Genomic DNA, 57,671 nt, shown 5'->3' with positions numbered 1-57,671 from the left:
CGGTTCCTGCACGGCTGGCTGCGCACTCGGGAGGCCTTCGCATCGGCGCCACAGTATGATTATGCCGGCACCAAGACCCAGCTCGAGCGCCTCAATACCTCGGTCATGAACGCACATGTAGACAAGCGCCTACTGAGTTTCATGGAGAGTTGCCGCCAGACCGGCAACGAGAGACCAGCCTGTGCAATAGCACTTGGAGTTCATGTTTATGATTCCTGTGATCATCCACTGCACGCATCAAAAGACATGCGCGCAGCTAGTCCATTCCGCTAACGCGGAATGAGGCTCAATGTGGGACAGGAATCAGACGCGAGGCGGTCGCCATACCCCTGACGGGGTCTGTGCGGGTAGGGAGTCGCTGAAGAAAGAAAGCACTATGGGGCTGAATACGGTGACAGGAGGCTTGAAGATCGAAACTTGCAGCATGCCGCCCGACTTGCACTCCTGGCCCGGCTTGCAAGGTTTGCCGTGCTCGACAGGGCTTTTCATGTCGTTGCAGCAGTCCATGCCAATGTCGTCCATCATCGCCATGCCCATTGCCTTCATAGGGTAAGGTTCTGTCGGTGCCTGAACACCCGCCATTCCACTGAGGGGAAGCGTGAGGCTGATCAGAAAAATGAGGCAAAACCGGAGATAGCGTTTCATTGGCTGGAGTGTAGTCGCTGGAAATTGCTCTTACAATTAGACACATGGCATAAACGACCTGCCGAGAGGCCTTGCTCAGACGATAACACCGCACCTGAATTAAGTGAGCATTACAGGCATTCAATGTCGTTTACTCACCAGCTTGTTCAATTTCTTCCCGCCCCAGGCATCGATCAATCTAATTCATTTGGTGTATTGCCCTAGCGATCGCTCAAAGGTCTGCTAAAGCTATCTACAAGACAATAAGCTCCCCACGGTGTGAGGCCTGCGAATACAGATGCTCGTCAGCGGTCTCCCTCGGGCGATGGAGCCAGTGAAGGCCATACTGCCGAGGTAGCCACAACTGAGGTCGTGCTAATCATTTGAGCGAAATGCAGGAGGATACTGACATGTCGTTTCCGAGCTTCCTTGGCCCCCTGACGCCGCTATTTCAATTGATCTCCCCCGTGCCCCCTCTTGGAGAAAACTCCGTGGACGATGGCCCAATTGGGGGAGCAGGTGCTAATCAATTGGCCTTCTCCATGCAAGCGCAGCAAGAATCGAACTGGTGCTGGGCTGCAAACACTTCCAGCGTGTCGCTGTTCTTTGATTCATCCTCGCAGTGGACTCAATGCGCCGTTGCCTCCGCTTGCCTTGGGGAGAGTTGCTGTACCGCTCCAATGCCTTGTAATCAAGCATTCGTGCTTGATGTTCCGCTCAGCCAAACGAACAATTTGCAGGGCTCTGCAATCGCCGCGCCGGATTCGAGGACTGCCCTTCAAGAGCAAATCGACGGCGGCTCACCTGTGTGCTGCCATATCTCGTGGGCTGGTCAAGGAGGGCACTTCGTCACGGTGTCTGGATACGATTGGTCCACTGATGATGTCATCGTCGATGACCCGTTCTATGGGCCTGATCCTGCGCGGGTTCCGTACAACACATTCGTAAGCTCTTACCGGGGTGCTGGTTGCTGGGACTACTCTTATCACACCCACGCCTAAACCTTCTGGAGCACAGCCATGGCTATCAAGTCCCATCAAGGTCCGAGCAATGGTGCAATCGTCATGGCAGCTGCGCTAGCGGTGAGGATGCCATCGACGCCTGCCGCGCACTCACCGCTTGGAGACGCACCACACGTAGGCGGGCCTGTGCCCTTCTATCACCTCGCACTGGATCAATTGCCTTACGACAACGCGCTTGAAAACGCCACTAGAACTGGTTGGAGGTATCCAGTCATTGGCTCTATCAAGGCCGGGCTGGTTGATATTCGTGGGGACGAGGGAACGAACAGTGCATCGTTTGGTGGCCTGTCGTATGGGATCGTCGCAGAACGATTCATCCAAGCCTCTACTCTCGCCGAAGTGCAACTTGCCAACAGTACCGACGAATACGAACCACGCCTGCTTGACGTGCCCACGTTGAGCTTTCTTGCCTTGTGGCTCAGGTCTTCGGAAGGCGACTGGTTCATTCCTTTGCTCGATGGAGGGCCACCAAGCTCTGCTCCATTGAAAATGGTGCGCGAAGTTCTTCCTCAACTGAGAGCACGTGCAGCTAATCGCGCTATTGGGAGAAGCCCACCTCCGTCGAGTCCTACGAACTGAGTGAGATTGCCCAAATAAACATAGGAAGGAACCCATGAAAATTTTGCTCGCGAGCGTAAGTTCATTACTCCTTGCTGGGTGCGCGTCAACGCCCCCTCTCGTCTACAAGTACTACCCAGCTAAGGCCACTGCCCAGGTCACCGTCACGCAGACGATTGACTGTGATGCTGATAAGCACCTAGTCATCCAGAACACGCCCAGTATCTCGTCGACCTACACGAGTGATCGAGGTAGGCCATTCGAGTTCGACGCTTCCAAATTGGGAGGAGTGTTCACAGACAACGATTTGACCTTCGCTTGGTACGACGACGGAAGACTTAAATCTTTCAATTCTACGGTGACCGGCCAAGGCGAAGCGATAGTGAAGTCAGCGACGACACTTTTGCCGCTGATCATCGGCGGAGCGGCGGTTACAGACGACACTGTTGCGTGCAACGTCGTCGCATCGAGAGGAAGTGGCAAGCCCGTCACCATCGTCTACGAATGGGCGTTGGCTGACTTGACGAAGGCAGTGGCACCAACAGCTCCGACTGTCAGCGAGAACTACAAGGGCAGCCATGATGCACTGAAGAACGTTATTTCGTTTCCACTGCTCGAAGCAAGGGTTGATGTCGCGGCAACAGAGAGTCCGATTCTTGTGGAGCCGAGCGCCTCCACAGGCAATGCCGGCAACGAAGGGGTTCCGCTCACACTCGCCAGGACGACGGTGGCGACTATAAGCGTGACCAAGGGAAAGATCCCTATCGGCAAAAGCGCCGTTATCGTACCCACCTCACAAACCTACGCCCTGTACGCTCCTCACGGAGCACTCTTTGGCAAAGTGACGTTTTCCATACAACTTAACGAAGCCGGTGTGCCGACCCTTGTGTCTTACGGCAAAACGTCAAGCGCTGCTGCGGCCCTGAACTCCGCGAGCGCACTGGATTCAGCGCTATCGCCAAATGACGCAGCGCAGGCTAATGCACTCAAGGCGCAGGCAGATGTGATTGCGCAAACCACTCGGCTTGCCAACTGCCAGGCCAAGCCGTCGGAGTGCAAGTAGCGAGGTGAGCCACGTCCTTCGCCTCCTCCTTAAAATAAAATAAACAACAAAAGCAATCGGAATCTAATTATGCCTCAATTTGATGAGTTAACCCGAGATCTCATAAGTTTCGTAGGTGGAACGAAATTAGGGGGCATAAGGATATTTCATAATTTCCAGTGGGCTGAAAAATTTGAAAGAAGGACCTTTCGAAACGGTCTGAGGTTAGCTTCTTTAGTAAAGTCTGACTGTCCTGCTGGCTCAATCGCCTCGTTAATATTGTTATCGGGCCCCACGGTCAGCGAGGGAATAATTAGCGAGCCACCAAACTATGCTCTTGTTATTAATATAGATTCTTATATGGTAAGGGCGACGCCGGATGCGGCAGCTGCTTACTTCACTCTTCGTCGAAGTGCTGATACCCGCTTAGAAATTACCAATGTTCTAGCCAGGGATAGCGCGCTTAGAGATGAGGTGGTAATAAATAATCTGACGGCTTCTTATGTAATGCAATGGATGGGCGCTAACTCATCAAGAATAGAGCAGATCAGAACGCTCTTGAGTCAAGCTGAGGTTCAAACTCCTGCCGAAAACTCTGCTGTAGCCGATCCCTCAATGATAATTGAGCTGTTAAATCGTCTTGATTCTATTCCGGAAACTTTAATCTCAACTATGTTGGCAGTGCTAACGCGCTTAGCAGTCGCTTCTACTGAACATCAAAACACTCTTTTGCAGCTTATTCTTGGGACCACTGAAGGTCGCAATATTGCCGCTATCGAACTGGGTGGACGCATAGCTGAGCGAATACAAGATATTCGAGATGCTCTCAGAGTCTATGAGGCCTTGATAAATAATCCAACCACCACCGAGACAGATACGCATGAATTTATTATAGAAAACCCATGGCTGTTAGGTTCCGATTATATAGCGACACGTCACGAGCAACCGCTTTCTAGAGGACGTGTGGATTGCTTTCTCGAGAAGTTTGACGGCCACCATGATCTTATGGAGCTGAAGTCTCCCAATCATCATATCGTATTGTCAACCAGTGAGGGGACGACAGCATCCTCCCCCACGCAATTCAGGCTAAGTCCTGAATTGTCGAATGCCATTGCTCAAGTAAACAGGTATCTATTTATACTAGATAGAGATAACCAGTTTCTTGTCAATGAATACGGAATGCAAAATACCAAACACCCTAAAGCTTTTATATTAATAGGGAAAAGCTCAAGTTGCTCTCAATCAGAAATAGAAACGTTACAGCAGCTAAATAAAAGCCTTCATCGCATTGAGATTCTTCCGTTCGATACACTGATAGTAAAATGTGATGCGATGCTCGCATACCTTGAGCGTACGATAGGGGCAATGGAACTGCAATCCGCAGAGTCTAGCGTTTATGAGGAATGATGGATTTACAAATAGATGATGTAACCGATCACCCCTTCTCTATTTGTGGCCATCTGTTGCGGCAGTCGGACATCGTCGACGCGAACTAGTTTCCTGTATAAGCAGGCGCTGCTGGCGCATGGCCGGCTCGATCGGCGTCATGGTAAGGAATCGTTATGCTCCAGAGAATAATATTCGGCATAGTGTTGGCCGTGCTTTTAGCCGGCTGCCAGAACCAGCAATACAAGACGTTGTGCAGACCACAGTACAATCAAACCAGCTGTGATATGAACAATCTGGATACGATGAGTTGCTCGGCCGCTAAGGCGACTGTTAAGTCCTGCTCCTGGTTTGTAGGTAATGAGGTTCGTGGTCTGATGACCAAGAAGGGTCAGCAGTTGGGGACCACCCAAAACAACTATATTCGCCCGGGCGCGGAAATCCTGACGTTGGGGAGCTACGGAATCGGTGGGTCACAGAGTTTTGCCTATGTAAAAGCCGACACCCCTGGTGCCTATGTGCAGTCTGCGGATGGTGCCCAACGATTAATGACTGACAGAGTCTCGCACTACCAGATGGCTGCCGACCGCTATGTAGCGGATGTCGTTAGCGGCACCATCGTAGCCTCAGATCGTGAAGTCCTGAAGGCCATTGCCGCGATCGTAGCTATGCGCGTACCGTTGACCAAAGCAGTTGATATGGGTAAGCCCATATTAGACTTCTACGCCGCCCTGCCCGTCCAGGACTTCGCGGCCCTTGCGAACCAGGTTGTTCTCAATACGAATGCCAGGGACCCTTACCTCCGCGCCGGCGCTGATTTGGCCATCCGGGAGAACAAGCAATACGAATCCAATAGGCCGTTAATTAGAGTTCAGGACGCATTGGCTCAGTTTGAGGCTCTGCGCACAGTAGCGATGGTCCCTTATGCCGACCAATTCGAAGTAATCAAAAAGCAAGCGGTCATTCTTGCCGCCCATGCGGCGCAAGCTGCCAAGCAGGCAAGAGCCCAGGACCGGGCCTATGAGAAACAATCTGAGTCAAGCGGCGGCTATCACGGTAGCGGGGGATGTTCCTGTGCAGGTGGCAATGTCTGTTACTGGCCCAGGGGCGGACGCTATTGCATAACCTCAGGCGGGAACAAGCGCTACGGCATCTAACCAACTCCAAATATTTAGGTGTGAGCAACCGGCGTGATGAGCACACTTCGGGAGGTGTTTCTTAAAACGGGTACCCCGTTTCGTTAGACCACTACCCCCTATGTGTTGCTCTCAGCTGCAGCCTTTCCCTCCGCCGTTTTTTTCAATCCCCCGGCTGCTTCAAACACCATCAGAAACGCCTGGCAAATGCAGAGGGCCCCTTGTAAATAGCGTTATTCCGTCAACTACACTGATGCAACGCATGACTGCGCAGAGGCTTCGAGCATGGTTACCAAAACTGCAATCGTATTCGCCGGCGGTGGCAGCCTAGGCGCTGTTCAGGTGGGCATGCTGCGGGCCCTGGTGGAGGCCAATGTTCGATTCGATATGGTGATTGGTGCTTCGGTGGGGGCCATCAACGGTGCCTATTTTGCCGCAAGGCCCGACGCTGGGGGCGTCGAGGCGCTCGCCGGTTTCTGGCGCGGCCTGAGCAAAGCGGACATCTTTCCCCTCTCCTGGCTCGATACCTGTAGAGGACTGATCAAACGGCGTGGTTTTTTGCTGCAGCCGGCCGCCTTGCACCGATTGCTGGGCCATGCATTGCCTATTCATCGAATTGAGGAGGCGGTGCTGCCCTTGCACGTCGTCACCACCGACCTGCTCAGTGGTGTCGAAACCGTTCTGTCCACTGGCGAACTCGAGCAGGCGTTACTCGCCAGCGCCGCCATCCCGCTGGTGTTCCCCTGCGTAAAAATCGCCGATCAGTTCCTGGTTGACGGCGGCGTGTCAAGCAACACACCTATTTCGACTGCCGTAGCCCTGGGCGCCACCAACGTCGTGGTCATCCCCACCGGCGTGAGTTGCGCCCTCACGCAACCGCCTCGAGGCCTGGTGGCATTAGCCCTGCACACCGTCAATCTGATGAGCATGCGCCAACTGGTGAGCGACATCGAACACTTCCGCACACTCACCAGCCTGCACATCGTCCCGCCCTTGTGCCCCGTGGATGTCTCGGTGTTCAACTTTGATCAGACCGAGTCGTTGCTGCAGCGCGCCTATGAGCAGACCCTCCGGTGGCTGGAGCGTGGGGGGCTCGAACGCACCAAGGTACCGGGTGCCCTGACCCTCCATTCACATGCCCATGATCATGAGTGTCCGCTGAAATAAACGGCACACTTGGGACTCGAACTCCCTGTGCATTGGTACTTATCTGGTTCGTCGAATTAATGCCGCCCCAATCAGGTGGTTGTCCGATGTGAGCTTGGATCGTTGTTTGAAATCAAACCGTAAAGCAATGGCTGTCATCCGCAAAAAAAACAGTGATTTGCCTGTGCCCTAAAGGTCGCCTTACTCCAGCATTTCGGACCACAAATCGCAAAAAACCAAAGAGAAACCGACAAAACAAAAAGGGCCTGATAGGCCCTTTTCGAACTCAACCAAAAATCACTGGGTCAGCCAGCTCTCAACAGTGTCGGAGCCGTATTTAGCTTTCCATTCCTTGAGAGTCTTGTGGTTACCACCTTTCGTTTCCACGAACTCGCCGCTATGCGGATTCTTGTAGATTTTTACTTGGCGAGGTTTGCGGCTCCCGGCTTTTGCTTCGGTAGTCGGTGCGCGACGACTCGCGTGTGGATCAAGCAGATTGATTACGTTTTTTTGGCTGAAACCGTATTCAGCCAACAAAGCACGCAGTTTGCTCTCAAACTCCATTTCTTTTTTCAGCTCGGAGTCATCCTTCATGAATTCCAGCTCTGCGAGCTGCTCGGCCAGTTGCTGTTCGAGCTTACGAAATTCTGCCAGACGAGACATACGTGATTCCTTGAAATTTTGGGGTGGTTGGAAACATGATAAATCGATTTCTCGCGTTCCGCTTGCCCACCCCTTAAGGCGATGCAAAGAGGCAATTATTGGATTGCTCCATTTTGAGCGTGAAAATAGTATGCGAGTCCCACTTTGGAAATGGAATTGAAGCTTGATGTCGAAAAAACCTCCGATGCCGCATTCAACCGAAGCTGATTTGGAGGCGTCTGTGCGGGCCGCAATCGAAAAAGCGTTTCCTTACACCGGTATCGAGATCCAGCTTCAAGTTCAGTTCAAATTTCAAATTGGAGGAACAAAGGTTGAGATTGACGGAGGTCAATCTTGGGCTAAAGCGGGGCGTGCCGATATTGTTCTCTTTCATAAGGGACGCCCGTTGGCAGTCTTGGAGCTGAAACGCAAAGGCCTTAGGCTGCAGGATGAGGACCGATTGCAAGGTCTTTCCTATGCGAAAATGCTTGATCCGATGGCTCCGCTGGTAGTGGTCACCAATGGAGAAATCACCAAGAAATACCGGACCTACGATGGACAGGAGTGGGACGCGGATAACAAGACTGCAGCCCAGCTCAACCAGTTAATTGACAATGTGTGCCTTCTGGCAACAGATGATCTTCGTAAGGCAGTGCAGACATTGATGGGCACAAGCTGCGACGTCTGGTCGGCATTGGTGAAGGCAAGTACTGCCGAGGCAATAAAATCGCTGACCGGTGAATTGCACGATGTCCATCTGCCGTTTGCCCGGGAATTTCTAATTCCACGTCAGGTGACCAAAATCACTATGGAGGCGATCAACAGGTCTTGTTTCGTCATTCTTGAAGGTGAGCCGCTGACCGGCAAAAGCAATGTACTCCGTGAGGTAATCACCGCTACCTCGAATACGACCTCTTTTGCAGCTTTGTACGTTGAAGACGGAGGACGGGGCTATTTTCAATACCTGGCCGATGCTTTGAGCCAAACCTTGGGGTGGTCGTTGACCGCGGATGAGGCTCGCGGCTGGCTACAACGTTTGCCGCCGGACCAAAACATGAAGCTGGTGATACTGATCGATCAATATCGGAGCGACAGCGAAAGCAGTAAGAGAGAGCTGGAGGACCTCGTCGGAATTGCTCATCGTGGGGGTTTTTCCGTTGTTGTGGCCATGGATGACGCAGTGGTTGATCGCACCCTTCAGTCACCCAACGCCAGAATGCAGTCACTTTTAGGAAGGCTGGGTGAGAGGATCGTGGTCGGTCCGCTGCACGATGAAGAGTTTGAAAACGCCATCGTTGCTGCCCGGCAGTTGGGGGTGACAATGATGGAGGGAAGCTTTCGTTCTGATGATTATCGACGACCATGGATTCTTCGGTCGGTGATCTGCAATGCCTTGAAAAAGCGCAACGGGACTACGCCCTACGCAGTGGAAGCTCCGCCATTACTCGGGATAGATTTTATAAATTACGTTCGTGAAGCGCACGCTACTACAGACATGAGATTTCATTTCCATGAGCTGGCGCGTGCGACGCTTGAGGATTATTTGAAGGTCGGCCGTTCGGACGCATTAGAACTAGAAGCTGCGAGAGTGTTTCTATTACGTAGAGAGGTCTTGGAGGAGCTCTCAAGTGAGTCAAGACAGTACTTGTCTGCTGGTGGGGCGATTCGCCTAGCCTTCCATAATGATCAGCCTGTCATTCGAATCGGCTTCTATGAAATGCTGGTAAGCGAGCTGTCTTCCGTCATTGCCATTCGACTTGGACCACAGATTGAGTCGGATGTCGATAGCGCCATGGAGTGGTTAATGAACGTAGCGGAAGTGCTACCCATGGGTGAGGTTATTACCGCGCGCGCCATGATCATGCTAATTGAGTCGGGTGCTGATCCAATACCACTATGCAGAGAACTCCTAGCACAGACGCCGGTCGTAGGCACTCGTTCGCCTCGTACTCGTTTTGCTATCAAAACCATCGATCTTCCTTGGGAAGAAGATGCCCTCAAGGACGGGGCCGAACAAGCCTATTACAGCGACAATATCTTGCCCTGGATTATGCTTTCCCATGTGCTAACTGCACATCCTTTGAGCAAGAAGGAAATTGGATTTTTTCCCCAGTTATTTCTTTTGATAGAAATAGCCAAGGCGGTAGTGGTATTGCGACGGCCAGGCAGTAGCCCAGCTTCCTACGAGTTGTTCTCAAATGAAATGAATGATGGAACGTTCGTTGCCGCCTGGAGCGTCGGTATCATAGAACCCGTAACGTTTGCGATATTCAAAACGTTCCGTTGCTACCCCGGATTGGGGGACGCGTGGATGACAGTGCTCGAAAGTATGGACTCGGTACATCTGCTAGTGCGCACCTATACCGTTTTGATCGAGTTGATACGCCTTGGCGGCCCACAAGGCCTATGGGCTCGCGTGACTGCAGACGATATAGTCGTTCCGTTGCTGTTGAATCATCCAAACTTCCCTAGCGCAGACGTCTCCGTGGTGATGATCGACATTGCTGACTGAAGGAGCCATGGCTACTAAGGAAGCTGCGAATCATTTCGCGGAAATCCGTTTTGCAGTGGATGAGAGCATCACGGTCCTCCATAGGGTGTGGCTCAGGAACGTCAAAAACCTTAGGAGTAATTGCATTCGATCAAGGTGAGCAATTCTTCATAGTGCGCGGTGTGCTCGATTCTCGTCAGGTAAGACTCACATCGGATATGGTGGTGCATCCCCGCGTATTAGTAATCGGAAAGCTCGCCAGGCTCGGCAAATCTCAGGCGGCCTGTGCTGGACTGCTCGGGTTTTCCTAGAAAAATTGCGGTAATAGAATGCGCGCCATTGAAGTCTTGGATGGCAGAAAATTGTGACATATCGACGCCCTTCCCGGCCCTCAATCTCGTAGGAAATGAATAGCACGAAGGCCTCATCCGCGGGTAGCTAGCCTCGCCGCCAACTCAATTACTTCCTTTTGTTCACCTTTCTTCAGCGAGTGAAAACATTGCAGCAAATAGGCTGTGTCGTCGTCTGCACAATAAAAATAGGCTAACGGCAGATTCAGCACCGACGCAATCTGCTGCACGGTGCTTTCCCCTGGTTGGTGAACACCTTTTTCGTACTGATTCATTCGGGCAGACGCTGAAGCCGGCTCAATACCAGCGTCTATGCCCAAACGCTCCTGTGAAAAACCTCTCGCCTTGCGCGCCTCTTTCAGACGTTTACTAAACGTGGACATTTTCTCTTGGCCCAAAGACTAAGAGAGTCTTAGATTTTGTTTGACCACTTACTAAGAGTTACTTAGGATTCTGTCGGTGACGTCGTTTTGATATCACACCCAACGTTTCACAAGGGAGAGGATCTTCTCAATGCAGGAAATGAAAATCGTCGATGGCCGGCTGAACGAAAAATCGAGAGGGTTGGGTGGCGATATGGTCAGCTACCACTATTGGAAAATAGACGGTAAGAAGCTGGAGTCTCTCGAAATTCCCGATGTCCTGGATGCGCACATCGATGTGGGCAAACCAATTCGAGCGACTTACCAACCTGGCAAAGATAACGTCAACAGGATTTGGGCCATACAAATTGAAGGTGAACCGATTCGCTCGGTTATCACGACACCCTTCGTCATCGTGTCCATGGGGCGGCTCAGTATCCTTCCCTTGATGGTCGGCATTTTTACTATCTTCATCGCCTACGGCTTTTGGCAAAGCAGTGTGCACCACGGCGGTTTTCATGGCTCCCTGTACCAAATGCTCTGGCTCGCATTGAATCTGTTCGTCGCCTACCGATACATGATTAAACCGATATTGATTATCAAACGGGGCATCACGGCTTTCCGTGCATATTGCGCTAGCACGCCGGCGGCTGAATCAGGAACGCGATAAAGAGAGCGTGAGCGCGATCCTTGAGGGGCAGGTATGAATATTACTGAGCGGATTCAGCATCAAGCCGAGCAAGTTTTTGGCAACAAAACCAAGGCGCAGAATTGGCTGAATCAGCCGAAAACAGAATTCGGAGGATTCACTCCATTGGAGCACGTCCATAGCGAAGCGGGATACTTACAGGTCAGAGCCGCGCTAGAGCGAATCAGCCATGGATACTCCCTTTGACCATGGATATTCCTGCGCCTATGTCCGCCGATCAAGAATGCTCATCTGTTGCCTCAGTCGTAACGACGGCTAAACGAAGCTCGGGCTGCACGTCGGGAGAAAATCGCCTGGATATACCGCCTTTGCTTGCATTGACACTTATACCCGCAGGCACGCCGGAATCCTCTGTCACCGCCGTAACATCGACATCAAAGGGTCTGGCCAGCTGTCCGAGTGGAGCCTCGTTCTTTCTTGCCTCGGTGAGGCAGGCTGTTTCGGATAGTGGAAAGTCCGCATCTGAAAATTTTAGCAGCTTAGATTGCGTTGGACATCTATAGGTGCTAGTTTTGCTCCTACCACGAGAAATCGAGGCATCTCCTGACATCACGCGTTATTTGATTACCCTGTGGTCCGCCCTGCGTTTCACGCCATACTTTTAGCAGGGCGGCTTTTTTAAAGATTGATGTGACGCAGTCGGTCTCTCAAAGAGACATCACAGCTCCTCTACAGAGAGGAAGAATCAGTGATCACCTCCTTCAACCAATCCCCGACATCAAGCGAAGTCAGCTTCTGATCTAAGCCATCAGGACAATGGGTATCGCTGCGTCAATTTTAACTGTGCGCCGGCGGTAGGCATTGGAACTGTCGACTGAGCCGTGGAGGCTTTATGGACACTGTCGACGGATTCATCCTGACACGACACTGGTGCGATATGCCTTCCGGCATCGTCGTGGACTTTTGGCTCGCCACTGATCAAAGGCGCAAAGCTCATGCGTCGTTCTGACGTTGTGTCAGTAAGTTTTGCGCCAGCAAAATATCAGAGCGACGTGGAGGCGGTGACATCCACAATGCCGGACGTCAGTGTCAAACAGCTTAATCCGTTGGACTTTTCCGGACGACCGATTCTAGGCATCTATTCCAAGCATTTCCGTCAGCAAGCGATTATTGAGAAAGCACTCAAAGCTCGGGGAGTGCCGGTGTATGAAGCCCGTGAGTACGTAAAACTGACCAAGGATGGCAGTTTTGATCGTCGCCTCGTCTACAAAAAACGCATTCGACGCAAGCTTACCGACTACGTGAAAAATGTGCCGCCTCAAGTGCGTGCAGCAAAGCTAGCCGATGAGATCAATCAAAAAGGATGGTCGGCCTATGAGGTACCAAAATGGGGGGTGGATCAGCTACGTGATGACGATTAATGGCCCTCAACCTGTGGAGCACGTCCTATCGTCGGTGGACTACGAACATTACATAGGCCATCAGCTAGCACCCATTGCCGACTCGATACTCTTGCCATTCAACTCAAATTTTTCGGCCATTGTGAGTGATCAGCGAGCGCTTTTTTAGAGTAGCAATGCCCGGCTTGTTCACATCCGCCATTGAGACCTTCGAACCACGTTGTTCATAGGCTAAGTCGGGCGCATCACGAGAACAGGTACTGCAAGAGCTGCAGAATGATGGGTCGTTGAGGTGTCACACGGAGCTGTCATCGAATCGTGCACGAACCCAAGATTGCTTGTCGCATTAGCGCCCTCTCCTGCTCTACCTCTGTTGCCTCTGTGCAGGTCCACAGAGGCAGGACGGGCAACGAGGGCATCATTCAGGTCGTGAAATACCATGATGGCGCAATTTTCTATAGAGTGTATTTCGGCTGATCCCTAGGCGAGCGGCCACATGGGCGATATGCCAATGTTCCGCCTCGATCAACGTCAACAGCGTTTGCCGCTCGGATTCGCCCAACGGATTTTCGGTCAGCGCGGCCAGCGCTGGCGTTGCCGGCAGCAACTCTGCCAAGTCGTCCAGAGTGACGCGCCCTTCCAGCGCCAACGCTACCAGTGTGCGCAGACACGTACGCAACTGCCGAACATTGCCCGGCCAAGGCTGCGCCAGCAAGCGCTCTCTGACGCCCGCCTCCAGCCGAATTCTGGCCCCTGCTGTCTCTTCGCGCAGCAGAAGGTCGAGCAAACGACCCTTGTCTGAACGCTCACGCAGCGGTGGCAGCTGCACGGCGAACCCCGCAATGCGATAAAACAGGTCTTCGCGAAAGCGCCCATCGGCCACACAGGCGTGCAGATCCTGGTGACTGGCACTGATGAGACGAACGTCGAGCGGACGTGCCGTCGCACTGCCTAGCGGCACCACCTGACGCTCCTCCAATACGCGCAGCAGGCGAGTCTGCAAAGCCAGTGGCATATCGGCGATCTCATCAAGAAAGAGTATGCCGCCGTGGGCCTGTTCCAGCTTACCGATCATTCCGTCCTTGCGCGCACCAGTGAAGCTGCCGCCGCGATAGCCGAACAGCTCGCTCTCGATCAGCGTTTCTGGAATGGCCGCGCAATTGATCGCCACAAACGGCTTGCTGACTCTGGAGCTGGCGCGATGCAGTGCCGCAGCAAAGGCTTCTTTGCCGGTACCGGTTTCGCCCTGTAAAAACACCGGCACATCACGCTCCAACACACGCAATGCGCGAGCAAAGCCGCGTTGCAGGCGCGGGTCTTCCAGACACACGTGCACGTCGTTAATTTTGGGGATTGCAGGAGCGACTAAAGGCACCTGGCGTAGGGGGGCTCGCAACTGTCCGTAGAACTGGCGGCCGTCCACCAGCCGCATTGGCCAGCAGACACTCGGCTGTGAGCTGGCCTGACTCATCACCTGATCGAGAGGTGCTTCCAAAAGCATCGTCAGAGATTGCCCAATCACTTGGTCACGGCTGAGGCCCAACAGATCCAGGGCAGCATGATTGACTGAACAGATACAGGCGCTCTCGTCAAAACTGAGCAGACCCTCGCCCAGCAGCCCAACGAAGCCGGCCTCCGGGTGGAAGCGCAGCAAGTACCGCTGCGGATCATGCCCCAGGAAATAACAGCTCTCGATCAAATTGGCTGTCAGATTGGTCAACGCCATGGCTTTGAAGTGCTGCTGAAGACTTTGTTCCTCTCGCACAGAAGAGAGGTTAAGAACGGCCAGCAAATCTCCGCCCGCATCAAATATCGGGCTGGCCGAACAGGTTAAGCCGGCGTGTTTGCCACGGAAATGCTCACCACGACGGATGGTGATGTGCTGTCGCTCGACCAGGCAGGTGCCGACACCGTTGGTGCCCTCGCAGTCCTCACTCCAAACCGAGCCGAGCCACAGCCCGGAACGCTGAAATTCGGCTCGTTCAGACTCGTTAAACACACTGTCGACCGCCACACCGCGAGCATCGGTGAGTAGCACCACGTGGCCATCACATCCGAGTTGTTGGTGCAAGTTATTCATCTGCCAATGCGCCACAGCGATGATGTGTTCCAGTGGCGCGCGGTGATCCTGCAAACGTGGATGCTCAACCACGTTCGGTGCGCGGCGACTGGCAGGATCGAGCTGATACTGATCCAAGCACCGGCGCCAAGATCGTGTGATGGCCCGGTCAGCAATAGGACCGTGGTTGGCGAGAGTACCCTGCACGGCTTGAAGCACCTGTTGTGCATGGGCGTTGATCAAGGCCGGTTTCATTGTTCTTGTTCTCCGTTACGGTTAGGACACGGGTCTGTTCGCAGCTTATATGAAAAGATCGAAACGAGCGCTTTTTGCACCAAGTGACACTCTGTCATCCCCCATTTCCAAATTCGTGACAGAGATCCCAGTCCAGGCCTGAGCAATACTGCAACAGCCGCTCTGCAATAGGGCTTTCGCGAAGATGGCCCGGGCCTTGCTCTGGGGCAAGTTGTTACAAAAACAACAAGATCGGAGAAGCCCCATGAACATCGCTGTCGAAACACATCTGCACACGCCTACTGCTCAGCTCGCGGCTTGGGTCGAAAACCTCGGCGAGCGCCTCGCCCTATGTGATTTGGACGGCGCACTGGAACTGTTTGCCGAAGAGTGTCACTGGCGTGACCTGCTACTTTTCAGCTGGAACCTGGTGACCCTGGAAGGCAAGCCTGCCATCCGGGACATGCTCGAAACACGCCTCGACCAGACTCGTCCTGAGCGATGGATACTGGAAGGTGAGGCGACGCTCAATAACGGCGTGCTCGAAGGCTGGATCAGCCTTGAAACCGGTGCGGCGCGAGGTAAAGGCTACGTGCGTCTGAAGGAAGGCCTGTGCTGGACACTGCTGACGACCATGCGCGAGCTCAAGGGCTTCGAAGAACCCAGCGGTCGCCGTCGTCCGATGGGTGCTAGCCATGGTCACGCTCACGCCGACAAACGCAACTGGCTGGAACGCCGTCGCGATGAAGAAGCTTCGCTAGGCATCACCACTCAACCTTACTGCCTGATCGTGGGCGGCGGCCAGGGTGGGCTGGGGCTCGCGGCGCGGCTTAAGCGAATGGGGGTACCCACCCTGATCGTCGACAAGGCTGAACGTCCTGGCGATCAGTGGCGCGGTCGCTACAAATCGCTGTGCCTGCACGACCCGGTCTGGTACGACCATATGCCTTACCTGCCCTTCCCCGATCACTGGCCAGTCTTCACCCCCAAAGACCAGATCGGCGACTGGCTGGAAATGTACAGCAAAGTCATGGAGCTCAATTATTGGCCACGTACAGAATGCGTGAGCACCAGCTTTGACGAGCAAAGTGGCACTTGGGCGGTTAAAGTGCAGCGTGATGGCGAGCGTGTAACGTTACAGCCTACCCAGTTGATCCTCGCCACCGGCATGTCTGGAGTACCCAACGTTCCTCGTTATCCGGGTGCCGAGGTTTTCAATGGCCAGCAACATCATTCCAGCCGCCATCCCGGCGGAGATGCCTGGCGTGGCAAGCGCGCGGTGGTCATCGGTGCGAACAATTCGGCTCACGACATCTGTGCCGACCTTGTGGAGAACGGCGCGGAGGTGACCATGGTGCAACGCTCCAGCACCCACATCGTGCGTTCCGACAGTTTGATGGATCTCGTCTTCGGCGGGCTCTACTCAGAAGACGCCCTGGAGTCGGGGTTGACCACGGACAAGGCGGACATGCTGTTCGCCTCGATCCCCTACAAGGTGATGCCAAGCTTTCATCAACCCATCTTTGACGCGATCAAGGAGCGTGACAAGGACTTCTACGAGCGCCTGGCCAAGGCCGGCTTCATGCTCGATTTCGGTGACGACGAGTCAGGCCTCTTCATGAAGTATGTACGCCGTGGCTCTGGTTACTACATCGACGTCGGCGCCTCCGAACTGATCGCTAATGGCACGATCAAGCTCAAGAGTGCACCTGGCTTGGGTGTCGAACGCATCGAAGCCGATGCCGTCGTACTCAACGATGGCAGCCGACTACCGGCCGATCTGATCGTCTACGCCACGGGCTATGGCTCAATGAATGGCTGGGCGGCGAAGCTCATTTCCCAGGAAGTCGCTGACAAGGTCGGCCGCTGCTGGGGTATAGGTTCTGGAACCACGAATGATCCGGGCCCGTACGAGGGCGAGTTGCGGAACATGTGGAAGCCCACGCAGCAGGACAACCTCTGGTTCCACGGTGGCAACCTGCATCAGTCACGGCACTACTCGCTGTATCTGGCGTTGCAGTTAAAGGCGCGCTTTGAAGGTATCGACACATCCGTCTATGGCCTTGCCGCGAGCCACCACAAGGGCTGAATCAAAGGTCGCCCAGCCTTGGCTGGGCGACCCTCCTCGATGTCCCGAAAGCCGTCTATGGATAGACGATTCAAAGTGACAGGAGCTCATGATCTGCCTTTTCACAGACATGGAGCCACTCTCGGGCAAGCTCACGTTGATCGCGTGCAATCGGAGACTAGCGGCCGTCCTTTGAGAGAGTGATCGCCCTGATCGGGTAGAACCTGGAATATTGGAGCAAGCTCTCGATGACTCACTGCTGTGTGTAGTGGCGATGCAAGTAAATTAACGACAGGTACAAAGCCACGACAATACTTTTTGAAGCTTAAGGCTTTTCATGGATCTTGGCGTTGGATGAAGCTTTTGAAGCAGCAGCATTCGCGGGATTGTTTGCATTACTGCCAAACTCGGTGACGATATTTCTTAGCTCAAGCTCGGGCGTATGTCGGGCATCGATGTCAGGGGGGCTATAAGTGACCACAGAACAATAGACCTTCTGCATGCCTTGCCTAGCATCGGGTACAGCGACAACCAGTACCATCAACGCGATGATCAGCGCTGCGGCGGCTCGGATGAATATCGGGACGCTTCTTAAGAGATGGAGACTGTTATTCTCTTCTCCATCACCAGCGCGTTCGTTGTCGATCATTGCGCCCTCCAACAGCATCAATCATGACCACTGGACAGCACGCGTACGAGATAATTTGTGTTCGGCACGCTTTTTACTTTGGGTGCACATTGCGTACTGAATTGTTGAGATACACTCTCTCCCGCGTCTAACAACTAGCTTAAACGCACGTCAGTGGCACAGCCCCGAATCGCATTCAGGGCTGTAAGCCAAACAGCATCACAGGTTCGCGTCGATAAAGGCAGCCAGTTGCGATTTTGAGATCGTTCCGACCTTCGTCGCTGCCACTTCACCGTTCTTGAACAGCATCAAGGTCGGAATGCCCCGTACCCCGTGTTTCTCTGCAACTTCTCTATTCGCGTCTACGTCAATCTTCGTCACCAGTACTTTACCGTCGTAACTGTCGGCAATTTCATCAAGCACGGGTGCTATCATTTTGCACGGCCCGCACCAATCTGCGTTGTAATCGACTAATACCAGCCCACTTGCCTTTAACACATCAGCTTCAAAGCTTGCGGTCGTGACATGTTTGATCTTTTCATTGCTCATTTCAGAACTCCTCGACTTTTCATTAATTTGCTGTCTGCTCAAAGTCCAACGCTGCGCTGCTGATCGCCTCGATCACCTTCTTGGTTAATCAGAATTTCTGCTAAACCGCACTTGTTCAAACCTGTTACCCAGTCATGGCGCTTACCGTTGCATCGTTTGTCACCGCCATAAACGCGCGGCGATGAATCGAACACGCGAGAGATGTCCTCATCGAGGTGACCGTACACCTCCGGCACACCGCAACTGCAGCATGCCATAGGATCTACGAATCATCTCCTGCTCCAGGCGCCAGACCTTTGATACGCGTGTGACAGTATTTAATTTCAATCTACTCTCGTATAGATGACGCAATCAATCTAAATGTCAAAATTTTCTCGGAGCGTCGACGTATGGTGGCCGTGGGAGCTACCTCTTCACTCGACCATGCGAAATCAGTGCAGCTGGCCATCGAATGCCTCTATCGCGGCGGTCTCCACCGTTTTGCCGTTGATCACTCACCGCCGCAAGCCTTCCGATTTGGTGGAGGCTCATCTACGCGCAAGGACATGTCCTGGTGGCTTGTTCGCAACGATGGGGAGTGAAGAGTGCAATGGCTGTCGACGTTTACGAGAGTGTAATCAGGTAGAAAAATCCTCGGCCTGGTACGCCCCACCCAACGGAATGCTCTGTTCAAATACACCCATTGTCAGTGCTAGATCAGGCGTTTTTTGGCGCTACGCTGAAATCTTGATCACGGCGGTGAGCGCTAAATAGCCGGACTAAGAGGCGGACTTTTTTGGAGTCAAAGTATCACTCAAAGTGATTAGTTCTTTTGGGTATAAGCGTAGCTGAACATGTTCTTACTAGGAATTAGTGGGCATGCTAATTTGCCCCACGTTGCGTTGCGGATTAGCTGGTATATCTGTGCCGCAGTGTTCTAAAAATTGATCTTCAGTTGCTTCTCCATCCGAGCGAGAGACTACTCCGCCAACAGAATTCTAACTAAAGCCTTTTGGCTGGCATGCTAAATGGGCAATGCTTCAAGCCTTGAACTGCCTCTCGACCAGTATGGTATTTGAACAATGGTACGATTTGAGAACGTGACTAAACATCACGCAGGCAAAAGCGCGCCTGCTGTCAGCAGTTTGAATCTTCTGGTCCAGGAAGGTGAATTGTGCGTGTTCGTAGGCCCAAGTGGCTGTGGAAAATCCACCATTCTTCGAATGATCAACCGATTGGACACGCAGGACAACGGTCGGATCAGCATCAACGGTGTGGATACGCAAGAGACCGATGTCGTAACCCTTCGCCGTCATGTTGGTTTCATGATGCAAAAAGCGGCGCTTTTTCCGCATAAAACCGTAGAGCAAAATATCAGTGCTGTCCCTCGGTTGCTCAAGTGGGACAGCCGCCGAATACAGGCGCGAGTCGCTGAGCTGATGTCCCTTGTTGACCTACCAGCAGAGTTATTGACTCGTTATCCGAATCAGCTTTCGGGTGGGCAACAAAGCCGAGTTGCTCTAGCCAGGGCGCTGGCGTCCGACCCTCCGATCATCCTGATGGATGAACCCTTTGGAGCGCTCGATCCGCTGACCCGAGTACATCTGCAAGATGAGCTCATCTCACTCCAGAAGCGACTGCGAAAAACCATCATTCTGGTGACTCATGATATGGAAGAAGCAATCAAGCTGGGTGACAGAATTGCCGTGTTTGAAGATCAAGGAAAGCTAGTCCAGTTCGATTCGCCCGAAAACATCCTGGCCCGTCCAGAGAATGATTTCGTACGACAGTTTGTCGGCAACGATCCGTCGCTCAAACGGTTGGCGCTGATGAAAGTCTCAGAGCTCAACATGCTTGAGGACAATCAGGCGATGGAAATCACGCCGGGTGGCGCCACCCTCTATGGCCACGGTGAGACGGCATTCAAACTGGTGATCAACCACAATTGCGAGCCCGTTCGTTGGATCAGCGAAACCGAAGTGCCCCCTCCTAAGCTGACCGTGGTTAGTGGAACGCATTCGCTGCAGACCGCCCTCCTTGAAATCCTGAATTCGCCTTCTGGTGTCGCTGTCCAGGTCGATGACCACGGCAGGTTCAAACGCTGCATCTCCACGGCCCAACTGCACGCGGCACTGCAGCAAAATCACAAGGACTGCACTCAATGATTGATGGAGCATGGGTGTACGAAAATGGATGGCAGATTTTTATGCTGCTTATTGACCATCTCCAGCTCGTGGGGCTTTCTCTTTTAATTGGAGCCCTGGCTGCTGCCCTGATGGTCTTGCTGGTTTTGTGCCAGCCCACCCTCTCCCGCCCGTTGACCTATCTGGGCGGTGTGCTGTTCACCGTGCCGTCGCTGGCCTTGTTCATTCTGCTGATGCCATTGACCGGGCTTTCTAAAACAACCTCGGTCATCGGGTTAAGCGCTTATTCGCTGCTCATCATTTTGCAGAACACGCTGGCCGGATTCGACAACGCCCCGGCTGAGATTTTGGAAGAGGCGCGGGCGCTGGGTTATACGCGCTTTCAACGATTTGTTTCGGTTGAGCTGCCGTTGGCCATGCCAACCATTGTCGCGGGTCTGAGAACGACCGCGGTCACGTTGATCGGCTTGGTCACGGTCACCGCGGTCATCGGTCAAGGCGGTCTTGGACAGTTGTTTGTCACGGGCCTGACGCTGGATTTCTCCACACCCGTCATCGTCAGTTTGGTGCTGACCGTTGCGCTTGCGCTGTTTTTCGATTTCGCGTTCTACATCGCAGAAAAACTTCTTTTCCCGTGGGAGCGATAATGGACGCCATTGATGAGGTGTTGGTGTGGTTTGGCAATCCCGTCAATTGGCTGGGCACTGACGGGATATTCATCCGCCTGACCGAACACTTTTACTTTGTGGGACTGAGTTTTGCGCTCGCCGTAGCTGTGGCGTTTCCTCTCGGCGTGCTGATTGCCAAGCAAAAATCGGCGGCACAAATCGCGATGGCAGTGTTTAACGTGGGACGTGCGTTGCCCGCACTGGGCGTGATCATTCTGGCGATCATGGTCATCGGTTATGACTCCAGCACGGTCATCCTGGCACTCACGCTAACCAGCATCCCCCCTATCTTGACGAACACGATCGTCGGTATCGCTCAGGTTGACTCCGCGTTAACAAGCGCTGCCGCAGCCATGGGTATGCAGCGATGGCAAACAATCTGGCAGCTTGAGCTGCCGATGGCGTTCCCCACGATATTTGCAGGCCTTCGTACTGCCTTGGTTCAGTTGGTCGCTACAGCAACCATCGCCGCCTATGCAGGGTTTGGAGGACTGGGCCGCTTTTTGATTGACGGCCTCGGTCGTAACGACACGACGCAAATTATTGCAGGCGCACTGGTGGTTTCGACCGTTGCAATCACCTGCGAATGGTTAGGTTCCCATGTCGAGCAAGTCGTCAGGAGACGGCTAAGACCCGGGGAAAACCTAAAACAACTGGCCTGATCGCCGCCCTTGAATCAGCGTAATCCATTCATCACCACGGAGTAGGAAATGGTCACTCATACCAGTGTGTATCGTAAACGTTGGGCGCGGACTGCCCTCCCCCTCATGCTGAGTCTCGGCACGCTCTTCGTGGGCGCGGCGGCCAATGCCGCCTCCATCACTGTTGGCGGTGCAAACTTTTCCGAACAGTCTGTCCTTGCGAACATCTATGCCTCGGCGCTTCGTAAAGAAGGCATCGAGGCAAGCACTCGCCTGAATCTGGGTAATCGACAGATCATTTCCAAAGCCCTGGAAAACGGTGACGTGGATGTGGTGCCTGAATACATCGGTGCGCTTCTGAGCTTCTACGACAGTAAGAGTGCATTTACGGACCAGAAAGTCATCCTCGATGCGTTAAGCACAACGCTGCCGAAGGATCTTGAGCTGCTTGAGTCTTCGTCTGCCGGTTCGATAACCGCGTGGGCCGTCACGAAAAAGACCGCAGAAAAATACAGCCTGTCGACCTTGTCTGACCTCGCCAAAGTGTCCGATCAATTCGTGTTGGGCGGCCCGCCTGAAGTCGCCACCTCCGCCTTGGGTGCGCCAGGGTTGAAGGCGGTTTACGGAATCAACTTCAAATCGATCAAATCCCTTGATGTGGGTGGGCCACTCTCTCGGCTTGCCTTGAACTCCGGCACCGTTGACGTAACCACGGTTGTGTCCACGCAAGGCGTATTGGCGAAAGAAGGATGGGTCGTACTCAAGGACGACAAGCACCAGCAGCCACTGCAAAACATCACGCCGCTGATTCGAAAAGCGGTGGTCACTCCGGATATCACCCGGGTGCTCAACAAAGTATCCGCTGCGCTGAATGACGATGAGTTGAAGGAGTTGAATCGTCTGGTCGAAATTGATCACAAGGACCCAGCGAAAGTGGCCGATCAGTGGGTGACAGAGCATGTGCCTGCCTCTGCAGGCTAAGCCTGTCAGCTCCCCGAATCGCATAACAACTCAGCCAGCAGGAGACCGCGATGTCGCGAAACAACATGTCACTCAGCCTTTTTTTCTTTAACCCGCAAGGGGACTACCGCTTCTCGTGGCGCCACCCCGAGGCGCCTACGCGGGAAATATTCGGGCTGCCTTTTTACGTCAAGCTTGTCCAACAGGCGGAAGCGGCGAAATTCGATGCTGTGTTTATTGCCGATCATGTGGCGGTCTGGGATTCGGCTGCCAGCGGTTTGAAGCACTACGCTAACGCACGCCTGGAGCCAATAACCCTCATCTCGGCATTGGCTGCCGTCACCCAGTCCATTGGGCTGATGGCCACTGCATCCACGTCCTACAATGAACCCTTCAACTTGGCCCGTTATTTCGCATCCCTGGACCACCTCAGCAACGGGCGCGTCGCTTGGAATATCGTTACGTCCTGGCTGGAAGAAGAAGCAGCAAACTACGGCGCAACGGGCGTGGCGAAGCACAGTGACCGTTATGCCCGAGCCACGGAGTTCATCACGGTGGTCAAGCGTCTCTGGGACTCGTGGGAAGATGATGCTTTGCTTTTTGACAAGGCCACGGGCGCTTTCGCAGACCCTGCAAAAATACACACGTTGAACCACGTCGGAGAGGACTTTAACGTTCGCGGGCCGTTAAACGTTCCCCGCTCTCCTCAAGGCTATCCCGTGCTTGCCCAAGCAGGGTCCTCTGAGTCCGGAAAAAATCTCGCCGCTGCACACGCCGATTTTCATTTCTGCTTGCTCAAAACCGTGGAAGAAGGACTTGCCTACCGAGCTGACTTCAACCGGCGACTAGCCTCCAATGGCCGTCTTCCTTCCGACTTTAAAATCATCGCCGGGGTGCTACCGGTCGTGCTCGTTGATGAAACCGAAGCCGAACGTCGCCAGGCATTGGTCGACAGCCTGATCATTGATGAATTGGCGATTGATCTTGTGTCGAGTTACACCCGAATTGATCTGAGCGGGCTGTCGCCGGATGAACCATTGCCGCCGTTGCCTGATAGCGCCGACTTCGATGGCATTCGAACTGAGCTGGAACTGATTAAGCAATACGACTCGACGCTGACCATACGAGAACTCGGACGCCGCCTGGTCAACAGTTCGAACACCTGGCTGGTGATTGGGTCTGCCGAGCACGTCGCCGAGCGGCTATCGGAGCTCTACGAGGCCGGAGCGGTCGACGGCTACAACCTGATGTTCCCACTGTTGCCAAACGACTTCGACCGATTCACAGAGAGCGTTGTGCCTTTGTTGCAAGCTCGAGGCGTGTTTCGTACAGAGTATGAGCCAGGGACGCTCAGGGATCGATTGGGGTTGAAAAGGCCACCGAACAGCTTTTTGACACAGACTCTTAGTTAGAAGAGCTTTAGTTGCAGTTCGACCTCTGTAATAGGTGTAGCCAACCGGAAAATTTGCGTCTTCTCATGGACGTAAGGCGCCCTCTTCCCATTCAATGACGCCGATTGGACGGGGGCTCACGGGAAAGAGGTCGCTTATGGACAACCGGTGCGGTAATCGGCGAATTGAAGGGGCTCCCTTGCTCCCGCACTGCCATCGAACGCAAACAGCTCAAACCACTGAAAGGCTCCCAATATGAACAACGCGAACACCGGCTTACCCGATCTGTTAGTACCAGGACTGGCCGTTGTTTTCTGCGGGTTGAATCCAGGATTGGAGTCGGCGCTTGAGCAGAAGCCATTCTTCAATCGTAGCAATCGATTCTGGCGAACATTGTTTCTATCAGGATTCACTGCAGAGGAGATCGATCCCGCTGACTACGTTCGTATTCTGCAGTTCGGTTGCGGCATGACGACGGCAGTGCAAAGAGCGACGCCATCGGCTCAAGACGTGAGCGCTGATGAATACCGCCGAGCAGCACAGACTCTGGAAGCTAAGATTGTGCAATGCAGCCCCAAATACATCGCGTTCCTGGGTAAATCGGCTTACGCGGCCATCACGGAGCAGCGCAATATCGCGTGGGGTCTACAGCCTGACTTTTTTGGTGGTGCTCGGGTCTGGGTGCTGCCCAACCCGAGCGGCCGAAACCGTTCTTTTACATTGGATCATCTAGTAGAGGCCTATCAGTTACTTCGCGTTGCTGCTCTGGAAAACTAGCGCCCATCGCTGAGCACCTAGGCAGCCGAAAACCTGCCTAGGCATTTCGAACATCCGAAGTGGCCACGACCTGGTTGATGCCATATCCCGTCCGGCCATCAGATGCGTCGATTAAATTTTCAACGGCCAACGCGAGATCTGCATGTAGCGCTTGCGGGCCGTCTCTGAAATAGCGCATCACTGCTCCTGCAACGACATCCGCTACCTGCAAGCCTATGCCTTCATGCGATTGAGCAAAGGCGAATGTCGCCTTCTCTTTGAACGCGAAATTGGAGCGTGGTGTGTAAGGCCGCTCGCCATGGTGATCGATTTGTTCTGCAGCCAACTTGCTCGATTGCAGGATCTCGTCGATCTCCAGTTGCTGATCATGGACGATGTGGATCCCTTGGAGTTTTTGTCCGAAATACAGGTTCAGCCGCGCGTAAATGTTGGTGAACGACGTCAAATTGGGAAGCATCCAAACACGCTTGCTTCGTTTGTTGAGGTCTGGTGACGGTAAAAACCGAAGGTAGGCATTCGAATCTGTTGTCTTCAGCGCCAATAGCTCTGAGCGGGCTTCCGTTACCGTCATGCACAACCCTTGGGCCATGTCTCGACTGCTCGAATTGTTACGGAGACTTCTACCCAGTTCCTCGAGCTGGTCGAAGGATCGCATGACTAGCGCTTCTGAAGGGTTAAGACATGCCTCTACAAATGTATCGAGGATTTCATTAGTGACCACAGCGTTCAAAAAATCCGCCAGGGCGTTTCTGAGGAAAGCCAACGGTGGGCCCTCCGCGAATCCCATGCACGGCGCAAGCAGATGAAAGCCTGTGATATGCACACAAATAAAATATCGCTTGTCCACGACCTCCACGAAGATCGGGGCCGCAATGGACTGAAGGTAATCGATCACCTGAGCGACAAAAATGGGCTTGCTGTTGAGCGATTTTGACTTCAATTCGCCGGCTGGGATTCTGTGCTGCTTACGCAATTCGCAGATACGTGTTGCCACAGTCTCTTCATCACACAACCCTACTGCCGCCAACGAGAAAAAAGGCTGGCCTTTGAAATCAAACCCTTCGCCGCTGTTGACCGCATCTCCACTGTGGCCACTTTCATCCAAGTAGAACGTCATGGACATGAGCATCCCTCCTCATATTGGCAAACCGACAGCTTAGGACAAGGCGACGTCCCTTACGCAATCCGAAAAACATTGCACAAGGGAACGCAGGTATTTTCAATCATCAATACTGATGTAATTGACATGGCACACGTTGGCTCGACGCCAAATCCAGGATCAGTCTGTCGATGCCTTTTCAGCCTAGAAGAACAAGGGCCTCCATTCTCCAGCTGCTACTCAACCATTTCCTCTGTGTTTCTTGCCGGAAACTTTGCCTGTACCTCGCTAGAAAGCGTCGCCAGGTGTTTTTTGGCCACGTCCAAAACCTGAAGCGAAAATCCTGGTTCGTCGATGATTCGTGACATGGTGACAGCTCCGATCATCGACGACAGGGTGAAGGTTGCATTGTCTCTTGCCGTGACCCCGCCTTCTGGGTGAATTCGTGTAGCAATTACGTCGATTAGCTCCTGAAACCCCTGTGAGACTGCCCGGCGTGTGTCCATATCTGCACGTGCTAACTCGCTGCCGATCGCCACCAGCGGACATCCTCCAGGACAGTCCTCGTGGTATTCATCTAGCAAGAAATTTTCCAGGTGCTCTAAAAAAGCCTCGTTTCCTCCCTCGATCGCAGCCTCAGCAGAATCAACAATCGCGTTCATGCTCGCTGTACATGCTTCAGTGACCAGCTCCTCTTTGGAGGAGAAATGCCTGTAAAACCCACCGTGTGTTAGCCCCACCCTCGCCATGATCTCTGAAACCCTTGTCGCGTGAATCCCATTGCATTTGAAGGCTTCCGCTGCGACTTCGATGATCCGTCTGCGCGTTTTGGCCGTCTCTGATTTTGACTTCTTCATTCACTTCATCCTCCTGGCCTCGGGTCGCGGCTAATCGCTTCGGCGTAATCCGCGTAGGAGGTCTGTATCAATGTATTAGATGATGACTATTTCCTAAATTAACTATAGTGTCAATCAATCATCTATATCATGCCCCCCGTGCTCCGACCAAAGGAGCATCACACGAAAAAAAAGAAAATCTGGGAAGAGGCTGCTTGACAGTTTAGATGATCAGACTTAACTTAAAACTAGTTAGTATCAATGAATCATCTAAACCGGATTGGCGGTATCCGAGCCGGGAAAACCAAGAGACCGTGTCGACGCATAGGGCAGAACGATTCCGATGTCCAGCGGGGCCGACACCTCCATGAAGCGTAAGAGAGGCACACCATGAAAACTGATATCTCCCGGCCCGACAACAGCGTGACAGGCGGCCGTGCACACAAATTCAACGGAAAAATCTGGGGTATCTCCGCTGCGGCAGCGGTCGTTTTGAGCGCTGCGGGCGCAGTGGTTTTCAGTAGCCAGGCCCCAACTGCAGCGGTCGCGCCGATCATTCCGTCAGTGGGTGTCGCGACTCCCCTGCAACAGAACATCGCCCCGCGACTGGGTTTCTTGGGCCAATTCTCGGCTGTAAACAAAGTGGAATTGCGCGCACAGGTGGGCGGCACCCTCACTGAAATTCATTTCAAAGACGGTGACATTGTTCGCAAAGGTGATCTGCTCTTTGTAATCGATCCAATTCCGTACGAAATCAAATTTGCTCAAGCCACTGCTCAGTTGGCGAGCGCGAACGCTCGATTCGACTTGGCGACCCGTGAGCTTGATCGTGCTGAAACGCTAAGACGTAACGATGCTGGTAGCGTACAGAACGTAGACCAGCGCGGTGCAGAGAAGCGTGCCGCCCAGGCAGCGGTGGACGAAGCCAAAGCTTTGGTTCGCGATGCGAAATTTGACTTGGATCATTGCCGAATTACCGCACCTTTCACTGGGCGAATCGGTACTCACCAAGTATCGGTTGGCAACTTGGTAGGAGGCAGCCGCGCAGCGACCAGTCCTACCACCCTGCTGACGACTTTGGTCTCCATGGATCCGATGTATCTGGACTTTGACATGAGTGAGTCCGATTACATGGCGTTCATGCGCGGACGCGCTGATCAAAAGAGCCCTGTCGGTGGAAAAATCGACATCTCCTTAGCGGACGAGAAAGCCTATAAGCGCCAAGGCACGCTCGACTTTGTCGACAACGCACTCGACCGATCCAGCGGCACCATCCATGCACGGGCTACCGTGGATAACCCTGACATGTTTCTAACACCAGGCGGATTCGCACGTGTGCGCATGGACTATTCCACCGCGACCCCAGCACTGCTCGTGCCGGATGCTTCCGTATTACCTGACCAATCAGCCCACATCGTTCTGACGGTTGGACCGGACAACAAAGTGACACCGAAGATTGTGGAAGTGGGTGATGTACGTGGGGGACTGCGAGTTATTCGCTCGGGCCTCGCCCCGACGGATCGCGTCATCATCGATAGCATCCCGATTGCCGCTCCCGGTTCTACCGTTGATCCACAGATCAAAACCCTCAAGTTTGTTTCCGACCAAGGCTAAGCCGGATAAGGATAACTGATCATGAAACTTGCCCACTTTTTCATTGATCATCCGCGCTTTGCGGCGGTGATCAACATATTCGTGATGCTATTTGGTCTGGCGGCAATGTCACAGTTGCCGGTTGCGCAGTATCCGGACATTGTTCCTCCAACAGTACAGATCACAACGGTTTATCCAGGTGCTTCCGCCGAAACGGTATCCAAAACCGTAGCAACGCCGCTTGAACAAGCAATCAACGGCGTGGAAAACATGGAGTACATCAGTAGCCAGTCCACCGGTAACGGTCAGCTGACGATCACGGTGATCTTCAAGATTGGTTCAGATCCAAACCTGGCATTGATGCTCACGAGAAACCGCGTACAAGATGCGCTCTCGCGTTTGCCTCAAGAAGTTCAGTTGCAAGGTGTGCAGGTCAAGAAAACCATTCAGGCTCTATTGCTCGGCGTCCATATGTATTCGCCGGATGGTTCTCGCAGTGCTGAGTATCTGTCCAACTACACCATTCGTATTCGAGATGAGATCGCACGACTCCCAGGCGTCGCTGACTTTTGGATACTCGGTGATCGTCAGTACGCGATGCGAATTTGGATCGATCCTGACAAGGCTGCGTCCTACAACATCAATGCAAGTGAAGTCCTGGCTGCTCTCCGCGCGCAGAATGCTCAAGTGTCGGCTGGCATGCTCAACCAACCGCCTGTTTCCACCGATGCCGCTTATCAAATCAACGTAGAAGCATTGGGGAGACTGACTACACCTGAACAATTCAACAACATTATTGTGAAGTCTGACAGTAATGGGCGTGTCACTCGAATCAGTGACATCGGTCGAGTTGAGCTGGGCTCGATGGACTACGGCTCTGTTGCGTACGCAGATCGTCATATCGCAGCTCCTTTTTGGGTCATCGCGACGCCGGGTGCGAACGTTGTAGAAGTGGAACACGCTGTCTGGAACAAAATGGAAGAGCTCAAAAAGAGCTTCCCGGTCGGTGTGGATTACATGAACATCTACGACCCGACTACTTTTGTGAGCCAGTCTGTCAACAAGGTAATCACCACCATTTTTGAGGCAATCGCACTGGTGGTTATTGTGGTCTTTCTCTTCCTGCAAAGCTGGAGGGCAACGATCATTCCCGTATTGGCCATTCCAATCTCGTTGATAGGTACTTTCACGATCCTGGCACTTTTCGGGGCGTCGATTAATAATCTGTCATTGTTTGGACTTGTGCTCGCGGTTGGTATTGTGGTCGATGATGCGATCGTTGTGATTGAAAACGTCGAGCGAAACATGGCCATGGGTATGTCTCCCCGTGAAGCTGCGCATCGCACCATGGACGAAGTTTCGGGCGCATTGATTGCCATTGCACTGACGCTGTGTGCTGTGTTTGTGCCAGCGGCCTTCATTTCCGGGATCATGGGGCTGTTCTTCAAACAATTTGCCATCACGATTGCCGCATCCACAGTGATTTCAGCATTCGTATCTCTGACCCTGAGCCCAGCCCTCTGCGCAGTATTCCTGAAGCCTCATACGCCGGGTGAAGAGCATGGGCCACGCGGTGTAAGTCGCGTCTTGAAGGCTGTCTTTGGTCGTTTTAATGCGGGCTTCGAATGGTTGTCCTCTCATTACGGGAAAATGACCAGTCGCATTATCAGAGGCGGTGCAATTGTTGCGATTGTGTATGTGGGGCTGATGGGGCTTACCGGGATTCAGATGTCGCGGATGAGCACTGCCTTTATCCCCGACCAGGACATCGGTTACCTGGCAATTATTGTGATGTTGCCGCCAGGCTCCAGTTTGGCTCGAACTGATGAGATGGTTCGTCAGGTCAACGACATTGCGTTGAATACACCCGGTGTGGACCACACATCCGCAACCAGTGGTTTTGACGTGGCAACCTCGACCATCGCACCGAACGTCGGGACAGTGTTCACAGCTTTACCCTCGCAGTACGGTAGAAGCTCACCCGGTTCTGATGCGCCAACCATGGTTAAAAAGTTGCGCGAACGCTTGGCAGGTATCAAAGACGCCTATGTAATGGTGATCCAACCTCCAGCGGTTCAAGGTTTGGGCGCAGCAGGTGGCTTCAAGTTAATGCTTAAGGACAATAATGGTCTCGGCGCTCAAGCGTTGGCGAAGGCAACAAACGATCTGGTCGCTGCAGCAAACAAGGATCCAGCCTTCGCAGGCAACTTCACCCTCTACAACGCAGGCTCACCTTCGGTTTACGCGGACATTGATCGCCTTAAGGCTGAAAAAGTGGGACTGACACCCACTGACGTTTTCTCGACACTCCAGCTGTACCTTGGATCGCAATATGTAAATGACTTCAACTACCTGGGGCGTACCTATCAGGTGGTTGTCCAAGGCGATGAAGATTATCGGAAAACCAAAGGTGATATCGCGCAGTTGAAAGTACGAAATGCTTCCGGAGACATGGTTCCGATCGGCACTGTTGCCTCCTTTGAAGACAGAACCGCGCCTTATCGTGTCCCTCGCTACAACCTGTTCCCAGCATCTGAAATCTTGGGTGCAGCAGCACCGGGTGTTGCCTCGGGTACTGCGATGAAACGCATGGAAGAATTGGCCGCGCAAGTATTGCCGACAGGTATCAGCCTGGAGTGGACAGATCTTGCATACCAGCAGAAGAAAGCCGGTACGCCGACCCTTCTGATCTTCGGTGCCTCTGCGTTGTTTGTGTTCCTTGTACTCGCCGCTCAATACGAAAGCTGGAGGCTGCCACTGGCCATCGTTCTGATCGTACCAATGTGCCTGCTTGCAGCCGCTCTCGGTCTCGATCTGCGCAATTTGCCAATCGACATCCTGGCTCAAATTGGCTTCGTAGTGTTGGTAGGGTTGGCGGCCAAAAACGCGATCTTGATTGTGGAGTTTGCCAAGCAGCGCCAGGACGACCATGGAGCAACGGCTGAAGAAGCGGCCGTGGCTGCGGCCCGCACTCGTCTTCGCCCGATCTTGATGACATCGATTGCATTCATCGCAGGTGTGGCACCGTTGGTGTTCTCGACCGGTGCTGGATCGGAAATGCGTCAATCGCTCGGAACAACCGTGTTCTTCGGGATGATAGGTGTGACCATTTTCGGTCTTCTATTCACCCCTGCCTTCTACACACTCATCCGCAAAATCAGCAGCAGGAGGTCAGCATGAAACAGGTTAATGCAAAGGTTCTCAAAACTGCTCTCAGCAGCCTGGCGATCAGCATCATGTTGGCCGGATGTGCCGTAGGCCCTGATTATGTGGCACCTAAGACAGAACTGGCGCCACTGCACAATGTGGCGAAGGCTGAAAGCGACAAAAAACGTCCAGTGCCTTCGATCGATCGTTGGTGGACAGGCTTCAGTGATCCAGTACTAGTCACCATCGTTCAGAGAGCGCTCGATCAGAACCTGGATCTGGCAGCCGCCATGGCTCGGGTTAGCCAGGCTCGGGCCGCAGCATCGGGTGCAGGGGCCGAGCTCTTGCCAACGGTTGACTTGGGCGCGTCCGCAACAGCGCAACGTCAGAGCCTGCGAGGTCCGATTGGCACTATCGCTGGGGATAGCCCAGGTTTCAAAAGAAACGTCCATGACACCACGATTGGACCAGCAGCAAGTTGGGAGATCGATCTCTTCGGAGGACTGCGCCGCGGTGCGGATGCTGCTGAAAATGAAGCGGAGGCCATCGAAGCAGAGCAAGTCGGCACTCGTGTGATTGTGGCAGCCGATGCCGCCGATGCGTACTTCCAGGTGCGCGGCTACCAGGCACGGCTCGCCATTGCGCAGCAGCAGATTGAAACCGACGAACACCTGCTGAAATTGGTGCAAAACCGCTATGAAGCAGGTGCTTCACAAGGTTTGGAGGTGGCACAGGCTGATGCGTTGTTGAAATCAGCGCGTGCAACAGTGCCCCCACTACGCATCGCCCTTGAACGTCAGTTGAATCGACTCGATGTGCTCATGGGCGCGCAACCTGGAACCTACGCCAAGAAATTGGAGCAGGTCTCCGAGATTCCGAATGTGCCAGCAGTTCCTGGCGATGTGCAACCGAGTGATGTGCTTCGCCGTCGTCCGGACATCATTGCGGCGGAGCGTCGATTGGCTGCGTCGAATGAACGTATAGGCGCTGCCATATCCGATTATTACCCCAAGGTTTCTCTATCGGGTGCGCTGGGATTCGACACCATGAGTGGCAGTCTTTTCAGCTCTAAGTCATTCACTTCTGCAGGTGGAGTCGGATTGCGCTGGAGGTTGTTTGATTTTGGCAAAGTCGACGCAGAGGTGGCCCAGGCGCGAGGTGCGAATGCCGAAGCATTGGCATTGTATCGCCAGTCCGTACTGCGAGCAGCTGAAGACGTCGAAAACTCCTTCATGCAACTCAGCCAAACAGTGATCCACGTTGTGCAGTTGCAGGAGCAGGTCGAGGCCCTTGAGAAATCTCGCAACTTGTCTGAACAGGCTTACCGCGCTGGCTCGATCACGCTCACCGATGTGTTGGACGCAGATCGGCAGTTGCTCACAGCGCGCGACGAACTCGATGCCAATCGTGCGGATGCCGCTCGATCAGCGGTGGGCGTGTTCCGCTCACTGGGTGGCGGCTGGGATACGAGGGCTCCCCTGACTGTGCAGAACAACCAGGCGGTTAATTCTCAACAGGACAAGCTGTAAAGCGACGTGTTCTTTTAACCAAACTATTGGGCGGTCTGCTTGCAGGCTGCCGGGAGACAAACATGAACAGCACCGTGGCAGAATTTCGCGAACTGCACACTCATAGCACCCCTCTTCTTCTGCCTAACGCGTGGGACGCAGGCAGTGCTCGGGTCTTCGAAAGTTTGGGCGCGCTCGCTATCGCCACTACCAGCGCCGGCGTGGCGTGGGCTCTCGGCTATCGCGACGGCCGATATCTGCCTTTCGAGGAGGTTGTCGGCGTCGCGTCACGTATGGCTCGAATCCTGACGGTTCCTCTTTCGTTCGACATCGAGCACGGTTATTCCGACGATCCAAAAACGGTGGCCGATAACGTGATGCGTCTTGTCGACTTGGGTGTTGAGGGTATCAACATCGAGGACGGGCCTGACGATGCCTTATTGCTGGCGGCCAAAATAGACGCGATCCGTACGGCTCTTTCTAAGGCCAATGCTGACCTGTTTGTGAATGTGCGTACTGACGTCATTCTCGCCGGCCTCGCCCAGCCCTCAAAGCAGATCGAAGAGTCGATTGTTCGCGGCAAGCTATATGCAAAAGCCGGCGCCGATGGCTTGTTCCTGCCAGGGATTCATAAACCTGATGAAATTCAGGCCGTCGTGAATGAAGTCGTCTTACCGCTCAACGTCATGGCGCTTCCAGGGCTCGGTAATGCCGATGAACTTGGAAAGCTTGGAGTTCGTCGGCTGAGCGCCGGATCAAGCATTTCCCAGGTGCTGTGGGGCACAGCGGAACGGGTTGCTCAATCCTTCTTGCAAAACGGTGATTCCGATTCGCTATACGAAGAATCGATGTCGTATTCACAGCTTCAGGGGCTCTTCTTCAGACGTTGAGCCAGAGAACAGAAATAGATCGGCTCAGGAGGCAATGCTTCCTGATCTGATCATTTTCGTCCCGGACGTTGTGGTGTGTAAGAAAAGCTTGGAGATAGGTGTATGTGTATTTTTGATATGACGATGTCGATGCCAACCAAACCGAATCCGGTTTTGTCGCCTGAAGAAATCGCATTTCTGCATCCACGTCTTTTTCATATCACCCGTCCACAGGCATTGCCCAGTATTTGTAAACATGGATTGCTTTCAACCCACCAATTGCTCGCATTATTTGATGTGCCCTCGGAGGATCGTCGCGCGCTGGAGACGATGCGTAGACCGACGAGCATAGAGATAGCACATCCTGAGCACGGAAAGGCAACACTAACGGACAACGCACCACTCAGCGAAACAGCACTAAGTCAGTGTCTGGATGATGGACTGCGCCCGAGCGATTGGATGCAGATGCTTAATCAGAGGGTGTTCTTTTGGGTTGATGAGAAAAACATGACAAACCATCTTCGCGCCAGCACACATCGCGGAGAAAAACGGATCGTGATGGTGTTTGACACGCTGAGCGTGGTCCAAGCGTATTACAAGCAAATCGAGCTTGCCCCCATCAATACCGGTTCGACCATACGTAAACCTGCTCGTCGTGGGTTGTCAACTTTCGCAGCTGCACACCAGCACAGTTACCGAGACTGGCAGAAGTTGCGCGGAGGCAGAGACCGGATAAAGGAACTGACAGTGGTCGGCGGGATTCAGGACATCGGCTCCCACCTGATCGCTTGTAGCTATCATCCCTTGAACATCGACCTTTAATTCATACTGTCAACAAGCTGAAGTTTTTAACTTAATTGAATATTTTAGCTTAACTTTGCACCGATATTTTCAGTTGTTTCTATTGTATTATTTGATGATAGGCATAAAAAATATGAGATTAGATGTAGCACCAAATAAATCTTTAATTTTGTGAGGCTTTGGGTTGTAAAGTATTTCGACGTAATTGACCACAATACTATTAGCATCCTGGCGCGTAGCGTAGAATTACGCCTGATCTTTTTTCGCTTTAGCATGGAAAAAGCTCTCTGCTACGGCGCTATCGTGGCAGTTACCTCGACGACTCATGCTGGCTACCAGGTTGTTAGCTTTCAAGAAGGTTCGCCAGTCTGAGCTGCTGTACTGACTGCCTTGATCCGAGTGGATCATCACCTCTTGCTTTGGCTTACGTCTCCGAACCGCCATCAGTAGTGCATCAATGGCTACGTCGCTGGTTATCTGCGACTTCATTGACCAGCTAATGATCTGGCGTGAAAACAGGTCGAGCACCGCGGCCAGATACAGCTAGCCTTCATATGTTCGAATGTAGGTAATGTCTGTGACCCAGACTTTGTTGGGTTCTCTGACTTCGAATTGGCGTTTCAGTAAGTTCGGTGAGGCAACGGCTGGTTTGTCGCCATATTTTCCCGACCTCCGTCGATACCCAGTCTGAGAACGTAACCTTCAAGGCGCATAAACCTAGCCACCCGGTGACGGCCACAGCTCTCTCCAACCTCTCGCAGGTCATCATTGATCTTGCGATAGCCAAAGACACCACCGCTTTCCAGCCAGGAGTGTTTGATCAATCCAAGCAGTCGCTGATCGTCCTTGGCCCGCGCAGATTTTGGCTCTGATAGCCACGCGTAGTAGCCGCTGGGATGAACATTGAGCGTCAGGCAAAGCCGTCGAATCGCGTAATGATCCGCTTGCTTAATAAAGGCGTACTTCAGCCGCACTCCTTGGCAAAAGTACGCTGCGGCCTTTTTTAAGATGTCTCGCTCCTCCGTCACCCGTTTCAGCTCGGCACGTAGACGACGAACTTCAGCGATCTGATCTTCTTCCTCAACGCACTGTTCCTGAAGCTTGGTGTAGCGTTTAATCTAGGCATAAAAGCTGTGAATGAATACGCTCAACCGCGCTTCAATCTCAGGTACGGGAAACTGCTTTCCGGTCATTTGGTTTCCCGCCTGGATTTCTAATTCTTCGGGACAACCCTATTTGCTCATGGCGCCTCCTAATTGGTTTCAGTTTAAGGCCTGGAGGTGTTTACGAAACTAAGGGCGATTCATAGAGCTCTGCTTTCGTGGCGATGAGCTCCCACTGAAAGGTATGCAGCGATAGCCAAAAGCTGCACTACAGCAGCCGAAAAAAATATTATCTGATCCGAAAACATCTCACGAAAAAGGCCAAATACAGCTGGGGCGGTGGCGTAAGTACCTTGTGATATTGCGACAATCAGAGCAACTGCACGGGACGCTTCAGCAGCTGAGAATTCAAGGTTGGCAATCACTGGCGGGACGGAAATGGCATTACCAACCCCCAAACCAAACAGCACCACGCCTAAAATCAAGAGTGTAGGATTATTGCCATGGGCCAGTATTAACACCCCGCATCCTAGGGCTTGAGCCACAAGGCTATAGCATGCGATGGCACGCCAATTTGAGGCACTGGTGGCTCGCGAGCCGACGACTAAACGTCCCACAATAGCAGCGACGCCCAACGCACCAGCAGCGAGGCCCGCGCCTTGTCTACCGAGCGCTGAAGCCAGCACCGAAACGAGATGAGCAACAAGCCCCGTTTGCGCGAACAACGCTAAAGTCATTCCGATACAGAGGCTCAAAAAAGCTCGGTCTTGGAACAGATCCAGCCGCTCAACCGATGTGACAGACTCTAAATGAAGAACAGTGTTCAGAGATGGGCTTTGGGACGAGGTACCGTCGAACGCCTGCTCGATGCTGTCGGGGTAGCGTCCAAGAACAAGTAAAGCCAGGATCCCAAGTGTAACGACCGTCACAGCCCCAACCACCATAGCGGCATAAGGAAAGCCTATCCAATCGATCAATATGATCCAACAAGGCGAAAAAATTACTCCGCCTACACTACCACCGTTGAATGCCACACTGAGTGCCAGAGGGCGCTTCGTAATGAACCATGGAGAAACGATCGCGTTGACGGCTACTGCCCCCAGTGCCGACCAACCCATACCGGAGAAAAGCGCCGCCAGATAGAGCTGCCATGGGTTGTTGGCAAATGCCCAACCGAGAATACCCAACGCCATTACGATTCCACCGACAAAGGTCACAATCGGCAGTCCGTAGCGAAGATAAAGAGGCGGCAGATTTGGAATTACAACAAGGCCTACCAGGAAGTGGAGTGTGACAGCCCCTGATATGAGTGCGATCGACCAATTATGCGATTGACGAATGACTTCCAAATAGACAGGCGGACCATAGAATCCAAGTCCCCAGCCGAATACGGCCACAATGAACGCCGCTACAACAACGCGCCAACCGTAAGAGCCTTCTCGATCGACGCTCTGCAGAGCCTGAAACGAAGTAGACGTCACGCTAACCGATTCAACTTTGCGTTCAGGCGCCGGATCCGTTATGAGGCTTTCGCGATTGATCACATTAGTATCTCCATCCAGTGTAGACCTATCGAGCGAAGGTCGTTGTAAACAACCCTCGCGCGGATGGTCAGTACATTGTGTTTTGATTTTTTGATGTATCAGGGATTGGTGCAATGACGTCCCAATGCTCAATAAGCTTGCCATCCTTTACTCGGAAGATATCGACACCAACATCGCCATTAGGACTAATCAAACCAGTCCAATGGGCATGGACGGCGACTATGTCATCTTCAGCAATTACGCGACGGATATCGCCCTTGGCATTGGGAAAGACCTTCAGAAAAACATTGATGTATTCACGTAGACCTTCGACGCCATCGGCAGCACCGGGCGTGTGCTGAACATACGTATTACCGACGTATCGAGCAATCGCCCCGTCGACATCGCCATCAAAGTGAGCTTCCTTATAGAAGGCTACGACGATCTCCTTGTTTTTTTCCTGAATGGTTTTGGTATTAGTCATGATTTGGTCCTTGATTTGAAATGAACGTAAGTAATGCCAATGAGATGTATGCCACCCAGCAAACATCCGAAAGCGATGTTTGTGGGTGACAATTGACGAAGCTAGACGAAAACGTTGTTCTAACCGTGACGAAGATGCAGCATTGTTTATGCTGAGTGTTCGAGCAGCTCGATAAACTTGCTGGCCAGCTCGTGATCCGACATAGGATTTTGTGCGGTTACCAGCTCGCGATCGACGATCACAAACGACGTAAAATCCTTATCGGTTGTGATGACGTCACCGCCGGCTGCTTGTAGAGCATCGGGCATGTTGAAGAGAAGCTTGGCGTGGAAAACGTTATCCTCGGCGTATTCCTCTTCGCTGCGCGAAAAGGCAGTCATGCGATAGCCGGCATACTGCCAATCCTGAGCTAATTCGCGGGCTTTAGCCCGATCTCCATTAATCAGAGCAGCACGGAACTCAGATGCATTGTCCAGCGCTGCAATGATCGCCATTGGCCCATGACAGATAGCGGCGGTAGGTTTGTTGTTAATATGGAAGTGGTGAAGTACCTCACGCACATCCGAATCTTGCATCAAGTCCACCACAGGCGCATGGCCACCCGGAAAGAAGACGCCAGCGAATCGATCGAGGCCATCATCAATTACTGTGCGCACCGTCTGAACTTCGTTCATTGCAGGGTCCTTGTTAAAGAAATCCCTTGCTCGAGTACGAGCTTTATCATCGTTGGCAAAATAGATCAGTGCATCAGAATCTTGGTCCATATGCGGCTTTTCGCCGGTCGGAGTAGCGAGAACGAAATCGTAACCCGCTTCGCCAAGTGCCAATAAAGGTATGGCCGTCTCGTTTAAGAACTGCCCAATTGTAATTGTGCCGCCGCCCTGTGCTTCCAGCTGAGTCGCGTTTGAACCGACGACTAGAATAGTGCCTTTGCTCATGACTATCTCCTACAGGTGTGAGAGGAAGCATTTCGCGCTTCCGTTCGTGATATTTCGAATTGATAAGCCAATGTTCAACGTAGTTGCATGTCGCATCATCATCCGACTTCGTCATTTACTGAAGTCGGATTTGGACAGGCCGAATATGTGTCAGGTCTTTGTAACTTCTGTCATGCGGCGAACAGTGTCTTCTGTGGTCCACACTGCGTTAGCCATGAATCGCCAGTTGATCATCGCGGCGTCGTAACCGGAACCCTCCTCGTTTGCCGCGGCAGCGACCGCGTCGCGCACCATCACAACCTCAAAACCGTTTTGGATGAGGTTGCGCATATGGTCTTCGAGGCAAAGATTTGCGACCGGCCCTGCCATGATGACTTTCTCAATCCCTCGGCGACGCAATAGCAGTACGAGATCGTTGGTCGGAGCATATGAGACATGGCGAGATGTAATGGTTGTATTGCTGTCTTCCATATACTTTTTGAAACGGTCAGGCACATCGGCTCCCGAGCCCTGCACTCCCTCGAAATTGAGCGCGCTCTGTCGTGCAACCACACCACCATTGAGGGCCAGGTCCTCCATCGGGCTGAGATGGGTATGGCCGTGATGACCATGGTGGTCATGCGGGAAGAAGTAGTGCGGCGACATGAAAACCGGAAAGCTATTGTCCTTGGCTGTTTGAAGAAGAGCTTCCAGATTGGCGTTCACATTGTTCCGCTTCAACAACTCCTCAATCATGACGAAGTATTTGCCGCCGTCAGTAAGAAAGTCGTTCTGAATGTCCACCAAGACCAAAGCGGTCCGTTCTTTATCAAGCTTCACTTCCTGAATCTGATGCGTAAAGGTAACCATTTGGTAAGTCCTATGAAGGATGAAGCGTCGGAGAGTTTCAGGTCGTTATCGCCTTCGATCGATTCCGGATCGCTGTTTTTTGGGCACAATCGAATGAGCCAACAGCACCGCCTCGATCGTTCTGACCTGCATCGGTGAAACCCGCAGTAACCCGGCACGTGACTACATCAGGTTGGTAGCTACTCGTCGTTTTAGCTGATGAGTTTTCACTAAAATTAAGTTAATGCTCATCATCCAAAGTGTCAAGCGGGTTTTTTTATTCTGTTGAAGGTCGTAAGTCGCGCGCCAACAAGGCGTCATTTCCGCGCTGCAGGAACCCTGACGCGACGCGCCAGGGTAGAAATGGTTTAAGCAATCCATGCCGGTTCGAAACGTCGCCTTGCATGTGGTTCCGCGACGAATAATGCGCTGTGGTTCCATCTGGGCTTTGCTAACTGGCGGGGAAGATTCGGCGGGTGCTTAGCGAGTCGCTAACTGTCGCCGATGCAAGTGACAGCGAAATACGACGGTTAGGAACAGGCGCTCAGCGCCATCACTCGCAAGTTCTTGATGGATTCGATCGCTCTTGGAGCCTCGCCAGTTAGCACATGGCTCAATCAAGTCTTGCAGGCGCCTGCAAAATTTTGGGCATTTTCATTGTGAATTGAAGCGACAAAATCATCAGTACTGACGGGTATTACGCCCAAAGACAAAGCAATCATTCACATGATGCAAAAGCGCGCCGAATGCGAATTGCTCTACGCCGTGGGCGACTACTTTCACTACGAGACGCCAGGCGCAGGACCGACAATGGAGGCGTACAGACTACCTCAATGGCAAGGACGTACCGAATGGGGGGGGCGTTGGAACGCAATAGCGCCGTCGACGAGATGCACTATTTTGATAGTGTGCTCTCAACGCCGTATGTGGCCGGTGAGCAATTTTCTATGGCCGAGATCACCTTGTGGGCTGGCTTGTACTTTGTCGCCTTCGCTGAAATCACGATTCCCGAAGAATGCACATCCCCCAAAACTTGGCACGCAAAGGTGTCTGAGCGTCCGTAGTAAAGCACCCCGTTTGAAGGTATCAAGGAGGAAAACCTAAAAATGGTTACCCAGGCACGATGCTGCGAATGCAATACGCTGCATCGCACATTGTACTGCTCGGGACGCTAGGCAGCGCTTAAACGGCTCGACATTTTTCTCTGCATCGAAAGATCTGACTTGACGGCGATCAGATCTGGAACTATTCCAATTGACCTGTCTATCTATCGATAGATTTTCTAGAGGAGAAAAAGATGATGCGTTTTCAGCGCAAAGTAGCAATCGTCACCGGTGGCAATTCGGGCATTGGAAAGGAGGTCGCTGCGCGCTTCATTGCCGAAGGTGGGTCAGTTGTAATCAATGGTCGCGATGCAGCTAAAGCCGAATTGGTCGCCAAGGATATTGATCCTAGCGGCGAGCGTGTGGCTGTGCATGTTGGAGACGTTACTTTGCCTGCGACGGGTGATGCGATGGTGAAAACAGCACTCGCACGATTTGGACGTCTCGATGTTCTATTCAACAACGCAGGCGTCTTTGGTCCCAAATCCTTCCTTGATATTACCGAAGCCGAATTTGACCGTTTTCTCGACATCAATCTCAAGGGAAAATTTTTTGTCGCACAGGCGGCTGCCAAAGCGATGAAAGCCCTCGGGCGAGGAGGCGTTATCGTGCAAACGGGCTCAATGTGGGCATCACAAGCAATCGGTGCAACGCCCTCCTCGGCTTACTCGGCAGCGAAAGCGGGTGTGCATGCCCTCGTTAAAAACCTGGCCATCGAATTAGCTCCCTTTAACATTCGCGTAAATGCGATTGCCCCCGCCGTCATTGAAACTCCAGTGTATGGAACGTTTCTGACACCTGAACAAGTGGAAGTCGTTCTGCCGACCTTCAACGCATTGCATCCACTCGGTCGCAATGGCCAACCTGCCGATGCAGCAGAGGCGCTCCTGTTCCTTGCATCGGATCAGGCCCAATGGATAACGGGAGTGATTTTACCCGTCGATGGTGGAGTGATGGCTGGCAGGCAGTGATGACCTCATTCAAAAAGCGATGAGGCCGATATCTCACGACAGCGGATAAACCTTGGCAGGATGCCCCTTTTGTCCAGGAGAGTTCAAATGCAAACACGTATTTCGAACGCGCTCTTTATGCCAATACAAATCGGAAAAATCACGCTCAAACATCGTATCGTAATGGCCCCCCTGACACGGCTGCGAGCGCATCGACCCAGCGGTGTTCCCAGCGATCTCATGTTGGAGTACTACAGCCAGCGAGGAACCGATGGTGGTCTCATCGTCAGTGAATCAACAGCCGTCTCGCCATCTGGACATGGGTATCACGGCGCCCCAGGTATCTACAGCAAAGAACAGGTCATGGGCTGGCAAAAGATTGTGAATGCCGTTCACAAAAAGGGCGGACGCATGATCATGCAACTCTGGCATGCAGGTCGCTGTTCACATACCTCTGTTACCCATTCAACGCCTATCTCTGCCTCTGTCGACCCTACGTATTGGGCAGACGAGATCAACATGGTATCGACGCCCGGTGGCTTTCAACTGCCTTCGCCGCACCGCGCATTGGAAACACACGAAATTCCCAGACTTGTTGAGCAATATCGCAACGCAGCCGCGAATGCCAGAGTAGCAGGGTTCGATGGGGTTGAATTAATGGCTGCGAACGGACACTTGATGGACCAGTTCCTCCAGGACAATAGCAACAGAAGAACCGATACCTATGGCGGTTCGATCAAGAACCGCGCACGACTTCTCACCGAGGTGGTGGAAGCCATGATTTCAATCTGGGGCGCCGGCCGAGTGGGAGTACGCATTGCGCCCAGCGGCGCATTCAACGGTATGGCTGATAGCGATCCCCGAGCGCCGTTCAGCTATATTGCAGCGCGCATGAATGATCTCGATATTGCTTACCTGCATGTCATAGAGCCGAGAATCAAAGGAGCAGAATTGATCGCTGACGGCCACGACCCAGTGGCGGCTCAAGAACTCGGGAACTACTTTCACGGGCCAATCATTGCCGCCGGCGGGTTTGAACCGAAAACAGCAGAAATAAGCGTTGAAAACGGAGATGCCAGCCTCGTTGCGTTCGGTCGACATTTCATTGCAAACCCGGATCTTCCCAGACGCATCGAACAGAATCTCCCTCTCAACCCTTATGATCGCAGTACCTTCTATGCGTTCGACGAACGTGGTTACACAGACTATCCGTTCTCTGATCAGGCCTAAGACTGTGCGGATACCTAACAAAATTAGGATGGCTTCGCCTACTCATTGGGCTTAGCCATTTGTTCGGTACAGAGTGAAACGTAATATCGGTGGGGGCTTTGTCGGAATCTCAGGCAGCTAGCCTGAGATCGTCTATTTATTGCCGAGCTCTAATCTGGCTGTAGCTCGATCGTAGACGTTGACGTCATCAAGCGCGTTTGAAAGCACCTGAGCTCCCATCAGCGTCGACAATAACTCGCTGGCGTCATCCGGCTGTACGCCGTGCAGGGCAAGCTTGTTCAAGCACATGTTGAAAAAGCCTTGAATCTCTGTCGCGACCTTCGGAGGGAGATCCCGAGCCATCGCGCCCAATACTGCACAAGGGCACATCCGCTCAGCGCAGTACAAGGTTTGGCGAAAAATGCGTGTCCAGACTTGTACGGTATTAGAGTCGGGCAAATATTCTGCATCAATTTCTTCGGCGGCCTGGTCGGTATAACGTCGAATGACCGCCGCAACAAGGTGTTCCTTGGTTGGAAAATGATAATGCACACTCGAGCTCTTTATACCGACATCCGCGGCGATCTCGCGAAAGCTAAATCCATTGAATCCGCCGAGGCGCATTCTTCGTTCTGCAGCGTCCATAATGGCTATCGCGTTGTCGCTCATAAATTGTTCCTTAGCTGATTTCTTACAAGCACGAACTGCTCCCATGTGTACGTGGGTGCCTGAGTGAAATTGGCATTGTTAGCTGATTGAGCGCGTCTTCATAAGCAGAAAACCCGCCCAAATAGCCACAATCGCCATTGAGCGGGTGTACCTGGGTGGGCGTAGCCCGGCCTTTGTTAAAGACCAGTCATGTAGCGGATCCAGAACAGGCTTGGGGGTTGTGAATTCGTTCTGTTGATGCGGGAAACTCTTGTAATTTGTCCATGGGCCTAATCGGGCGCATGACCAGCTGGCCTTCGCAATTAGGGCAGATCCCGCCAAGCTTGGTTTGTGCGCAATCCTGGCAATAGGTGCATTCAAAGCTGCAAATCATTGCCTCCGTTGATTGAGGCGGCAGATCCTTATTGCAGCATTCACAATTGGGTCGCAACGCGAGCATTCGGATTCTCCTTTTTATGTCTGACGTCATCGCTGATGACTAAGAATGGGCTGGATACGAATTGAGCAGGTATTCACCTGCGACTGGTTTCTTGCTGGCGGACGAGCATGTGCTGTTGTGCTTCAATCATTTCGCTTATCAGATTAGCTCTTCATAGGCACTCGCGCAGTAAATTTGATCTATCGGAAGATAGACTGCCATAGCTTTTTTGCGTTGAAAATGTCGTCGCAATTGGAGATTTTTTCAGCGGGACCAGTGTGCGCGTATACGCGGGCGGCAAGGTCGTTTCGGGCACTGTTTGACGAGAGCAGGCAACTCACAGCAACGGTAGGAAATGCGCTGCAAGGAACCCTGTCGCGCCCCCCACCTGATCTCGAACGACTCAAAGCTTGCGTGGCGAAAACGTTTAACGCGCGACAGGGTGGCGTGACGTTGAGAAGCGAAAGACCATCAGCGAATGCCGGAACGACGTCGAAAATTTCGAGCGATAAGTCCCAACCTTTCAGTTTTCCCTGTCGATGGGTTTGGTGGATTTTTCAGATAATGTCTATCTATCGATAGATTTATATTGTTTTGTCCCCTACTCTTTCATCCGATATTTCAGGTTGGAGATCGGTGGTTAGTCATGAAGAAATCGATTCGCCGCCATTTTTTTCGCATGGAATCGTGGAATTGACTGACCGCTCGACCGACTTCGTAGTCATTTCTCTCGTCTCTGCCGTGATGGCAGCTATCTTCATCACCGATGCTTTGACATCTCTGGATATTGCCGTCGCGGTTCTCTATGTCCTGGTCATCATGATCGCCATGAGAAGTTTTTCTGCTCAAGGCATCGGCCTTTTGACTCTTGCCTGCACCTGCCTCACCTTGGCTGCTTTTTTTAACTCGCATGACAACCTACTTTGCGCAGCGTTCGCACGTTGCCTGGTCAGCTTGGTGGCCATTGCCATTGCAGGATGGCTGGCTGTGACAACCAAACAATTCAGCGACAGATTGCAAGCACAACTGAAATTGCTCGCGCAGACACATGACGCAATCATCGTATGCACGATCGACGGCTCGATCAGTGGCTGGAATCTCGGTGCGCACACACTCTATGGCTGGAGCGAAGGCGAAGCTAAAAATCGCAAGTGTTGGGACTTACTCAACACCCGCTCATCTACTCCCTTGCCCGTTATAAAAGATGAACTACTAACCAACGGCTACTGGGAAGGCGAGCTGATGGAAACAACCCGTACGGGTAAGGAGGTCATCATTCTAAGCCGCTGGTCATTGTACAAAGACAGCAGCGGTCGTCCCCAGGCAATTCTAGCCAGTAACAACGACATAACTGACGAACGCCGCGCCGAAGAAGCGCTGCATCGCTCACAGACGGAATTAGCGCACGTGAGCCGTTTGACTATGCTCGGCGAATTGGGAACCTCGATTGCTCACGAGGTCAATCAGCCATTGGCTGCCATCACCACAAATGCAGAAGCTGCATTACGGTGGCTAAGACGAACCGAGCCAGATCTGAATGAAGCTCAAGCTGCGATGGAACGGGTGTCCAGTAACGCCAGAAGAGCCTGCGAAGTGATCCTTCGTATTCGGGCGTGGACACGTAAAAGCATACCTAAATACGAGCTATTGGATATCGAGGCCGTGCTGACTGACTCCCTGACGCTGCTTGACCGTGAGATCTATCATCATCGAGTCAATATCATCAGATATGCGGAGGGACGCTCTCTGCATGTTTCAGGCGATCCAGTCCAACTCCAGCAAGTCGTCATCAATTTGATCATGAATGGGATGCAAGCTATCGAGTTCGCTGATGGCCGGACACGAGATATCCATGTGCGTACTCGACATAGGGATCAAACAATAGTCGTGGAAATAGAAGACAGTGGATCGGGAATAGGCGAAGAAAATAAAGCCATCCTGTTCGATGCATTTTTCACCACAAAAGAGAACGGCATGGGTATTGGCTTGTGTATCTGTCGTTCGATAATTGAAGCGCATGGCGGGGCGATATGGGGTGAATGTAAGGAAAAACAGGGTGCGACGTTTTCTTTTACTTTGCCAGCACTGACGCAGATACCTGAGACATGAGTGATTCCTGCGTGTTTATTGTGGATGACGATCAAGCGCTCTGTGACGCTTTGAGCAGCCTTTTGCGCTCCGTCGATCTGCGAGTGAAAAGCTTTCCTTCGCCTCAGGAGTTCTTGCTGCATCCTCGTCCCGACGTTCCAAGCTGCTTGATTTTGGATGTGCGCCTGAAGGGTGTTAGTGGCCTTGATTTTCAGGCCCGCCTGAGCGAGCTAAAGGATTGCATCCCGGTGATCGTGGTAACGGCCCATGGTGACATTGCTATGAGTGTGAGAGCTATGCGAGCCGGTGCTATCAATTTTCTAACCAAGCCTTTCCGTGATCAGGACATATTGGATTCGGTGATGGAGGCACTCGAGCAAGATCGCCAGCGTCGGATGCGTGATCAGAACGTCATCAAGCTACATGCGCGGCACAGCGGTCTGACATCACGAGAGCAGCAGGTAATGGCTTTGGCGACCGCTGGCCTTATGAACAAGCACATTGCTGGAGAGCTCGCCCTTAGTGAATTCACGGTAAAAATTCATCGACGATCTGTCATGAAAAAAATGCAAGCGAAGTCCTTCGCTGAGCTGGTTCGAATGGCGCAATTATTGTCTATGCATCAGGGTGAATGAGGCCTATGCAGTTTTGACCAGAGAGCTTGCACCGCCTGGATCGCTGAGAGAAATCACCGTGAGTTGGGTCGTAACGACAGTGACTAATGACATTGCTCTACCCGCCTAAAGAGCCTTTAGATTTCGTGTTGTGACTATATTTTCATTGTGATAGTTTCGATCATCTAAATGGTAGGTTTGGTGAGCACGACGATCTGATGCTGCGATAAAGCAAGGAGTTATGCCTTTTGTCGATCGGTAAGATTCGATAATCGCCGTTTAGGTAATGAAGCCCCTCCCCTTGCCTTAAGAGGAAATTCCCATGTCTCGATTTAAACAAGATGTATTTCTCGTTGCAGGTTTGCGGACTCCATTTGGGCGAGGCGGCGGCGCTCTCGTTGGCTATGATGCGCTATCGCTGTCGGTACCCGTTGTAAATGCAATGGCGAAGCAGATTGAGAATGGCCGACCAGACCTCCTGATCTGGGGCACTGTGATCCCCAACCTCAGCTGGAGCAACTTAGCTCGGGAGATCTGGCTGGACGCAAAACTTGATCCTACGGTTCCTGCGTATTCAATCGTTCTTGCCTGCTCCACTAGCATGACTGCGGCGTTCGCCGCGGCTGGTATGATTGGCCCAGGCGTCGACGTCGCCCTGGTGGGAGGGGCTGAAACAATGAGTCGCGGACCTATAGGACTGACGCCGGCAGCTACTGATCATTTGCGTACTTTGCTCGCTAAAAATCCCGCAGAAGCGGCGGCGGCTTTAAGCAAATTAACGCCTCAGGATTTTGCTCTGCCTGTGAAAGGCTTTGCCAATCGGATAACCGGATTGACCATGGGCGAGCACATGGAGATAACTGCCAAGGAGTGGGGTATTTCTCGCCAAGCCCAAGATGAATGGGCGTACAACACGCATAAGCGTGCGGCGGCAGGTTGGGAAAATGGCTTTTTTTCTGACTTGGTCATTCCGTTGCCGGAGCTTGCGAAAGACGCAAATCCGCGCGCTGATACTTCGCTGGAAAAACTGGCGTCCTTGGAGCCTGTCTTCGATAAAAAAAGCGGCCAAGGCACGCTCACGGCGGGTAATTCAACTCCGATCACCGATGGTGCTGCGGGGCTCTGGGTCACTTCTGAACAAGGCTTGAAAAGACTGAATGCCGGTCCTGCGGTCAAGCTCATAGATTACGAGGTTGCAGCAGTTGATTGGAAGGTGGATGGCCTTCTTATGGCTCCCCCTTTCGCCATCACCCGTTTGCTCGCTCGACATGGCCTAACGTATGAAGACATTGCATTGTGGGAAATTCATGAGGCTTTTACAGCGCAAGTTCTGGCCAACATTGCCGCACTGGAAAAACCAAGCTGGATTGCTGAACGTACCGGTATCACCCAAGACTTTGGCAGATTTCCACGTGAACGAGTCAACCCAAATGGGGGATCCGTAGCTATCGGTCATCCCTTTGGCGCAACAGGCGCACGCGACTTGAGTCAAGCAGTGAAAGAGCTTGCCGGTATGCCTAAGGGCGCCCGAGCAATCGTGAGTGTTTGCGCTGACGGTGGCCATGGCACAGTGGCATTGCTCGAAAACGTCTGAGCCTAAGTAATGATCCCAAAAGGCGCGCCTGTATTTACATGCGCGCTTTTTTCGCTGTTTTACATACCTAACGAAAACGTATGTATGCGTTCGCTGAACTCCCCCCCCGAACTCCGGCATTAAGAGCCAAGGTAATTGAGACGGCAAAGGACTATGCTCGCTCAAGCAACCTGAGGTTCGTAATGCTGACAACAATTACGAAGGTGGCTTGGAACGTTCCTTTCTACTCACGAGTAGGATGCGAATCGATCGCTCGGCCTTGGTCCAGTGATGCGGACAAACCGGCGTACGACTCTAGCTGCTGGTTGCTGTATAGATGTGCTTCGCCCCGCGCTGAATGAAGCGGGTTAACTCTGACCGCTTCCTACTCTGCCTCACCACCAGCTTCACGATTTGCCAAGTCCTCTGGACGCCCCAAGACAATCGCAGAAAACAAGGTAGTGAAAAGAGCACCCTCCTCCTCCGCGATGAGGGGAAGTACCTCCTGAAGGTTTCGACGAGCCTCTTCCATCGTGGTTGCGATCGGGAATCGATGCAAGTTGGCCTGCAGCTTTTGCAAATAGCTGAACGTGTAGGCAGCATTTGCATCGGTCATCCAGCCCTGCTCGCGCATATCATGGATAAATTGGAAGCCCTCATCGAACTGCTGGTTCTTCACGAGCGCCACTGCGAGCTTGTTCATAATCAGCAGAAAGTTCGAGATCTTGGCTTCATCCTCGGTTTCCTCTGGCGTCTGGTCATTGAAGGGAAGCCCCTGACTGAACCTGATAAAATTTTCCTGATCTCTCCGCTCATTCCACTCCCTTGTAATCTCTTGCTGGGCAAAGACCTGCGCTTGCTCGAGTGTGTTAGCGTCGACTAACTGCTTCAGGATTCGAACACGGTAGACCGGAGGCAGAGTACTGAACAACATAGCAACCCAGGCTTTCGATCTGAGTCCGTGCTTTTTAAAGTACGTGAGGATTGTCCACTCACAGACCAGGCCTAGATCGCGCAGACCCGTTCGGATTCGCTCGTTTGATAGCTTCTTGTGATTTTCCTCATGGGCACCATCGTTGCCCAATTTCCGAATGCGGTGGAGAGACTCAATGACATCTTGTGGAAAGAAGTGTTTGAGAAGGTCGATGCGCTTGGCGAGATTTGCGTTGCCCACAGCTCCACCATCTTTAGGATCCACCAGGTGAACGAGGACAGTTCTGAAAAGGTTTTCCAAGCAATTGCGGATAATCCCGGCTTTTAGGTAAAGGCGCGAGACATCCCGTTCGTCTAGATAAAAGTCGAACGCACTCTTCGGCATCAACGGTGGGTGATCAGCTTCCTGCATGGACAGCTCCTTAAAGTGGCCGCTCGTAAGTGATTGATTAGCGCGAAGACAGATAATACTCAAGTGAGATCATGCCGGGGAGCTCCCTGAACGTAAGAGATCAGCCAGAAGGCGCTGCCCAGCTCTGACTGTGTACAACTTCGCTGAAAACGATCGCAGTCTCATGTGAACGTCCATAAAAAAGCCCGCCGGATAGCAGGGCTTCGCCTGGTCACGATAGACCGGCACTCATTTGCAGATGGCATCGACGTTGATCCCTTGAGTGACGGCGAAAACGGACACAGTTGCTTCAGGTGCAGGCATTTCTAAACGATCTGGGCTTTGAACTGTTTCGGATAAGAGATTCATTGACGCATGGAAATTCTGGCGATACGGGTGATCGCATCTGCTTAAAAATTACGCGGCCGCATCATCCTTAATGCTGGGTTCGGAAGGTGGTTTTTCCAGATGCTTACACGGGCTTCAAAATAACTCTCTATAGCTAGCTGGTGCTTCCTATGAATTGTTCGTCGGATGGCGAATCCTTGCATGGAAAAACTCCCCAGTCAGCGTCTTCGCTCGAACAAATACTCCAAAGGTGATAGGCCGTACCACTATGGTGCTAGTCGGTCACCGTAACGTAGTACTGACCAACAGGTCACGCTCACCTATCTTCACTCGAGGATCGATTCGAATGGCCTTTCGCCACTCCTTCGATATAACTGAGGCTGGTAGGGGGCAACAGCTCCCTTGATGGAGAATTAATGTGCTACTGAGAAAGCTCACTATAGGAAAGCGTGCCGCTGTTTGCTTCAGTGCAATCACATTAATTTTGTTGCTCACCGGGCTTTTTTGCCTCTCGCGTATGGCTGAACTGAACCGGATGACGAGGCACATAAACGATTATTGGTTATCTGGAATGGCGACCCTGCAAGCATTCAGCAGCCAAGTCGGCGTTCTACGGATCGAAAGCGTGCGTATCCGCTCCAATGATGCCCCCCAAATGCGATCAAAAAGTGAGGGATTGATTGCTGAGTCCAGGGCCAATTTAGTCCAGGAGCTTGAGCGTTATAAGGTGCGAAATGCAGGAGCCGAAGAGCGCGTGCTGGTGGATACCCTGGAGGCCGACCTGGCGACATACCTTCATCATCTTGATCGGCTTCTGCAACTGCTCAAAAGCAGTCAACCCAACCCAGACGAATCCATGATGTTAAGCAAGGAGTTGGCAGACTCCGGAGGATCGATGGGCAAACATTTAGAACAATTGCTTCTCTTGAACCAGGCGGGCGTTGCCAAGGCTACCGAAGAAACACAACAGCTTTACGAACGCGCGGTTGCGGTGGTCTTGCTGGTCTTGTGCGCGGCCTCGATGCTTACTGTGATGCTGGCATGGCGGCTTACAAAGAGCATCGTCAATCCTATCGCTCAAGCATTGCATGCCGCGGAATCCATCGCTGCAGGACGTTTGAATGAGCACATCAAACCACAGGGTCATGATGAGCCAGCCATGCTCCTTTTTGCGATGCAGGACATGCAGCAAAACCTTCGTTCAACCATCACTCTAATCAATACTTCCGCGGGCCAATTAGCCTCTGCCTCTGAGCAAATGAGCGCGGTCATGAGCGAAAGCAACCGCGGTCTGCGACAGCAGAATAGCGAAATCGAGCAGGCAGCTGCCGCCATCAATCAGATGAGCGCAGCGGTGGACGAAGTAGCCAGCAATGCGGTGTCCACGTCGGAGCTTTCTCAAGAATCAGACGAAGAGATGCGCAATGGTCATAGGCAAGTATCAGAAATCGTAGGTCTCATTCAAACATTGACCCAAGAGGTGTCCAGCGCCTCTGCGCAAGCCAATGAGTTGTCGGATCAGGCACGTGGCATCAGCAGGGTTATGGAAGTTATTCGAGGTATCGCGGAACAAACCAATCTGTTGGCACTCAACGCTGCGATTGAAGCTGCCAGGGCCGGTGAAGCCGGGCGAGGTTTTGCTGTAGTGGCGGACGAAGTTCGCTCTCTGGCGCTGCGTACACAAGGCTCGACTCGAGAGATTGAGTCGATCATCAGCAGCATTCAAGCCAGTACCACCGTTACCGTCGAGTCTCTTCAGCTCAGTGCCAACCAGGCAGATCAGACACTGGAGCGTGCATTGACGGTCAATGGTGCACTCGAACGTGTGACAGGCGCAGTATCTCTGATCAAAGACCGTAATCTTGTAATCGCCAGTGCATCCGAGCAGCAGGCCGCTGTCGCCCGGGAACTGGACCGAAGCCTGGTCAATATTCGTGATTTATCGGGCCACTCGGCCACAAGCGCTGATCAAATTTCCGGGGCTAGCGTGGAGTTATCTAGGCTGGCAGTCGGATTGAATGAGGTAGTCGCGCGCTTCTCGATCTGAGCCCGTTTTGGGCTACAGATTGTCGCTCCACTATGCCGGCAGGCACTCAAGACCTTCAGTGACACTACGGCGAGCGTCAGCACGGTACAGGTACAGCTAGTCCATGTTTCAGAGCTCCACTTGAGCTTGATATTTCTTTTTTTAAATAGGAATAACCATGCGTATTACTGTTGTCGGTGCCGGGGCAATCGGAGGTTTTTTTGCGTGCAAATTATTCGACGCTGGACATGATGTCAGCGTCGTCGCCCGAGGCGCGACGCTTGCAGCGATACAAGAGCATGGATTGCGTCTGCAGACAGGCCATGATCTTTTAATCGCTCCACTTCGTGCGACGTCGGAGCCTGAGGAGCTTGGAACTCAAGACTTGGTCATATTCGCCGTCAAGGCACCCTCGTTGCCTATCGCCGTCCAAAACGCAAAGGCACTGATCGGCCCGCATACGGTGATCATACCCGCGATAAATGGGTTGCCTTGGTGGTACTTCCTCAAATCCTCTGCGGCATTATCAGGAACGCGCTTGACGGCTGTTGACCCTGACGGAGTGATCGAAGCCAATCTGCCTGTGGATGCTGTCATCGGTTGCGTGGTTTTTCCGTCGTGCACGGTTTTGAGTCCCGGTGTGATCGAGCACATATCAGGCAGCAAGATTGCGTTTGGGGAGCTGGACGGGACGAAGAGTCGGCGACTTTCAGACATCACTCATCTGTTCGAGCAGGCAGGTTTTAATGCCTTTCTCTGCGAAAACGTACGTGAGGAAATCTGGTTAAAACTGCTCGGTAATGCGTGTTTCAATCCAGTCAGTCTTCTGGTAGACAGTTCCACCGATGAGATGATTGATGATCCACTGCTCAACGATTTGTTCATTGAAATGATGAACGAGATCTTAGAGCTTGGAATTCGGATAAACGTCGCTCCAGAGATTGATGCGCGGCAACGCATTGCCATTACTCGCAAGCTCGGAAAGGTCAAGACATCGATGCTCCAGGACGTCGACGGGCATAAACCCGTCGAAATCGAGGCTATCTTGGGTACTCTGGTCTTCGTCGCCGAACTGGCCGGTGCACCCATGCCACGGGTGCGTGCGGTGTACGCCTTGGCTCGTATGAGAGCGAAAAAGCTCGGTGTGTTACCTGGCTAGCTGCTCGAGTAAACCCGGAATATCATCATTCTGCCCCCCTCGCCCCATAGCAAACATCAGGCGTCTGAGAGGCCCTGGTTGGTATCGTCGGATGGTCCATGGTCTGGATCGCGTCCCTCCATCATCGCTGCGAGACGACGGACCGAGGTCGTGAGCCATTCAATTCCAGTCGGTCTATTTTCATTGAGCAGCGCTGCAATCACAGGTGAAACGATCTCTAAGTCCAACATCTCTTCAAGATTGCTGCGAGACGTTCGTACGCCTGGAGGAGTGATCAGGGCGGCAAACGTGCTGATCGCCTCCCAACCATTCAGTTGGGCAGTCAGGCTTGACCTCAGGGGCTCATCCCACTGCCTGCTGTTGATCAAACAATAAATCGTCTCAGTATCCGGCAGTCGACGCAAAACAGTTCCATCAACCACTGCCGTGCGGTAGCGTGGAATTTCTCGTTGCAGAAGAGCGATGGTCTCACTCTGGTTGTAGATCTCATCGTTATTGCTTTGCACCGGGTATGGCGTCAGCCCGTGAGCAAACAAGTGCTTGCGCAGGATCCAGGGGGCGATCAACAAATCCCCTGCTTGTATCAGCGCCTCGACGACAGATCTAACGTGACGACGGCCATCTGGTACTGCTCGTGCGAGTCGCCAAAGCAATGTGCTCGAATCATCCACCAACCTTCCACTTGAGTCTTGGTCGGTAATCCAGTCATGCGTGCGGGTGAGCGCCAAAGACATGGCCACCCAAAAGTTGCAATCGCCGGAGCGAGGCAGCGCCGGCAATAAATCTTCGATTCGATCCAGTAAATCGTCGATCCGATCCTTCTCGATGAGCACACGCAGCTCATGGGCCAAAGTAGCGGGGTCTTCAATCGACCACAGCGCTTCTATAGACCTCCTGGACAACGTACCGGGCGGATTGCCAAGGTAGAGCAACCGAACAAGATTTCTGCGTTTGGCAATTCTGTTGCCATCCGAGGGACCTTCGGGCTGCTGACGATCCGCTCGGAAGCGTGGAAACATGAGAGAAATGATTTCCACATGAGCGTTGGCAACATTGCCTAGAATGTCAATTACTGTCTCCGCAGAGTCATCGCTCTCTCTGCGATAGGCCATTCGCCGGCTAAGCTCCTCAAGACCAGGATCATCAACTAACTCCTGCACGTTGTCTGCGATCAGCTGGCGCAAGCCTGGCGACTTCGCCACTAGCCAGCAGTATCCGAGAAGATCGTAGGGGCAGATTTCGTCACGCAGCATTTCCTCCAGCACCGAGAACGCGCCAATCAACCGCTTGATTTCACGCGGCGTGCGAACGACACGAAGCAGCTCATCGAATATTTCGGTCTGGTGCCGCGCAGTGGCTACTGGCAGGGCAACTCCATTGTGGCGTAACGAGACTTGCAGTAGTGCCCTTGCGTCGTCACTGAACAGAGGTCGCAACGGAATGGAAAATTGGATGATTTTCTCCAAATAACTTTCCCCCGTTCGTCGCCTATCCTCTGCACTGTCTCCCCTGCCTAGCGCTTGAGTCACGCGCTCTGGATCGTAAGCCACCAAGTAGGAAATACCCTTGATATCTCCCACTGCTTTGACGAGTTGGGCCACCGCACGCACCTCGTCATCCTCTACGCGGTCAAGCTCGTCAATCAACACAACCAGTGCCACATTCTCTTGCGCGAGCTTCGCCTCTAATGCTTTGCGTTCTTGGTTTGTTGAAAGGTCCTTTGGTTTCAAAAGGATCTTCAATCCTTGGGCGATCCATCTCTTCCAGAAGACGGTGGCCACCCCTCCTCCGATGAAAATGTCGACGATCCCCGCGGCGGTTGACCCCGTCACCTCGATGGCTGTTTTGTAACGTTCCAGCTGTCCCTGAAGCGCTCTCGCCTTCTCGCCTGTGCTTTGGCCCAGTGCATCCCTTAGACTGTTGAAGTAGGCATGAATGAGCTCGTCTCGCCCTTTGAACAGCCAGGGATTCAACGTTGCGACGACGACGTCGTCCATGCTTCGCAACTCCTCACTCAGCATGTTGAGCACACTGGACTTGCCCAGCCCCCACTCTCCTGTAAGTCCGATCACAAAGCCTGTCGCCTTTCGTGCAGACATTTTTCCATCAGCATCGAGCTCCGTATGCACAAGCGTTCTCACAAGCCTGTCGACGAAAGGCTTGCGCTCCAATGCATCACCTTGGGAACCTTCAATGGCTCGGTCTTGGCGGGCCGTGTGATTGATGCTTTCCATACGTTGGGCAAATTCCATTATCGAGAAGATCGTTGAGAGCGCTCATACCGCGTTCTGAAATTGAAGATGACTTGGATCGTTAGCGCCAGCATCGATCTTGTCTGGTTGGCGCTTTTAAAAGCTCTGGGCGTGCCTGATAACGAAAGGATCAGTGAGGGCTTGTTTCGGACTGATGTTTGGCTTTAGCAGCATTGGCGCCTTAATGCCTGGCCCGCTGGCAGATATTCACGCAATGGAATGCGCATTCCATCTCTGCTTCTATCTGCCTCTGATTGTCATCAGCTAAAGGCGTTTGACTAGCAACCTTCGCCGGCTTGACCTGCGTTTCTCTCAGTGTCGCCCTTTGAGATGCTGCGCCAGAAAACCTACCAGTCAGGCGAGACTACCCGCTGACTACCTTGGTCAACTCTGTTTCAAGCCGGGGTCGAAGATCCAGTATTTTCACAAGAATCCGTACTTGATGACCCACCTCTTCCATAATTCGACCGGCTTCTTCCTCCAGCAAGGTTCTCAACTGTACAAGGTCAATTCTGGCCTCCGTGTCGGGGTGCTGCCATTTTCGCGCAGACGCTACGGTCACCATTAGACACCCGGTTTTGCAGCGATCGGCGGCCATGTATTTGTTCAATAGCTGCTCTCGCAAGGTTCTTCTTAAATCTGCACCAGACCAGTTTTGATCACCTACCTTTAATTCAATTGTCGCCTCCAGGCCGGACGTTGACCGCATTCGTATGTCCGTCTCCTTTTCATCAGCGGTGACGCCCTCCTGATCAATGGTGTAAAGCCCTTTGGCAGTATCCTTCAACAGCCGCGCAATTTCCCTGCGCATGAGTTTTTCGATGGTGATATTCGCCCAAGCTTCGCGCGGGGACACATCCTGCAGCAGCAGATCATCAATATCGTCCAACCTGTCCTGCATCAAGGCAAACATCTCATCGCGCGTCTTGGGAGGAGCTTCGCCGATGTTATCCAGACGTGAGACTTCGTCCTCAGTCATCTCGGACTTATCCATTTCTTCCGCTGCCTTTTGCTTGGCCAAGAGCGCAAGTCTGTCTTTGAAATGCGCAAAAAGCGGATCGGCAACCAATTCCATCTTGGCAGCCCAGGCTTCGGGCCCCGTCAACGCGAGTACAGCACTTAGGAGCGTATTACGCGCCTGCTCTGCATCGTCTCGCGTTGTAGGCGTAAACGAGCCCTCTCTGCGCAGATCATCGCTGGGACGGACATGCTGGTAGGCGAGTCGCAACAGCCGTAAGCGCTGGCTGACGGTGAAACGTTCGAAACCCAGATCAAAGGGCCATCCGCTCCATCGGCTTCCAAACACACTGGAAAAAAGGTCGACTCCTGGACCCTCCGGCGCCGGGACTATGGGTAACAGTAGTCGTGCTAATTCGTGCGTAGCCGCTTCAGGGTCCAAGGCGAAAAGCGCAGACAGCCATAGGTGGACGAACGCTGGTTTAACAGCCTCTCGTAGCTTTTCCAAGACGGTATCGCGAAGTACGCTTCGGTCACCCTCGACGTTTTGGCCCATGAGTATTGCCAAGACCGACTTTGGCCGCTCCCAGATAGCAGGGCCACTGTCGTCAGTCTGAGCGGGCTCTACAAAAGTGCTCAACCATCTTTGCAAGTCGACAATAAAAAGCTCTGCGACAAATGGCGGTGAGTTTTTGATGACGTTTAATGCGTTGAGATAATCACCATGCTCAACAACCTTTTCAAGCTCCCATCGCAATTGCCTGCCGAGGACGCTCTGAACGACATCAGGAAACGTTTCTGCCAGTTGCTCTATCCATCTGGGACAGCCCAGATACTCCAATGGGATGTAATGTGCGACTGTCCAGGCCTGTGATTCGCTGATTTTTGTTGCCCAAAGCGGATCTTCGGCTTGCGCCCATAGTGCCGTCAGCCCAAGTTGCCAACGAACCTGAATAACGTTGATTTCGTCCAGCGATCGATCCATGGGTAAGGTCGGGCATTGTGTCTGCCATAACGTACGCATCCTCGCGTGCAAATGATTGGTGACCGGGATTCCAAAGTGCTGCTCCAGAAAGCGTCTGTTCCAGCCAGACGTCTGGTTCGGTCCAGGCGCCCTTTCCATGATTTCACACAACGCTTCCAACATCTGCTCGCCAATTGGAGAACCCAGAACCCCCTCTGGGTCGTCGATCAGCCGCTGCCAGAAATTCACCCAGTGTTGGATTTCGTCGCTGGCGCGGCGCGCCGTCAAACGTTTACGCTCCGCATCACGCCTCTCATACTCCACCCTCTTCGCAGAATCGGGGCGTGGCTGCAACGCTGCATCTATCCTCGCCAACAATGTC

48 protein-coding genes and 1 pseudogene (2 of these 49 running past the window's edge) are annotated in these 57,671 nt (G+C 52.8%); 31 read left to right on the top strand and 18 right to left on the bottom strand.

What is annotated here, in order from left to right:
- Positions 1-273, top strand: the final stretch of a protein-coding gene (locus H043_RS30255; RefSeq protein WP_155953487.1) for a hypothetical protein. The gene continues 297 nt to the left of window position 1, outside the view; the window shows 273 of its 570 coding nt (coding positions 298-570); its start codon lies beyond the left edge, outside the window; it ends in the stop codon at positions 271-273.
- 30 nt (positions 274-303) lie between these two features.
- Here H043_RS30255 and H043_RS0111100 read toward each other — a convergent pair whose 3' ends face one another.
- A complete protein-coding gene (locus H043_RS0111100; protein ID WP_027611921.1) occupies positions 304-645 on the bottom strand; it encodes a hypothetical protein in 342 nt (113 codons plus the stop codon).
- Between the two features lie 389 nt (positions 646-1,034).
- Here H043_RS0111100 and H043_RS29735 point away from each other — a divergent pair, with 389 nt between their 5' ends.
- From H043_RS29735 to H043_RS0111080, 6 genes are all read left to right on the top strand, one after another.
- Positions 1,035-1,625: a papain-like cysteine protease family protein gene (locus H043_RS29735; RefSeq protein WP_177325621.1), complete on the top strand. Its 591-nt coding sequence runs from the start codon at positions 1,035-1,037 to the stop codon at positions 1,623-1,625.
- A gap of 18 nt (positions 1,626-1,643) precedes the next feature.
- Positions 1,644-2,225, top strand: a complete 582-nt coding sequence (locus tag H043_RS30250; protein WP_155953485.1) for a hypothetical protein — start codon at positions 1,644-1,646, stop codon at positions 2,223-2,225.
- 34 nt (positions 2,226-2,259) lie between these two features.
- Entirely contained in the window at positions 2,260-3,267 is a 1,008-nt protein-coding gene (locus tag H043_RS0111095; protein ID WP_027611920.1) for a hypothetical protein, read from the top strand.
- A gap of 69 nt (positions 3,268-3,336) precedes the next feature.
- Positions 3,337-4,653, top strand: coding sequence for a Shedu anti-phage system protein SduA domain-containing protein (locus H043_RS0111090; RefSeq protein WP_081730216.1), 1,317 nt, complete (start codon positions 3,337-3,339; stop codon positions 4,651-4,653).
- 155 nt (positions 4,654-4,808) lie between these two features.
- Positions 4,809-5,789 (top strand): lipoprotein, encoded by a 981-nt coding sequence (locus H043_RS30675; protein ID WP_027611918.1) that lies wholly within the window; start codon positions 4,809-4,811, stop codon positions 5,787-5,789.
- A 264-nt stretch (positions 5,790-6,053) separates the two neighbouring features.
- A complete protein-coding gene (locus H043_RS0111080) occupies positions 6,054-6,935 on the top strand; it encodes a patatin-like phospholipase family protein (protein ID WP_027611917.1) in 882 nt (293 codons plus the stop codon).
- A gap of 276 nt (positions 6,936-7,211) precedes the next feature.
- Here H043_RS0111080 and H043_RS0111075 read toward each other — a convergent pair whose 3' ends face one another.
- Positions 7,212-7,577, bottom strand: coding sequence for a histone-like nucleoid-structuring protein, MvaT/MvaU family (locus H043_RS0111075; protein ID WP_027611916.1), 366 nt, complete (start codon positions 7,575-7,577; stop codon positions 7,212-7,214).
- Between the two features lie 166 nt (positions 7,578-7,743).
- On the opposite strand from H043_RS0111075, the gene H043_RS0111070 reads away from it, so the two are divergent.
- Positions 7,744-10,068, top strand: coding sequence for a type I restriction enzyme HsdR N-terminal domain-containing protein (locus H043_RS0111070; protein ID WP_027611915.1), 2,325 nt, complete (start codon positions 7,744-7,746; stop codon positions 10,066-10,068).
- 403 nt (positions 10,069-10,471) lie between these two features.
- Here H043_RS0111070 and H043_RS0111065 read toward each other — a convergent pair whose 3' ends face one another.
- Entirely contained in the window at positions 10,472-10,780 is a 309-nt protein-coding gene (locus tag H043_RS0111065; RefSeq protein WP_027611914.1) for a helix-turn-helix domain-containing protein, read from the bottom strand.
- 130 nt (positions 10,781-10,910) lie between these two features.
- On the opposite strand from H043_RS0111065, the gene H043_RS0111060 reads away from it, so the two are divergent.
- The 4 genes from H043_RS0111060 (at position 10,911) to H043_RS30955 (ending at position 12,829) form a co-directional block, all read left to right on the top strand.
- Positions 10,911-11,429: a hypothetical protein gene (locus H043_RS0111060; RefSeq protein WP_027611913.1), complete on the top strand. Its 519-nt coding sequence runs from the start codon at positions 10,911-10,913 to the stop codon at positions 11,427-11,429.
- Between the two features lie 33 nt (positions 11,430-11,462).
- A complete protein-coding gene (locus H043_RS0111055; protein ID WP_027611912.1) occupies positions 11,463-11,654 on the top strand; it encodes an MbcA/ParS/Xre antitoxin family protein in 192 nt (63 codons plus the stop codon).
- 646 nt (positions 11,655-12,300) lie between these two features.
- Positions 12,301-12,417: a hypothetical protein gene (locus H043_RS31010; RefSeq protein WP_368681401.1), complete on the top strand. Its 117-nt coding sequence runs from the start codon at positions 12,301-12,303 to the stop codon at positions 12,415-12,417.
- A complete protein-coding gene (locus H043_RS30955) occupies positions 12,404-12,829 on the top strand; it encodes a hypothetical protein (RefSeq protein ID WP_027611911.1) in 426 nt (141 codons plus the stop codon). Before H043_RS31010 ends, H043_RS30955 begins: the two co-directional genes overlap by 14 nt.
- 397 nt (positions 12,830-13,226) lie before the next feature.
- Here the strand turns inward: H043_RS30955 and H043_RS0111045 are convergent, their stop codons facing one another.
- Positions 13,227-15,122, bottom strand: coding sequence for a sigma-54-dependent Fis family transcriptional regulator (locus H043_RS0111045; RefSeq protein WP_027611910.1), 1,896 nt, complete (start codon positions 15,120-15,122; stop codon positions 13,227-13,229).
- Between the two features lie 244 nt (positions 15,123-15,366).
- Between H043_RS0111045 and H043_RS0111040 the strand changes: the two genes are divergently transcribed.
- Positions 15,367-17,190 (top strand): NAD(P)/FAD-dependent oxidoreductase, encoded by a 1,824-nt coding sequence (locus H043_RS0111040; protein ID WP_027611909.1) that lies wholly within the window; start codon positions 15,367-15,369, stop codon positions 17,188-17,190.
- Between the two features lie 304 nt (positions 17,191-17,494).
- Here the strand turns inward: H043_RS0111040 and H043_RS0111035 are convergent, their stop codons facing one another.
- Positions 17,495-17,818 (bottom strand): hypothetical protein, encoded by a 324-nt coding sequence (locus tag H043_RS0111035; RefSeq protein ID WP_027611908.1) that lies wholly within the window; start codon positions 17,816-17,818, stop codon positions 17,495-17,497.
- Positions 17,819-18,016: 198 nt separating this feature from the next.
- Positions 18,017-18,346: a thioredoxin TrxA gene (trxA, locus tag H043_RS0111030; RefSeq protein ID WP_027611907.1), complete on the bottom strand. Its 330-nt coding sequence runs from the start codon at positions 18,344-18,346 to the stop codon at positions 18,017-18,019.
- A gap of 1,079 nt (positions 18,347-19,425) precedes the next feature.
- Between trxA and H043_RS0111025 the strand changes: the two genes are divergently transcribed.
- The 6 genes from H043_RS0111025 (at position 19,426) to mug (ending at position 24,906) form a co-directional block, all read left to right on the top strand.
- Positions 19,426-20,490, top strand: coding sequence for an ABC transporter ATP-binding protein (locus H043_RS0111025; RefSeq protein ID WP_256214183.1), 1,065 nt, complete (start codon positions 19,426-19,428; stop codon positions 20,488-20,490).
- The gene (locus H043_RS0111020; RefSeq protein WP_027611905.1) at positions 20,487-21,116 is read left to right on the top strand and encodes an ABC transporter permease; all 630 of its coding nucleotides are present in this window, start codon (positions 20,487-20,489) and stop codon (positions 21,114-21,116) included. Before H043_RS0111025 ends, H043_RS0111020 begins: the two co-directional genes overlap by 4 nt.
- On the top strand, positions 21,116-21,799 hold the full coding sequence (locus H043_RS0111015) for an ABC transporter permease (RefSeq protein WP_027611904.1): 684 nt from the start codon (positions 21,116-21,118) through the stop codon (positions 21,797-21,799). Before H043_RS0111020 ends, H043_RS0111015 begins: the two co-directional genes overlap by 1 nt.
- A 48-nt stretch (positions 21,800-21,847) precedes the next feature.
- Positions 21,848-22,759, top strand: coding sequence for an ABC transporter substrate-binding protein (locus tag H043_RS0111010; RefSeq protein ID WP_049827862.1), 912 nt, complete (start codon positions 21,848-21,850; stop codon positions 22,757-22,759).
- Positions 22,760-22,809: 50 nt separating this feature from the next.
- A complete protein-coding gene (locus tag H043_RS0111005) occupies positions 22,810-24,150 on the top strand; it encodes an LLM class flavin-dependent oxidoreductase (protein ID WP_027611902.1) in 1,341 nt (446 codons plus the stop codon).
- 234 nt (positions 24,151-24,384) lie between these two features.
- A complete protein-coding gene (mug, locus tag H043_RS0111000) occupies positions 24,385-24,906 on the top strand; it encodes a G/U mismatch-specific DNA glycosylase (RefSeq protein ID WP_027611901.1) in 522 nt (173 codons plus the stop codon).
- Between the two features lie 37 nt (positions 24,907-24,943).
- Here mug and H043_RS0110995 read toward each other — a convergent pair whose 3' ends face one another.
- The gene (locus tag H043_RS0110995) at positions 24,944-26,029 is read right to left on the bottom strand and encodes a DUF3800 domain-containing protein (protein ID WP_049827861.1); all 1,086 of its coding nucleotides are present in this window, start codon (positions 26,027-26,029) and stop codon (positions 24,944-24,946) included.
- A 212-nt stretch (positions 26,030-26,241) separates the two neighbouring features.
- The gene (locus tag H043_RS29100; protein WP_049827860.1) at positions 26,242-26,862 is read right to left on the bottom strand and encodes a TetR/AcrR family transcriptional regulator; all 621 of its coding nucleotides are present in this window, start codon (positions 26,860-26,862) and stop codon (positions 26,242-26,244) included.
- Positions 26,863-27,231: 369 nt separating this feature from the next.
- Here H043_RS29100 and H043_RS0110985 point away from each other — a divergent pair, with 369 nt between their 5' ends.
- The 5 genes from H043_RS0110985 to H043_RS30245 all read left to right on the top strand — a co-directional run bounded on the left by H043_RS0110985 (position 27,232) and on the right by H043_RS30245 (position 34,780).
- Positions 27,232-28,455 carry an efflux RND transporter periplasmic adaptor subunit gene (locus H043_RS0110985; RefSeq protein WP_027611899.1) on the top strand — a complete coding sequence of 408 codons (1,224 nt, stop codon included), beginning with the start codon at positions 27,232-27,234 and terminating at the stop codon, positions 28,453-28,455.
- Positions 28,456-28,476: 21 nt separating this feature from the next.
- The gene (locus H043_RS0110980) at positions 28,477-31,614 is read left to right on the top strand and encodes an efflux RND transporter permease subunit (RefSeq protein ID WP_027611898.1); all 3,138 of its coding nucleotides are present in this window, start codon (positions 28,477-28,479) and stop codon (positions 31,612-31,614) included.
- Positions 31,611-33,110: an efflux transporter outer membrane subunit gene (locus tag H043_RS0110975; RefSeq protein WP_027611897.1), complete on the top strand. Its 1,500-nt coding sequence runs from the start codon at positions 31,611-31,613 to the stop codon at positions 33,108-33,110. The genes H043_RS0110980 and H043_RS0110975 overlap by 4 nt, the downstream gene beginning before the upstream one ends.
- 62 nt (positions 33,111-33,172) lie before the next feature.
- Positions 33,173-33,979 carry an isocitrate lyase/phosphoenolpyruvate mutase family protein gene (locus H043_RS0110970; RefSeq protein WP_027611896.1) on the top strand — a complete coding sequence of 269 codons (807 nt, stop codon included), beginning with the start codon at positions 33,173-33,175 and terminating at the stop codon, positions 33,977-33,979.
- A gap of 102 nt (positions 33,980-34,081) precedes the next feature.
- On the top strand, positions 34,082-34,780 hold the full coding sequence (locus H043_RS30245; RefSeq protein ID WP_155953484.1) for a hypothetical protein: 699 nt from the start codon (positions 34,082-34,084) through the stop codon (positions 34,778-34,780).
- Positions 34,781-34,936: 156 nt separating this feature from the next.
- On the opposite strand, the pseudogene H043_RS0110960 reads toward H043_RS30245, so the two are convergent.
- The 5 genes and pseudogenes from H043_RS0110960 to H043_RS0110940 form a co-directional block, all read right to left on the bottom strand.
- Positions 34,937-35,952 (bottom strand): annotated as a pseudogene (locus tag H043_RS0110960) (IS3 family transposase); the annotation flags it as partial.
- Between the two features lie 110 nt (positions 35,953-36,062).
- Positions 36,063-37,406 carry an MFS transporter gene (locus H043_RS29095; protein WP_049827859.1) on the bottom strand — a complete coding sequence of 448 codons (1,344 nt, stop codon included), beginning with the start codon at positions 37,404-37,406 and terminating at the stop codon, positions 36,063-36,065.
- A gap of 67 nt (positions 37,407-37,473) precedes the next feature.
- Complete coding sequence (locus H043_RS0110950) at positions 37,474-37,869, bottom strand: ester cyclase (RefSeq protein ID WP_049827858.1); 396 nt, start codon at positions 37,867-37,869, stop codon at positions 37,474-37,476.
- Positions 37,870-38,015: 146 nt separating this feature from the next.
- Complete coding sequence (locus tag H043_RS0110945) at positions 38,016-38,807, bottom strand: type 1 glutamine amidotransferase domain-containing protein (protein ID WP_027611893.1); 792 nt, start codon at positions 38,805-38,807, stop codon at positions 38,016-38,018.
- Between the two features lie 150 nt (positions 38,808-38,957).
- Complete coding sequence (locus tag H043_RS0110940) at positions 38,958-39,656, bottom strand: isochorismatase family protein (protein ID WP_027611892.1); 699 nt, start codon at positions 39,654-39,656, stop codon at positions 38,958-38,960.
- 1,276 nt (positions 39,657-40,932) lie between these two features.
- Between H043_RS0110940 and H043_RS0110930 the strand changes: the two genes are divergently transcribed.
- Together H043_RS0110930 and H043_RS0110925 are read left to right on the top strand one after the other, a co-directional pair.
- Positions 40,933-41,709: an SDR family NAD(P)-dependent oxidoreductase gene (locus H043_RS0110930; RefSeq protein WP_027611890.1), complete on the top strand. Its 777-nt coding sequence runs from the start codon at positions 40,933-40,935 to the stop codon at positions 41,707-41,709.
- An 87-nt stretch (positions 41,710-41,796) separates the two neighbouring features.
- Positions 41,797-42,918: an alkene reductase gene (locus H043_RS0110925; protein WP_049827857.1), complete on the top strand. Its 1,122-nt coding sequence runs from the start codon at positions 41,797-41,799 to the stop codon at positions 42,916-42,918.
- A gap of 132 nt (positions 42,919-43,050) precedes the next feature.
- Here H043_RS0110925 and H043_RS0110920 read toward each other — a convergent pair whose 3' ends face one another.
- Together H043_RS0110920 and H043_RS29725 are read right to left on the bottom strand one after the other, a co-directional pair.
- Entirely contained in the window at positions 43,051-43,566 is a 516-nt protein-coding gene (locus tag H043_RS0110920) for a TetR/AcrR family transcriptional regulator (RefSeq protein ID WP_027611888.1), read from the bottom strand.
- Between the two features lie 187 nt (positions 43,567-43,753).
- The gene (locus H043_RS29725) at positions 43,754-44,005 is read right to left on the bottom strand and encodes a DUF1272 domain-containing protein (protein WP_081730211.1); all 252 of its coding nucleotides are present in this window, start codon (positions 44,003-44,005) and stop codon (positions 43,754-43,756) included.
- 615 nt (positions 44,006-44,620) lie between these two features.
- On the opposite strand from H043_RS29725, the gene H043_RS0110915 reads away from it, so the two are divergent.
- The 3 genes from H043_RS0110915 (at position 44,621) to H043_RS0110905 (ending at position 48,280) form a co-directional block, all read left to right on the top strand.
- Positions 44,621-46,093: an ATP-binding protein gene (locus tag H043_RS0110915; protein WP_256214180.1), complete on the top strand. Its 1,473-nt coding sequence runs from the start codon at positions 44,621-44,623 to the stop codon at positions 46,091-46,093.
- The gene (locus H043_RS0110910; protein WP_027611886.1) at positions 46,090-46,707 is read left to right on the top strand and encodes a response regulator transcription factor; all 618 of its coding nucleotides are present in this window, start codon (positions 46,090-46,092) and stop codon (positions 46,705-46,707) included. The genes H043_RS0110915 and H043_RS0110910 overlap by 4 nt, the downstream gene beginning before the upstream one ends.
- Before the next feature lie 301 nt (positions 46,708-47,008).
- Positions 47,009-48,280, top strand: a complete 1,272-nt coding sequence (locus H043_RS0110905) for an acetyl-CoA C-acyltransferase (protein ID WP_027611885.1) — start codon at positions 47,009-47,011, stop codon at positions 48,278-48,280.
- 364 nt (positions 48,281-48,644) lie between these two features.
- On the opposite strand, the gene H043_RS0110900 is transcribed toward H043_RS0110905, so the two are convergent.
- Positions 48,645-49,604 carry a DUF4145 domain-containing protein gene (locus H043_RS0110900; RefSeq protein ID WP_027611884.1) on the bottom strand — a complete coding sequence of 320 codons (960 nt, stop codon included), beginning with the start codon at positions 49,602-49,604 and terminating at the stop codon, positions 48,645-48,647.
- A gap of 745 nt (positions 49,605-50,349) precedes the next feature.
- Between H043_RS0110900 and H043_RS0110895 the strand changes: the two genes are divergently transcribed.
- Both H043_RS0110895 and H043_RS0110890 read left to right on the top strand, forming a co-directional pair.
- On the top strand, positions 50,350-51,978 hold the full coding sequence (locus H043_RS0110895; RefSeq protein ID WP_027611883.1) for a methyl-accepting chemotaxis protein: 1,629 nt from the start codon (positions 50,350-50,352) through the stop codon (positions 51,976-51,978).
- A 157-nt stretch (positions 51,979-52,135) separates the two neighbouring features.
- A complete protein-coding gene (locus H043_RS0110890) occupies positions 52,136-53,116 on the top strand; it encodes a ketopantoate reductase family protein (RefSeq protein WP_027611882.1) in 981 nt (326 codons plus the stop codon).
- A gap of 56 nt (positions 53,117-53,172) precedes the next feature.
- Here the strand turns inward: H043_RS0110890 and H043_RS0110885 are convergent, their stop codons facing one another.
- The gene (locus tag H043_RS0110885; protein WP_155953483.1) at positions 53,173-55,368 is read right to left on the bottom strand and encodes a KAP family NTPase; all 2,196 of its coding nucleotides are present in this window, start codon (positions 55,366-55,368) and stop codon (positions 53,173-53,175) included.
- Between the two features lie 364 nt (positions 55,369-55,732).
- Positions 55,733-57,671, bottom strand: partial view of an NACHT domain-containing NTPase gene (locus H043_RS29090; RefSeq protein ID WP_155953482.1) — the 3' portion only. Its footprint extends 2,423 nt past the window's final position; the window shows 1,939 of its 4,362 coding nt (coding positions 2,424-4,362); its start codon lies off the right edge, out of view; its stop codon occupies positions 55,733-55,735.

It is taken from the genome of Pseudomonas sp. URIL14HWK12:I6 (genome assembly GCF_000514195.1).
In the GTDB taxonomy this organism is placed as follows: Bacteria; Pseudomonadota; Gammaproteobacteria; order Pseudomonadales; family Pseudomonadaceae; genus Aquipseudomonas; species Aquipseudomonas putida_A.
The sequence above is the reverse complement of the archived record's forward strand: the minus strand, read 5'-3'. Positions and strand labels throughout refer to the sequence as shown.

Excerpts from the sequence above, each read along its gene's own strand:
- H043_RS0111100 (WP_027611921.1), bottom strand. The coding sequence starts at position 645 with ATGAAACGCTATCTCCGGTTTTGCCTCATTTTTCTGATCAGCCTCACG.
- H043_RS29735 (WP_177325621.1), top strand. The coding sequence starts at position 1,035 with ATGTCGTTTCCGAGCTTCCTTGGCCCCCTGACGCCGCTATTTCAATTG.
- H043_RS30250 (WP_155953485.1), top strand. The coding sequence starts at position 1,644 with ATGGCTATCAAGTCCCATCAAGGTCCGAGCAATGGTGCAATCGTCATG.
- H043_RS0111095 (WP_027611920.1), top strand. The coding sequence starts at position 2,260 with ATGAAAATTTTGCTCGCGAGCGTAAGTTCATTACTCCTTGCTGGGTGC.
- H043_RS0111090 (WP_081730216.1), top strand. The coding sequence starts at position 3,337 with ATGCCTCAATTTGATGAGTTAACCCGAGATCTCATAAGTTTCGTAGGT.
- H043_RS30675 (WP_027611918.1), top strand. The coding sequence starts at position 4,809 with ATGCTCCAGAGAATAATATTCGGCATAGTGTTGGCCGTGCTTTTAGCC.
- H043_RS0111080 (WP_027611917.1), top strand. The coding sequence starts at position 6,054 with ATGGTTACCAAAACTGCAATCGTATTCGCCGGCGGTGGCAGCCTAGGC.
- H043_RS0111075 (WP_027611916.1), bottom strand. The coding sequence starts at position 7,577 with ATGTCTCGTCTGGCAGAATTTCGTAAGCTCGAACAGCAACTGGCCGAG.
- H043_RS0111070 (WP_027611915.1), top strand. The coding sequence starts at position 7,744 with ATGTCGAAAAAACCTCCGATGCCGCATTCAACCGAAGCTGATTTGGAG.
- H043_RS0111065 (WP_027611914.1), bottom strand. The coding sequence starts at position 10,780 with ATGTCCACGTTTAGTAAACGTCTGAAAGAGGCGCGCAAGGCGAGAGGT.
- H043_RS0111060 (WP_027611913.1), top strand. The coding sequence starts at position 10,911 with ATGCAGGAAATGAAAATCGTCGATGGCCGGCTGAACGAAAAATCGAGA.
- H043_RS0111055 (WP_027611912.1), top strand. The coding sequence starts at position 11,463 with ATGAATATTACTGAGCGGATTCAGCATCAAGCCGAGCAAGTTTTTGGC.
- H043_RS31010 (WP_368681401.1), top strand. The coding sequence starts at position 12,301 with ATGGACACTGTCGACGGATTCATCCTGACACGACACTGGTGCGATATG.
- H043_RS30955 (WP_027611911.1), top strand. The coding sequence starts at position 12,404 with ATGCGTCGTTCTGACGTTGTGTCAGTAAGTTTTGCGCCAGCAAAATAT.
- H043_RS0111045 (WP_027611910.1), bottom strand. The coding sequence starts at position 15,122 with ATGAAACCGGCCTTGATCAACGCCCATGCACAACAGGTGCTTCAAGCC.
- H043_RS0111040 (WP_027611909.1), top strand. The coding sequence starts at position 15,367 with ATGAACATCGCTGTCGAAACACATCTGCACACGCCTACTGCTCAGCTC.
- H043_RS0111035 (WP_027611908.1), bottom strand. The coding sequence starts at position 17,818 with ATGATCGACAACGAACGCGCTGGTGATGGAGAAGAGAATAACAGTCTC.
- trxA (WP_027611907.1), bottom strand. The coding sequence starts at position 18,346 with ATGAGCAATGAAAAGATCAAACATGTCACGACCGCAAGCTTTGAAGCT.
- H043_RS0111020 (WP_027611905.1), top strand. The coding sequence starts at position 20,487 with ATGATTGATGGAGCATGGGTGTACGAAAATGGATGGCAGATTTTTATG.
- H043_RS0111015 (WP_027611904.1), top strand. The coding sequence starts at position 21,116 with ATGGACGCCATTGATGAGGTGTTGGTGTGGTTTGGCAATCCCGTCAAT.
- H043_RS0111010 (WP_049827862.1), top strand. The coding sequence starts at position 21,848 with ATGGTCACTCATACCAGTGTGTATCGTAAACGTTGGGCGCGGACTGCC.
- H043_RS0111005 (WP_027611902.1), top strand. The coding sequence starts at position 22,810 with ATGTCGCGAAACAACATGTCACTCAGCCTTTTTTTCTTTAACCCGCAA.
- mug (WP_027611901.1), top strand. The coding sequence starts at position 24,385 with ATGAACAACGCGAACACCGGCTTACCCGATCTGTTAGTACCAGGACTG.
- H043_RS0110995 (WP_049827861.1), bottom strand. The coding sequence starts at position 26,029 with ATGTCCATGACGTTCTACTTGGATGAAAGTGGCCACAGTGGAGATGCG.
- H043_RS29100 (WP_049827860.1), bottom strand. The coding sequence starts at position 26,862 with ATGAAGAAGTCAAAATCAGAGACGGCCAAAACGCGCAGACGGATCATC.
- H043_RS0110985 (WP_027611899.1), top strand. The coding sequence starts at position 27,232 with ATGAAAACTGATATCTCCCGGCCCGACAACAGCGTGACAGGCGGCCGT.
- H043_RS0110980 (WP_027611898.1), top strand. The coding sequence starts at position 28,477 with ATGAAACTTGCCCACTTTTTCATTGATCATCCGCGCTTTGCGGCGGTG.
- H043_RS0110975 (WP_027611897.1), top strand. The coding sequence starts at position 31,611 with ATGAAACAGGTTAATGCAAAGGTTCTCAAAACTGCTCTCAGCAGCCTG.
- H043_RS0110970 (WP_027611896.1), top strand. The coding sequence starts at position 33,173 with ATGAACAGCACCGTGGCAGAATTTCGCGAACTGCACACTCATAGCACC.
- H043_RS30245 (WP_155953484.1), top strand. The coding sequence starts at position 34,082 with ATGTGTATTTTTGATATGACGATGTCGATGCCAACCAAACCGAATCCG.
- H043_RS0110950 (WP_049827858.1), bottom strand. The coding sequence starts at position 37,869 with ATGACTAATACCAAAACCATTCAGGAAAAAAACAAGGAGATCGTCGTA.
- H043_RS0110945 (WP_027611893.1), bottom strand. The coding sequence starts at position 38,807 with ATGAGCAAAGGCACTATTCTAGTCGTCGGTTCAAACGCGACTCAGCTG.
- H043_RS0110940 (WP_027611892.1), bottom strand. The coding sequence starts at position 39,656 with ATGGTTACCTTTACGCATCAGATTCAGGAAGTGAAGCTTGATAAAGAA.
- H043_RS0110930 (WP_027611890.1), top strand. The coding sequence starts at position 40,933 with ATGATGCGTTTTCAGCGCAAAGTAGCAATCGTCACCGGTGGCAATTCG.
- H043_RS0110925 (WP_049827857.1), top strand. The coding sequence starts at position 41,797 with ATGCAAACACGTATTTCGAACGCGCTCTTTATGCCAATACAAATCGGA.
- H043_RS0110920 (WP_027611888.1), bottom strand. The coding sequence starts at position 43,566 with ATGAGCGACAACGCGATAGCCATTATGGACGCTGCAGAACGAAGAATG.
- H043_RS29725 (WP_081730211.1), bottom strand. The coding sequence starts at position 44,005 with ATGCTCGCGTTGCGACCCAATTGTGAATGCTGCAATAAGGATCTGCCG.
- H043_RS0110910 (WP_027611886.1), top strand. The coding sequence starts at position 46,090 with ATGAGTGATTCCTGCGTGTTTATTGTGGATGACGATCAAGCGCTCTGT.
- H043_RS0110905 (WP_027611885.1), top strand. The coding sequence starts at position 47,009 with ATGTCTCGATTTAAACAAGATGTATTTCTCGTTGCAGGTTTGCGGACT.
- H043_RS0110900 (WP_027611884.1), bottom strand. The coding sequence starts at position 49,604 with ATGCAGGAAGCTGATCACCCACCGTTGATGCCGAAGAGTGCGTTCGAC.
- H043_RS0110890 (WP_027611882.1), top strand. The coding sequence starts at position 52,136 with ATGCGTATTACTGTTGTCGGTGCCGGGGCAATCGGAGGTTTTTTTGCG.
- H043_RS0110885 (WP_155953483.1), bottom strand. The coding sequence starts at position 55,368 with ATGGAATTTGCCCAACGTATGGAAAGCATCAATCACACGGCCCGCCAA.